Consider the following 46,441-nt stretch of genomic DNA (forward strand, 5'->3'; position numbering starts at 1 on the left):
CTTGCTTGTGAACGAAAGTGTTTGGAGGAATTAAATCTTCGTCTAGCCACTAAATTGCCTCTTAATAAATCATATGTTCATTTGTATATTTTTATAGGTAGATGTCAACTATGATTTTACTAGGTAGTGAGGTAAACGGCGATCGCTCGAACTTCCAGTTTACAGAATCAAGACAAACACCTTATCAATACGGTCAATGCCCGATGATTAACGATTTTAAAAACAAAAAAGCCACTCCGCCAGACTTGCAAAAAGGCGCTATCGCCCGCATCTACTTTTATATGCAAGATCAATATGGCGTGCGCATATCACGTCAACAAAAACAACTCTACCAAGCATGGGACAGACAATATCCCGTTACAGCTTGGGAGTGCCAACGTGATAAACTGATTGCCAAACAGCAAGGGAATAACAACCCGTACGTAACCAATGCATGTGCAAATGCCACTTTTACTCAGTAGTCGGCACGGTTTTCGGCAACAACAGATTGAGAATAAATAAATGCGTGTACCTAGAATATATGAGCCGCAAGCGCTGCGATTAAACACACAGCTAGACTTGAACGATGACGCAGCCAATCATGTCGGTCGGGTATTACGTTTAAATGTGGGCGATCAAATTTGGCTATTTAATGGTGAGGATGAAAATCAATATTTAGCCAATATCGTGCAGAGCACCAAAAAGCACGTGCAAGTTAAAATAGTTGAATGCCAAACCACCGCAAATGAAAGTCCACTGAAAATTCATTTGGGCCAAGCTATTTCGCGCGGCGATCGCATGGACTTTGTGATCCAAAAGTCGGTTGAACTCGGCGTTGATGCCATCACCCCCATTTTCAGCGAACGTTGTGGCGTAAAACTGAGTGGTGAGCGGTTAGAGAAAAAACGTCAGCAATGGCAAAAAATCGCCATTGCTGCCTGTGAACAATCGGGCCGTAATCAGGTTCCTGAGATCAACCAGCCTATTAGCTTTAATGACTGGATCAATCAGCAAGATGACGCAGTAAAACTCACCTTGCACCCAAGGGCTAACTACCGAATCAATACCTTGCCTGAGCCAAAGGTGAAACAAATTCGTTTATTAATCGGTCCTGAAGGGGGGTTCACCGGTGATGAAGTGAATTTAAGCGAGCAAGCGGGATTTATCGAAACCTTGCTCGGCCCACGAATTTTACGCACTGAAACCGCCGCACTGACGGCAATTACCGCATTACAATGTCGCTTTGGCGATTTAGGATAAGTTATGACCATAAAACTCGGCATCGTGATGGATCCCATCACCGACATAAAAATTCATAAAGACTCTAGCTTTGCGATGCTGCTCGAAGCGCAGCAACGTGGCTACCAACTTTATTACCTCGAAATGTCTGACTTATATTTAGACAATGGCCGTGCCTTTGCTACTACTAAACAGTTGAAAGTACAGCGCGATCCGCAAAACTGGTTTGAACTCGCTGAGCAAGAAACCATTGCTTTATCCGATCTTGATGTCATTTTAATGCGCAAAGATCCGCCGTTTGATACCGAATACATCTACGCCACTTACATGTTAGAGCGTGCTGAAGACGAAGGCTGTCTGATTGTTAATAAACCGCAAAGCTTACGTGATGCCAATGAAAAACTATTTACTTCCTGGTTTAGCGAGTTTACGCCAGAAACCTTAGTCAGTAGTGATGCAGCCAAAATTCGTGCATTCTACGCCAAGCATCAAGACATCATCTTAAAACCCCTTGATGGCATGGGCGGGGCTTCCATATTCCGAGTTAAACCGAATGATCCTAACCTAGCCGTGATCATCGAAACCTTAACCAATCACGGTCAAAACTACTGTATGGCCCAAGGGTTTATCTCGCAAATTAGCGACGGTGACAAACGTATACTCCTAATTGATGGCGAGCCAGTACCTTATTGCTTAGCGCGCATACCCGCCAAAGGCGAAACCCGTGGCAACTTAGCCGCTGGCGGTCGTGGTGAAGCGCGTCCTCTTACAGAAAGTGACTGGAAAATAGCGCGCGCAATTGGCCCGAAATTAAAAGATAAAGGCTTAATATTCGTTGGTTTAGATGTTATAGGTGATAAACTAACCGAAATTAACGTAACCAGCCCAACCTGTATTCAAGAAATTGAAGGCGCTTTTGATGTGTCAATCACCGGCATGTTAATGGACGCGATTGAAGCACGTTTAGGCCGCTGATGTCATAAACTCTTTCATTGATAGCCCTCATTATTTCAGGGCTATCAACCATACTTATTTCTAACACCTTGCAAAACGAAGAATATTTTATGCTGGAGATGCAAAGTTTAAAAAACCATTTTTTAGTTGCTATGCCGAACCTAGAAGGCCCGTATTTTGAGCGCTCAGTGGTGTATGTTTGCGACCATAATGAAGAAGGCGCCATGGGGCTAGTCGTTAACCTCGCCATTAACTTGAAGTTAGGCGAGCTGCTTGAGCAGCTTGAGATAACCCCTGATCCCGCACATCAAAAATCCTTAGCTATGCCAGTCATGCAAGGTGGCCCTGTAGCGGTAGATCGCGGCTTTGTGATCCATTCACCCATTGAAGGTTTCTCCAGTAGCTTGAAAATGTCGGACGAAATCATGGTCACCACCTCAAAAGACATTTTGCAGACACTCGGCACCGATAATGAACCGAAGCATTTTTTGATGGCACTGGGTTACGCCGGATGGGAAGCAGGGCAATTAGAGCAAGAGCTTATTCATAACGGTTGGCTTATCGTCCCTGCAGACAGCAAGATCATGTTTGATACACCAATCCACCGCCGCTGGGAAGAAGCAGCTAACGCCCTCGGTGTTGACGTTTGGCAACTTTCTAGCCAAGCAGGTCACGCATAAGGCATACACATGACCCAAACGATACTTGGTTTTGATTTTGGCACAAAAAGCATTGGCGTGGCAGTTGGCCAATCAATTACAGGCTGTGCTAACCCGCTGAAATCTCTTAAAGCACGAGATGGCATTCCCAATTGGGATGAAATAGCGGAACTAGTCAAACAATGGCAACCTGACGCTTTTGTGGTGGGCTTGCCCCTTAATATGGATGGTACCATGCAAGATGTCAGCTATGGCGCAAAAAAATTCGCCAACCGACTCAACCATCGTTTCAATAAGCCATCACACCTTCAAGACGAACGTTTAACCACGGTCGATGCCAGAGCTGAAATATTTAGCAGGGGTGGCAGCAAAGCCCTGTCTAAGGATAAAGTGGACGGTATTTCAGCCTGCTTAATTATTGAAGGCTGGTTTGAAGCACAATACGGCGAGTAAAGAGTTGAAAGTTTAAGTAAAAAATATTTTTAAACAAAAAAGCCGATAGAAATCCATCGGCTTTTTTACAAGCTGAACTGCGTTTTACCAGCCCGATGCCTCATCGACACCTAATTCATCAAACAACTCATCAGTCGATTCAACTGCTACGGGTGCTGTTTTTGGCATCGCAGGCGAGGTTTGATTTTTTATTACAAAATCAACCCGGCGGTTTTGGCTACGCTGCGCTGCCGTATCATTGTCAGCAACAGGGTTTTCAAATCCATTCGCTACCGGCTCTAAAATAGTGGCATCAACGCCCTTTGAAACTAAATACTCAACCGCAGATTTAGCACGCTTTGCTGACAACTCTTTGTTGTAAGCCGCGCTGCCCACGGTATCTGTATTACCTTGAACTTCTAAGCTTAAGCCACTTTCATTGGTCGCTGCAGCAATACAATCAAGCTGATCAGTCAGGCCTTTGTCTAGCTTCCATTCATTAGTAGCAAAACGAATCGGTTTAAGGCCTACAACTTTAAAATCAATCACATCAACAAATGGTGCACATTCGTCGCTAATGTCTACTAAAGTCTCAACAATCGGCTCAAACGGCTCATCTTCAACCCTAGGTTGGCGCACTTTAATGTGTACCGTGTCTACAATAGGCGCGACATAACGCGGCATAACGGCTTGATCTTGCTCCGTCTGAACCGTGTTAGGCAAAGCGCAACCTTGTGCATCAACAGCACTACCTGAAGCGGTATCCGAACAATCATCCAAACCATTCACTACGCCATCTCGGTCAAAGTCAGGACTAAATGATGCACTGCATCCCAATAGCAAGCTACTTGCTAAAACCAACACACCACATTGAGCACCTAATTTCATATTATATTTTCTCTTCAAAACTGGGCTAACCTACAAGGCAAATAAGCAGCTCACAAAGTGAAATGCTAGTCGCTGTTTATTTTAGTCAGATTTTAGAAAGAATCTAACTGAGCAATCTTGGGTAAATCATCGCATTTTTATATCTTTGAGTACATAGCAAAGACCTTAACGACTGTATTTACTACTCAAATTTACACAATTAGACACTATTTATCACGATAAAAGCACGCTAGATAAGTTAATCCACTTTTGCATTCCAAATACCCGGCTCAATATTTTTTTCAAGCTCAGGGTATTGGCTGGCATCAAAAGTCGGTAGCTTGTTTTGCGCCCGCTGTGCGTTGTAGTCTTTCGCCAGTTTAACCACCACATTCGACAACATTAATATGGCCACAAGGTTAATGAGGGCCATTAATCCCATCGATACATCCGCCATCGCCCACACCAATGGCGACTCAGCCAATGCACCAAACATCACCATGACCAGTACCACACAACGAAAGATGTTAATACCCATCTTATGATTATGCTCAAGGAAGATAAGGTTGGTTTCAGCATAAGAGTAGTTCGCCACAATCGACGTAAACGCAAAGAAGAAGATAGCAATGGCAATAAAGATACCGCCCCACTCACCCACTTGCGAGGTTAATGCTAATTGCGTCAGCTCAATGTTAGTAACCCCAGAGCCTGGCTCTAGCTGGCCTGAAAGGATGATAATTGCAGCCGTTGCGGTACAAATCACGATGGTATCAATAAACACGCCCAGCATTTGTACATAACCTTGCGACGCCGGGTGTGGAGGATAAGGCGATGCACTCGCTGCCGCATTAGGCGCACTACCCATGCCCGCTTCATTAGAGAACATGCCACGTTTTACGCCATTCATGATGGCCGCGCCTAACGCACCCGCCCCGGCTTCTTGCAAGCCAAACGCTGACTCGAAGATATGCACAAACATTGCCGGAATTTCAGTGATATTGATGATCACAACATAAGCCGCAATTGAGAGGTAAATCAGCGCCATCGCCGGTACCACTAACTCAGCAAACTTCGCAATAGTGCGAATACCACCAAATATAATGGCAGCAGATATGCCCACTAAGACTAAACCAACCACCAGTTTAGGCACGCCAAAAGCGGTGTGCATCGAATCTGTGATGGCACCTGCTTGCACCGCATTAAATACCAGACCAAAGGCAATGATTAAACAGATTGAAAACAACACGCCCATCCAGCGTTGGCCTAAGCCTTTTTCCATATAATAGGCAGGGCCACCACGATAGTTACCGTCGTCATCTTTCACTTTATATAGCTGTGCCAACGAACTTTCCGCAAAGCTTGTCGCCATGCCAATCAATGCAATCAGCCACATCCAAAAAACAGCACCCGCACCGCCTAAGTAGATAGCCACTGCGACACCACCCATATTGCCCACACCAACACGAGCCGCCAAGCTCGTCGCTAATGCTTGAAACGATGATATGCCTGAACTATCTGATTTTCGGCTGTTCTTTAGCACCGAAAACATATGGCCGAAATGACCAAATTGAATGAATCTGAGTCGCACCGTGAAATAGACGCCGGTGCCGACCAATACGGCAATTAAAATGTAGCCCCATAACAGGCCACCGATACTGTTGACTATATCTAGCATTTACATCCCCGAAATACTTTCTTATTAGTTATATAAACCAAAAATAAACCTTAAACATTAAATTAACCCTAAAATTAAACCACAAAATCACACTAAACATCCAAATTAGATCGAAAATATAGCGGAATAATTCAAAAAAGCAGGGCGAATGAGCCAAAGGAAGTAACAAGGATTTGATAAAATAAATATTGCATTTTTGATTGTGAATTGCTGACAAATATGCCAAAAATAAAAACAATTAACGAATCAATAACAAGGTTTACACATGACTAACCTGCTGACACAATTAAAAAAGATAACTTCAGTCGTGGCTGACACTGGCGACTTTGAAGCCATTAAACAACACCAACCCGAAGACGCGACCACGAATCCTTCATTGTTACTGAAAGCCGCTCAGCTGCCTCAGTATCAAAATCATATAAAAAGTGCGATTGAGGAAGCAAAAAGCCTTACTGATGACCCAAAACAGCAGGTAATTGAAGCCAGTGATCGCCTAGCAGTGAAGATTGGCGCTGAAATTTTGGCCGTTATTCCGGGTAAAGTATCAACTGAAGTGGATGCCAGACTCTCATTTGATACCACCAAAACCATCGAAAAAGCCGAAAAGTTAATCAACTTGTACCAGCAAGCAGGAATAGATAAATCACGAATCTTAATTAAAATTGCTGCCACTTGGCAGGGTATTCGCGCTGCAGAAAAGCTGCAGCAGCAAGGTATCAATTGTAACCTCACCTTGCTATTTAACTTTGCCCAAGCCCGCGCTTGTGCCGAAGCGGGGGTTTTTCTGATTTCTCCTTTTGTTGGCCGCATTTTAGACTGGCATAAAGCCAACCAACCTGAACAAGACTTTTCTGGCGTCAACGACCCTGGCGTGATCTCGGTAAGCAATATTTATCGCTACTACAAGCAGCACGGCTACAGCACCGTCGTCATGGGAGCCAGCTTTAGAAACACTGATGAAATTATCGCTCTCGCGGGTTGCGACAAACTGACCATCGGGCCTGACTTACTCGAACAGTTAAGCCTGCAACAAGGTGAGCTAGTCCGCCAGCTAGCAGCTGATGTTGCTGTCACTCCTGCCCCAACTCCGTTAAGTGAAAGCGAGTTTCTGTGGCTATTCCACCAAGACCCGATGGCTGTAGAAAAATTAGCGCAAGGAATACGTGCTTTTGCACAAGATCAGGAAAAGTTAGAAACACTCCTCCTATCAATTAGTTAAATAAAATTAGAAGCCAGCTGCAGAAATATTTATGTAAACTTGATAAAAAATGAACTCAGTTAACATAAATGAAACAATTAAATTTTACTTTGGTAAGGCCTGTGATACTAAAAACATGTTAATCAGTAAGAGGAAATCGGTATGGACGAGCTTGACTTTAACATTGCACCTAACTCAGATGCCCCTCAACGTGGTAAGACCAAAGAAAAACGCCGCTGGCGTGAGATTGAAGCAATCAAAGAAGAACAAAGATTGCGTAAAGAACTCATGGATATCAACCCTATTCTCGACGAATTGGTAGAATACAATTACTAACTAAAACATCGATAGTAGATGAATAAAGCCGCAATCTAGGCTGCGGCTTTAATTTTATAAAAAACATCATAAAAATCATATTTATACAGCACCATTTTCTGATATAAGTAAAGCTCACTTATTCAGGAAGACAAGTGCAAATGAAACTAAAATCTTTATCGCAACTGATTGTTGCAGCCTTAGCAACGACTTCTGCAGTGCAGCTTTACGCACAACAAGCACCTTATCAATACTCAGCTTATAAAACGGCTCAAGCCCCAGTACTAGATGGCAAGCTAGACGACAGCGTATGGCAAAGTATCGCTGCCAGTGAGTTGTTTGTTAACCATAATGACAACAGCGTCGCCGAGCAACAAACGTGGGCCAAACTAGCCTATGACGACCAGTATTTATATGTGGCGTTTAATTCGCAAGATCGCGATATCGCGGCCACCCTAGGCCAACAGGATGATCCCACTTATGAATATGATGACACGGTAGAAATTTTTCTCGACCCAACCGGTCAAGGCAAAAATTACTACGAGATTGGCATTAGCGCATTAACCTACTACGACAGTGTGATTAACTCACCTGAGCCATGGCAAGATGACGTGCCTTGGGACATAGAAGGCCTTGAATACGGCATTCAAGTTAACGGCACCATTAACGACAACACCGATGTTGACCAAGGCATGACAGTGGAGCTAAAAATTCCACTGGCGTCATTGAACTACTCAGGTCAAGACGAAGGCAGCAACCCATCGCAATGGCGCTTTAACTTCCATCGCGCTGATTACAGCACTAACAGCCCACAATGGGAAGCCAATGCCTGGTTAGCATGGAGCCCAATGGGATCGTTTGGCTTCCACCAGCCGACTAAGTTTGCTTACCTCAACTTTAAACAGGATGTACTGTGGCAAGCTGGCACTGCTTACACGCAAAATGATCAAGTCAGTTACCTCGGCTCACTTTATCAAGCCCTTTACTACAGCAGCCAAGCACCGGGTAAAAGCCGTCAAGACGGTTGGCGCATCAACAGCGCAGAGCCTCAAGCATGGCAAGCTAACTTAGTTTACCTAACGGGCGACGTGGTGAGTTATAAAGACCAATTATGGCAAGCGCAATGGTGGAGCCAAAGCCAACAACCACAACAAGCGCAAGACTGGTTAGCTGTACCTGCTCAAGCGGTACCCGTTGAGTAAGTAAAGATAAACCACGGGACAAAAAAGCCGCTTAGTAACACTTAAGCGGCTTTTTAGGCAACGAATTAAATTAATCGTAACAGGAATTAATCACGGAAGTTGTTAAACTGAAATGGCTGACCAAGATCGGCTTCCTTCGCTACGCGCATCGCAGCTTGTAAATCATCACGCTTTTTACCTGTCACGCGCACAGACTCACCTTGAATAGCCACCTGTACTTTCAGTTTGCTGTCTTTGATAAGCTTCACTAGCTTTTTCGCGATAAGGGTTTCAATTCCCTGCTTAAAGGTCACTTCTTGGGTGTATGTTTTGCCCGAGTGGATCCCCTTACCAATTTCCATCGCACGCGGATCAACATTTCGCTTGGCTAGGTTACCGCGCAAAATATCGGCCATTTGTTTCAACTGAAAATCGTTTTCAGCCGACATTTTTACGGTTAAGTCTTTTTTAACAAAGCTCGCTTCTACACCGCGAAAGTCAAACCGTGTCGATAGCTCACGGCTGGCATTATCGGTCGCGTTACTCAGCTCAACCGCATCTACTTCTGAAACAATATCAAATGAAGGCATGTTAAATTCCTATGTCATGGTCATGGGATAAAATAATTGGCATAATTTACCAGATCTCACGCAGATATGCCTATTACTGGCGTCACTTTTCCCTAACGAGGCACCGATGCCATTATCCACCGCAGCCAAAATCAGTTTTGTTAGCCTTCTGGTCGTGATCAGCTACCTTGCATTTTCACCGGCCCCGGTGCAAATACAGTTTAATAACATGGATAAAATCAACCACCTTGCCGCCTTTGCTAGTCTTGCTTTAGTTGGCCGCTGCGCATTTTCCTTTCATGCCGGCTGGCTATTTGGCTTACTCACAGGCTACGGCGCATTAATTGAACTTATTCAATCACACATTTCGAATCGCTTTGCCAGTGGCCTTGACCTTCTCGCGGATATGTTAGGTATTATACTAGGGCTGGTGTGTTACCGCCTGATGCAACCTTGGTTAGCTAAGCTCGGTTACTTTGCGCCACTGGCTAAGGTGAATAAATGAATTGGCAAATTTTAGGCGCTGGCGCCATTGGTAGCTTATTCGCCAGCCATCTTGCTCAGCAAAACCAGCGCATTACCCTACTCACCAAAATGCAGCAATTGGGACAATCTCTCGCCCTTACCAAGCAAGATGGCACAACATACACTTACAGCTTAAATGCCTTCACCCAAGTGCAAGACGACACCCAAGTGCTATTAGTCTGCCTAAAGGCCTTTCAAGTGTTACCGGCCATCACCGCCCTCACTGACAGCTTGCCTCGCACCACCAGCTTAGTACTTATGCACAACGGCATGGGCACCCTTGAGCCATTAACCAAGCTATTGCCAGAGCAAACCATTTTCAGCGCCACCACCACCCATGGCGCGCTACTCACCGCGCCTTTTAGCGTGACTCATACTGGCGCTGGCAGCACCATCATTGGTGGTAACGAGAAAGATAAAGCACTAGGGCAAGCCATCACGGCACAATTAAATGACGCACTGCCCAATGCTAGTTGGAGTGACGACATCACGCATAAGCTTTGGTTAAAGCTGGCGATCAACTGCGCCATTAATCCGTTAACGGCCATCCATCAGGTTAAAAATGGCGCCCTATTACAACCGCAATTTAAGCCTGTGTTGGCGCAAATTTGTCAGGAGTTTTGTCAAGTTGCGACTAGACAAGGATTAACATTTAGCGCTGAGGAATTATTGCAACAAGTACGGCAAGTGGCGCACGCCACCGGCAATAACTATTCGTCGATGAATCGAGATATTCACCATGGCCGCCGCAGCGAAAATGACGCAATATTAGGCTATTTACTGCAGTGCGCTGCGCAACATCAGCTTCACTTACCACTGTGCCAACAGCTATATCAACAAGTGCAGCAATTAAGCTATTCGCCTAACGCTTCAGGCTGATAATCCGCTTGCGGCCAAATTTCATTAATTTCATCAGCTTGTTGCTGGGCATTAAAGCGCTCCCACTTAATGCCGTTCACATCTAACTCTTCACTAAATTCAGTGGCACTGGCATCTTCCCAGCCTAAATGGCGCAGCTCTCCAGGCGCGCAACTAGGATCTTGGCGTACCGATAGATTTAACGATTCGGTGCGCCATAAGGCATATTCATTTTCAATATATGAGCAAGGCGCTGCACCAAGACGAACAGAGTAATCGGCAATAGTGGCTGCAATTTGATTGGTCGAAAGGGCTAAATGTAACTTTTTCATCATGGTACTCACGGGTTGCCTAAGTGGGCTTAAAACCTACCATCAATTTAAAATCAAATCCAGATAGGCCTTTTAACCGCATTTAAGCGCTCTTTACTTTATAACTACTTTCTTGCCATTAGATAAAGAAGCTACCACCCAGCATGGCGGTGATAATGCCCACAGGTAAATCTTGCGGCGCAATCAGCACCCGTGCGCCCGCATCCGTATTCGTTGCTAACTGCCACGACATCGGCATCGGCATTTGTACGATACCAATCTGCAAAGTACATTCCTCTTCGGATTCATTTGCTCGTGAAATACATAGCAGAAACAAAACAAGCAGCCGAGGCTGCTTGTTCTTTGCTCACACGAAGCTTGAAAACTAAGGGCGATACACTTTCACGTTAGTAAAGCCGGCTTCTTTTAAGTACAAGGCTTGTAGCTTACTCATTACGCCGCGATCGCAGTAAAGTAGATACGTTTTACTTTGATCTAAGGTGTCAAACTGAGTACCGAGTTTAAAGAACACCATGCTTTCAACGGTGGCACCTTCAATTTTTAGTGGCTTGTCTTCACGCTCATCATCTGAGCGAATATCAAGCACCACTTCATTTGGCGCAAATTGTGCGGTGGTTTCCACTTCAGTGATCTCGGCATCGGTCTGTTCGCCGATATCGCGAATATCCAACGTCATGGTGGCTTCCACCACTTGATCAATCAGCGCCATGTCGAACTTGGCTTCTTGCTCTTCAATTTTGCTCATCACCGCTTTCACAGTGGGCTTATTGGAGATCACGCCGCAATACTCGGGAATGGTTTCCGAAAACTCGGCCGTGCCAATTTGACGTGCGGTGTTGATGATGTCTTGCTTATCCATCGCAATCAAGGGGCGTAAAATTAAGGTATCGGTCGATTTATCAATCACCGATAAGTTACGCAGGGTTTGGCTCGATACTTGGCCCACTGCTTCGCCCGTTACCATGGCATCTAGCGCTAAGCGCTCGGCTAATTTAGCGCCGGTACGCATCATCATGCGTTTTAGAACCACGCCCATTTGGCCGTCTTCGACTTTCTCAAGGATCTCTGCAACAACCGGCTCAAACGGCACCGCTAAAAATTTAACGCGATGAGATGAGCTAAAGCGATCCCATAAGTGGTGAGCCACTTGTTTAACGCCAATTTCATGGGCAGCGCCGCCTAAGTTGAAAAAGCAGTAATGCACGCGCATACCGCGTTTCATCATAATGTAGCTAGAGACACCTGAATCAAAGCCACCAGAAATTAGCGACAACACACCTTCTTGTGAGCCCATTGGAAAGCCGCCTAGCCCTTCATGGCGCTGCTTAACAATGAATAAGTCTTGATGGTCAATTTCAAGTTGCACCGTGACATCCGGCTTTCTTAATTGCACACCAACTGCGTCGGTGTTTTGATTTAACCCACCGCCGACATAACGCTCCACTTCTGTTGAGCTAAAGTCATGTTTACCGCGACGTTTCACGCGCACACAGAAAGTTTTACCCGCAAGTTTTTCTGCAACTAAAGGCAATACTTGCTCGTAAATATCGTGTAAATCTTCAAATGGCGATTGTTGTACTTCTAAAAAGAACGCCACGCCCGGCGTGCTCGACAACAGTTCAATCAGCTTAGCGCGATTTTTGTCAGTGTCGTTAACCGTTTTAACGATGATATGATCCCACTCTAAAATGACTTTCACGTCATCATCATAGCGTCTTAATACATTACGAATGTTGCCCTGTAACATTTTGCAAAAACGCTTACGAACAGACCTGCTCTTCATCAGGATTTCAGGGAAAAACTTAACGACAAATTTCATCGGCTTCACTTAGGGTAAAAATTAGGGGGCGGATTATACCCTGAGAATGTGAGGACTTAAAGTGGTGGTTTTTTACCCTGCAAGTTTACTGCTTGCAGGGATAGGTAATTGTGCCTTATTGCGTCACGTTTATTTCGTCTGACTCTTGCGCCTTACCTTGCATCACTGAAATTTCAACGCGGCGATTTTTGCGGCGATTAGATTGGTCGGTGTTGTCGTATAGGGGTTTGGTATCAGCATAACCCACTACCATTAAACGCTGTTGATCAAAACCTTGTACTTTGATCATTTCATGGGCGACCGATACGGCGCGTTGGGTTGATAAGTCCCAATTAGAGCGATATAACTCTGACTTGATGGCCTCATCATCGGTATGCCCTGATACCGTAATTTCGCCCGGAACATCTTTTAAAATTTCTGCCACTCGCGTGATCACGGGACGAAACTTAGGCTGTAAAAAAGCCGAGCCCGACGGAAACGCGCCTTTTTCACGTACCCGAATAATCAATTGCTGACCAAGAGCTTCAATTTCAATAGCGCCATCTTCAATTTGATCTTTCATCTTTTGTGCAATGGTTTTCGCCAGTTGATTTTGCGCCGCTTGTTGTTGCGCTTCCATTTGACTTTGCACAGCTTGTGACGCGGTCATGCCACCATCTTTATCACCTTCGTCTTGCTTTTGACCACCCACTTCTGCTGCTTCGCCGTCTTGAAAGTCTAGCTTGGCTTGGGTCATATCAATGGTTTGTTGCATGATGGTTTCAATTGGCGTGGGCTCAGGACGGCCGGGACTGAACTCTTGCGCAATGACGGATGTCCCTTTTGGAATATCTTTCACTTCAAGTAGGTTTTGTACCCCAAAAGCATACTTCATCGAGCCAGCAATCTGCTTGAACTTCATAACGTCCATTTCAGAAAACGCCAGCAGCAACACGAAGAAACACATGAGCAGCGACATTAAGTCGGCAAAGGTGCCCATCCAAGCGGGTAGTCCCTCAGGAGGACATTTACAGGGTTCTTCCATTATTGCCTCCTCTACTCAGTGGTGTTCACTTCACGTTTAGATTCTGCTAGATAGTTTTTCAATAAGCCTTCAATTACCCGTGGGTTCTGGCCATCTTGAATGCCTAATACCGCATCCATGATCAATACGCGGTTGAGCTTTTCTTCTTCGGCGCGCAACACCAGTTTCTCACCCATGGGCAAGGCCACCATGTTAGAGAGTATGGCACCATATAAGGTTGTTAGCAGCGCGACCGCCATTGAAGGGCCAATGGATTTAGGATCGTCCATGTTTGACAGCATGGCCACCAAACCAATCAAGGTACCAATCATGCCCATGGCCGGGGCAACATCACCGATACTTTTAAAGATACTCGCGCCCATCAGGTGACGTTCAGAGGTAAGAGAAATGTCTTTTTCCAGGGTGGCACGCACCACATCAGCATCGTGCCCATCTACCAACATATCGATACCTTTTTGCATAAAGGCATTGGGGATTTCAGCTTCTTCTAACGCTAAAAAACCGCCTTTACGCGCGGCATCTGCCATTTCAACTGATTTAGTGATCAATTCTTCTGGCTTTTCTAGCTTAAACATAAAGGCTTTCATGCCAATTTTAGCCGCACCTAAAAATTGCCCTAAATTGTATTTCATTAGCACCACGAACATCGAGCCAACAAATACGATCAAAATAGAGGGAACATCAATAAAGGTTGAGAGCTCACCGCCCATCAACATCGCCATGACAACAAACACAAATGCACCTATGATGCCGATCAGAGTTGCTAAATCCACGCTTTATACCCTCAATTTTTAAAGCAAAACAAAATGCTGTTTTCGACTTGAGCCTGTTTATCTCATTTTCGTATATCAGCCAATTAACAGCAAGTTAAAGAAACTGGCAATTGTAACTTATATGGTATCGGCAACATTTGTTAAATATTTATAGTCAGCTTATTTGACCCATCACAGTCTCACAGGTAATCTTGGCGCGAATTGGGAGAATAGACAATGGCCGCAAAAAAACCTGAAAACATGAGCTTTGAAGAGTCGCTGGGCGAACTAGAGCTAATCGTGAAAAAATTAGAGCTAGGTGAACTAGCATTGGAAGACGCATTAAAACAGTTTGAACGCGGTATTTCCTTGGCGCGTATAAGTTCAACTAAGCTGCAATCAGCCGAGCAACAAGTACAAATATTACTTGAACAAGATGGTGAGCAAACACTCGCTCCCTTTCAGGAAGATGCCTAATTAATGAACCTGCTCGAACAATATACCCTAAGCTATCGGTCGCGTGTTGATGCTAGCTTAGCCCAAGCGTTAGAGAGACGCGAGCCTCTCAGCGCAACATTACACCAAGCAATGGTCTACGGCACCATGCAAGGCGGTAAACGCATTCGACCTTTTTTGGTGTATGCCACCGGTAACATTTTTAATATCGCTCCCGAAAAACTCGACAAACTTGCCGCTGCTATTGAATGCATTCATGCTTATTCTCTCATTCATGATGATTTACCTGCCATGGACGACGATGAATTACGCCGTGGCCAACCGACATGTCATATCGCCTTTGATGAGGCCACCGCTATTTTAGCCGGTGATGCCCTGCAAACCTTAGCCTTTGAATTAATTGCCGAGGCCGATGAAAACTTTACTCCTGCGCAGCAATTGGCAATGGTGAGAGTGCTGGCTAACGCCTCTGGTTTAAGTGGCATGTGCGGAGGTCAAGCTCTTGATCTAGAAGCTGAAAACAAGCAAGTCAACTTAGCCGCACTGGAGCGTATTCACAGTGGTAAAACAGGCGCTTTAATTCGCGCGGCGGTCACGTTAGGCGCACTGAGTTATGCCGATGTCACACAACAAGAGTTAGATTTACTCGATCAATTTGCCCAAGCCATCGGTCTGGCGTTTCAAGTACAAGACGACATATTAGACATTACCAGCGACACCCAAACATTAGGTAAACCACAAGGCTCAGATCAAGCTCTGAACAAATCTACCTACCCAGCATTGCTTGGGTTAGCCGGCGCAAAAGAAAAAGCCCAAGCTCTTTACCAAGAGTCGCTACACGCCTTGGCCAAGTTAGATTACAATACTGAGTTATTAGAGCTGTTCGCGCATTACATTATTGAACGAAACAAATAAGCATTTATGAGCCTGGATTTAAAAAATTACCCAACATTGGCCATGGCCAACTACCCGGAAGATTTACGCTTATTGCATAAAGATAAGTTATCCGAACTGTGCGCTGAATTACGCCAATTCTTACTGAGCTCAATCAGTAAAAGCAGCGGTCACTTTGCGTCTGGCTTAGGGGTGGTTGAACTGACTGTCGCCTTGCATTACGTTTACAATACCCCGTTTGACCACTTGATTTGGGATGTTGGTCATCAAGCCTATCCCCATAAAATACTAACGGGTCGCCGCGATAAGCTACATACCATTCGTCAGTATAAAGGCTTGCATCCTTTCCCTTGGCGTGAAGAAAGTGAATATGACGTATTAAGTGTCGGTCACTCTTCCACCTCAATTGGCGCAGCAACGGGCCTTGCCATTGCTGCCGAAAAAGAAGGCAAAGGTCGCCGCGTTGTCTCTGTGATTGGTGATGGCGCGCTCACTGCGGGAATGGCGTTTGAAGCATTAAATCATGCTGGTGCACTGCACAACGATATGCTAGTAATCTTAAATGATAACGAGATGTCCATTTCTGAAAACGTGGGCGCATTAAACAATCATCTCGCACAACTGCTATCAGGTGAACTTTACACCAGTATTCGTGAAGGCGGCAAAAAAGTGCTGTCAGGCCTGCCGCCAATCAAAGAATTAGCACGGCGTGCCGAAGAACATCTTAAAGGCATGGTGGTGCCGGGCACCTTATTTGAGGAGTTTGGCTTTAATTACATCGGCCCCATTGATGGCCACGATGTGAATGGTTTAGTGGAAACCTTGCGTAATATGCGCAATTTAAAAGGGCCACAATTTCTTCATATTATGACCAAGAAAGGCAAAGGCTACGCCCCTGCTGAACAAGACCCGATTGGTTACCATGCCGTGCCTAAGTTTGACCTTAGCCAAAGCAAACTACCAAAAAGCAAAGGTGCCCTGCCCACCTTTTCGCATATTTTTGGTGATTGGCTATGTGACATGGCAGCCCAAGATGACAAGCTAATGGGGATTACCCCAGCCATGCGTGAAGGCTCAGGTATGGTCGGGTTTTCTAAACGCTTTCCAGCGCAATACTTTGATGTCGCCATTGCCGAGCAGCATGCTACCACCCTAGCGGCTGGACTTGCTATTGCGGGCTTAAAACCTGTGGTCGCTATTTACTCCAGCTTCTTGCAACGCGCTTACGATCAAGTGATCCACGATGTTGCAATCCAAAACTTGCCCGTATTATTTGCGGTGGACCGCGCCGGCATTGTTGGCGCCGATGGCCCGACTCACCAAGGCGCGTTTGATATTAGCTTTATTCAAACCATTCCCAATATGGTGGTCATGACGCCAAGTGACGAAAACGAATGCCGCCAGATGCTCTACACCGGTTACCAGCTTAATCAACCAGCGATGGTGCGCTACCCCCGGGGCAGCGGCTCTGGTGTGACCGCCACATTAGAGATGAATGCCCTTGCTCTTGGCAAAGGAGTGGTGAAGCGCCAAGGTAAAAAAGTGGCTATATTATGTTTTGGCACCCTGCTCAATTCCGCCATCAGCGTAGCAGAAGAGCTTGATGCCACGTTAGTGGATATGCGTTTTGTGAAGCCCCTTGATAAAGAGCTAATCACTGAATTAGCTGCGCAGCATGACTACTTAGTCACCTTAGAGGAGAATGCCATTTTAGGCGGAGCTGGCAGTGCCGTGCTTACCTTCTTAGCTCAACAGCAAATACTTAAACCGGTTCTTAATTTAGGTATTCCAGATTACTTTGTTGAGCAAGGTACTCAAGAGCAAATTTATCAGCAACTTGGCCTAGATAGCGCAGGAATATTAGCGAGTATTTTAAGCTTCGTTAATGCTAAATAACGCGTTTAGCGGATAACACTCCCCATCAGCCCATTGCATATCAATGGGCTTTTTATTGCCTTCTTGAACGTAATAAAGGTAACGAAGGTGGGTTTTCAAACTCATCCACTTGTAAATCGCCTAGGTATGGTGTGTTATCGGGGTTAACCACATCCTTTAGACGAATATTTTTCTTCGCAGCCCAGCCAAGTCTTTCCCAATGTAGCGGAACAAATGCTGCGTCTTCATAGAGCATTAATTCAACCTCACGTAATAGCTGCCCCCTAGGCATAGGATCAATTTCACGATTAGCCTTTACAACATATTCATCCACCTTAGGGTTTGAGTAGTGACCGCAGTTATATTGTCCACGTCCTGTCTCAACATTTCGAGTCATGGTCAGGTATTCACTGTAGTTGGCGCTATCTCTTGTATCAGACCGCCAACCTATCATTAAAATATCGGCATTGCAGCGATCAAACTCAGGCCAATACTCGTTAATCGGGTAAGTTTTTAGGGTCACTTTAATGTTAATTTTCTGCAGCATTGCCACCACGGCCTGCGCCACTTTAATATCATTTATATAGCGTCCTTGCGGTGCAATCATGGCAAGGTTTAAGCCTTTTTCATAACCCGCTTGCTTCATTAATTGACGCGCTTTGGCTAAGTCATAACGTACACTTAAATAAGGGTTATGGCCGATGTATCCCGGCGGGCTTTGCTGCGAAGCTGCAGTACCGAAACCTTGCATTAATTGCTCGGCAATACCTTGATTGTTTATGGCATAAATAATGGCTTGGCGAACGCGGCGGTCTTTTAAAGCAGTATTTTGCGATTGATTTAGCTGTAAGGAAATCAGTCTAGTGCCGGGCCAAGTTAAGGCTGTAAACCTAGGCTGGTCTAGTAAGCTGATGTATTCCTTTGGCGCAACAGGACTGATCATATCGACATCACCTGATAGTAAAGCAGCGAGTCGCGTTGCCGGCTCTTTTATCGGGATCAGCGTTAACTTGGTGATATTTCCTAATGACTCATGGTCCCAGTAGTCTTGATAGCGTACTAACCTAAGTTGCATGCCTTTTTCTCGCAGTGCTACTTGGTAGGGGCCTGTCCCCGATACATGGGTAGCTGCAAAGGTATCCCCTTGCTTTTCAATTCTACTTTTATCAAAACCATTTTCATCTACACCAGTATAAAAAGCGGAATCAAGCACGAACAAATAACTGGCGATTTGATTAACCAAGGGGGTCGGCGTTTTTGTTATCAAATCAAAAGTGAGATCATCAATCACCTTGATTTGATCAACTCTTTCAAATAGACCTTTGTAATCATCACTGCGTTTTAAGCGGGCCAAGGTCCACTTCACATCTCGACTAGTGAGTAGATTACCCGAATGAAATCTAACCTGTGGCCGTAAATTGAAACGTACCGTTAAGGGATCAATACGCTGCCATTTTTGCGCCAAACGAGGCACATATTGCAACTTTTGATTGCGTCGAATTAGGGGATCAAACACTAAGTGAGAAAACTGCACGATATCTTCAGATAAAGCTTCATGAATATCTAATGAAACAGGATCGCTGCTCACACCAAAAGAGATTTCTGCATCATAGGCACAAACCGAAAAACTCAGCAGCAAGCTCATTAAGCCAGCAATGGAAATATGTTTTTTCACCTATCGATTCCTACTTCCAGTTGTCGAAAATGTCTTTTACTTTCATCCACAAGATTGCCTTATGGGTTACTTTACCTCGACCTGGTAGTCTGCCAAATCTTGTCTTAATTGCTTTAGATCTGCACGAATACCGGGAATTAATTGCTGCTCAACTTCATTATTTGCCGCTATCACTTGCTCAAGCCCTTGTTGCGTACTAATTTGATGCGCAGCCATCTTACGCCAAATGCGCTCTATTTGGCGATAATATCGTCGTACACCCGCCAGTAAATGAGAAGGCACTTCCATGGTATTTGCCGAATATTGCATGCTTTTCCACACATAATGATCAAGGGCTAAATCATCACGACTAGGATCATATCGCTTGTATTGGGCTTGCTGCAAAATATCAACCTGATGCTGCACCAAAACCAAATTATCTTCTAATTCAAGTAACATGGAGCGACGTAAGTAGTAATTCGCTTCCGTGGTATTTATATCATCAAACGTCATTGCTTGACGAAAGCCTTCATTTGACGCTAAAAACACCCCAATAATGGTCGCCACTATCATGCAAACATTAGTGATCCAAAAGCCAGTATTGAGTAAGTCTTGATTGTTAACATGCTTTAGCCGCGTGCGTAATCTCGCTTTTTGCTCTGCCATTTTACCTCCCTCCCCCTCACTCAAGCTTTCCTAAGTTGCTATCATACAAAACATTTCGCAATGAGAGAAAAAATATCATCTATTCATGCTAGGGTTCGATGCAATAAGCTGTTAGCAAGAGTTTGCTTGGGTATATACTGTTGCTAATTAAAAACCAAAGCCTATAACTGCGCGCAATGAAGGTAACATCGATCAAAAACATAGAAACCGCTTGTGAAGAGTGCGATTGGCTACTGTCTGACACACATATTGATAGTGGTACCCGCTTGGCATGCCAACGTTGTCACCATACTATCTCGAGTCGCCCAAAACAGCCTATTGAGCAGCCTTTAGCATTTGCCTTTGCTAGCCTGCTAATGCTCGCCTTAACCTATAGCTTTCCTTTCATGAGCTTTAGCGCATCGGGCGTGACCTTGCAGATATATTTTTACCAAGCAATGAGTTCATTAATCGACAATGGTTTTACTTCTATTGCTACTTTTTTATTCTTGTCTCTAACCTTGTTACCGTTACTTTGCTTAATACTGATTATTTCGTTACACCTCAACATTGGACATCAAATCCCCAATAAGTCAGCAATAAGGCGCTTAAAACTGCTTAAGAAAATTAAACCGTGGATCATGGTGGATGTTTTTTTAGTGGGGATTTTGGTGGCTTTGATTAAAATAATGTCAATGGCGGACGTCGGTTTTGGCTTATCTTTTTGGGCTTTTTGTTTATTTACTATCGCTTTTCTTAAAACCTTACTCAGCATTGATATGCACTGGCTCTGGCACCAGCACACCGGTCCCCTTAGACAACACGCCATTCAACAAAGCGCAAACACAGCCAAAGATGCTAATTTAGCACGCTGTCATCATTGTGGAGAGCTACACCCAACAGACGATACCTACTGCCGTCGATGCAATTCCCCCCTATCAATTAGGACTCAGCATAGCATCCAAAAAACCTTGGCATTACTCATCGCCGCCGCGGTATTTTATATTCCTGCCAATTTATTTCCTATTATGGATACACGCTTTTTAGGCCAAAGTGAACCATCAACCATCATTGGCGGCGTTATTTTACTTTGGCAACTTGGCTCTTACCCGGTTGCATTGGTGATCTTTTTTGCTAGTGTTATGATCCCAATAGCAAAAATGCTAGCGATTGCTTGGTTATGTTTCACCGCCACAACTAACAGACCAGAGCAAGCCAGTATGCAACTTAAGATATACCGAGTGACTGAAATCATCGGTCGCTGGTCAATGATTGACGTTTTTGTTGTGGCTATTTTAGTTGCCTTAGTGCATCTCGATGGCTTAGTGGTCGTTTACCCTGGCCATGCTGCTTTATCCTTTGCAGCAGTAGTCGCGCTTACTATGCTATCGGCTCTTTCATTTGATCCACGTATTATTTGGGACCCTTCACCCGCTTCGGAGCAAGAATCGTGATAGATAATCAACCAGAACGCATCTCTAAAGTTTGGCTAGTGCCACTACTCGCGCTAATAACTGGCGCGTGCTTGACGATGCTATCAGTACTTTCATTTAATCCTAGAATCATTTGGCGTCTCTCACCTGCTTCGGAGCAAGAATCGTGTTAGAAAATCAACCTGAACGTATCTCTAAAGTTTGGCTAGTGCCAGTACTCGCGCTGATGATTGGCGCGTGGATGCTGTATCAACATATCTCGAGTCAAGGCCCCTTGATACGTCTAGAAATCAGTAATGCTGAAGGCCTCGAAGCTGGAAAAACCAAGGTAAAATCTCTCAGTGTCGAGATTGGTGTCGTTGAGGACATAGAGCTAAGTGATGATTACAGCAAAGCAATTTTAAGTGTGAGAATAGACCCCCACGCAGACAAAATGTTGGTAGAAGACTCGGTGTTTTGGGTGGTTAAACCACGGGTAGGCAAAACAGGCGTATCGGGGTTAGGTACTTTGTTTTCAGGCGCTTATTTGGAGCTGAAGCCAGGAAGCAGTAACAAAAAAGTCAGCAAATTTCAGGTAATGGAGAATCCGCCTTTAATCAGCTCTGACACGCAAGGGCTACGCTTACGGTTAACCAATAATGCCAGTAAAGCATTATCAGATGGCGCGCCAATCAACTTTCGCGGTTTTGAGGTAGGCCGAATTGAAACCGTTTCTTATGATATTGAAAGCCGCCAGACCCAATACGATATCTTTATTTTCTCGCCATATGATGCCTTAGTCACCAGTAATACCCGTTTTTGGATGAAGCCTGGGGTTTCTTTAAGCCTTGATGCTAAAGGTATTCAGTTTGAAATGGACTCACTCGAAAGTGTTATCACTGGCGGTATCACATTTGGCTTACCTACTGGTTGGGAGCCAGGCGAGCGCATTACACAAAACAGTCAATTTTATCTTTTTACCGATGAAGCCACAATTTTAACGGAATCTTACGATAACTATCTTGAATATGTACTGTTTTTTGACGAATCCATTGCGGGCCTAAATGTTGGCTCTCCAGTCCAATTTAAAGGGATTCAAGTTGGACAAGTGAAGGAAATTCCCTACCTTAAGCTGGCGCCCAATTATCAATATGAGTTTCAAGACATGATCCCTGTATTAATTCGGATTGAGTTTGACCGCTGGCGCACCGCTAATAACGGCGATGTGGAGTATTGGAGCAAAGTAATAGATAGAATGCTAAATCGTGGCCTACATGCCAGATTGAAAACAGCAAACTTACTCACAGGGGCAAGGCTTATCGACCTCACAGTGCAAGAGGACGCAGTGAACGATCCCGATCAACTCAAATTAGCCCAGCAGCTCAAGGTTAAAATCATTCCAACCATGAAAGGCGGTTTTGACCAACTGGAACAAAAAGTAAGCCAATTACTCGATAAAATTAATAACCTTGAGATTGAAACCACCATCCACAACGCCAATGCTTTGTTAAAAACAACAGAACAATCAATGCGCGCCATTGATCAGATAATGACTAACGAAGACACTCAAGGCCTACCAAAAGAATTCAATAACACCTTAGCGCAAGCTAACGAAACCCTGCGCAGCTATTCTAAAGACTCCCAATTGCATAAAGACCTGAGCCAGACGGTACGTGCTCTTGAACAGTCATTACGTGAGCTACAACCTTTCTTACGTAAAATCAGCGCGAAACCGAACGCGATCATTTTTGATGGCAAGACCCAGCGCGATCCTCGCTTGGAGAACAAATAATGAAACAATTAAACCTAGCCGTAATTGCTATTCTTAGCGCCAGTTTAATGGGGTGCAGTCAAACACCGACGTTGCCCAGCCAGTACTATGCCTTAGGCGCCGACGACTTAGTTGTGGCAGCTATCGCACCGAGGAGCCGAGGCACCTTAGTGTTAAAACCCGTTGAACTACCCGATTATTTAAACAATAGTGGCGTGGTGATGCAGCTTGATGACAACCAAGTTCACATTGCCGAACAGCACTTATGGGCAGGTGCACTAAATCAGCAGCTAGATCGGCTGAGCAATGAAGCAATGGCCTTGCATTTACCGCAGTGGAGCGTGGTTGAAAGTGCAAAATTTTACCCAGAATCAGGCGATCAATATTGGATTTTGTCGATTTCGGTCAATCGCTTTCAAGGGCGTTTAGAAGGGGTGGCAGTAGCATCAGGTCGCTGGAACTTAGTCGCCCCAAATGGCAAAGAGGTCAAAGACGAACGTTTTAATTACCAACTTGATGTGCCTAGTAAGGACTATCCAGGAATTGTCGAAAAACTAAAAGAGAATTGGCTGACATTAAGTCATGACATTGCCTTACAACTTAACCAAGCCGCTCAATAGCAAAAAACCAACAGGGCAGATTACATACCCTGTTGGATTTTCATCAATGTAGCCAAGTAATGATCACTCGGATGACTTCTCTAATCCCTTAGCCCGCTCAATCATCCCTGTGATAGTAGAGCCTTGAACTAAGATAGAAAACACCACCACCGAATAGGTCATTACCAAGATCAGCTCTCTAACATCAATACCTTTATCGGGTAACACCATCCCCCCCGCAGGGACTGCCATGGCCATGGCTAACGCAAGGCCGCCACGTAAACCACCCCAAGTTAGAATTTTTACCGATAGAGGGTTATAAGTGCGAAAGCGATTAAAGCCTAAGTAACAAAAACGCACACTTAAATAGCGCGCAATTAACACCAATGGGATGGCAAATGCCATTAAAATCCAATCCTCACCGTGGAAGGAGAAGGTCAGCATCGTTAAACCAATGAGCAGGAATAATACCCCGTTTAAAAACTCGTCAACTAGCTCCCAAAAATGGTCTAAGTGATCTTGGCTTTCCTTAGAAAAGCCGGTTTCACGGGTCCAATTACCAATGATAATGCCAACCACCACCATCGCCAGTGGGCCAGATACGTGCAACTGATCAGCAATCACATAGCCTGCCGTTGGAATACAGAATGTCAGCAGTAGCTCCATTGAGTGATCGTTCGTCGCACTGATCAGGTAGTGGAAAATTAAGCCAAGCACAAAACCGTAAGCTATGCCGCCTAATGCTTCTTGAGCAAACAAGGCCGCCACACTACTAACAGTTGGCACTTCACTACCAAACGCGATGGTAAATAAGGTCACAAAAATAACTAAGCCAAAGCCATCGTTAAAAAGTGATTCACCTTCAATTTGAGTTGAGATTCGTTGTGGCGCATTCATTTTCTTAACAATCGCCAGCACAGCAATCGGGTCCGTAGGTGAAATGAGCGCACCAAAGATTAAGCAATAAATGAAGTTAAGTGGAATGCCAATCGTCTGGCAGCCAAAATAAAGCACAATGCCAATAAAGAAGGTCGACAGCAAGGTCGCCAGAAGGGCTAACACGGTTATTTCCCACTTTTGATCTCGCATGTGAGATAGCTCAATACCTAAACCACCAGCAAAGAGTAAGAAACCTAAGATGCCTTTTAATAAAAAGCTTTCAAAATCAATATCTGTAATAACTTGTGCAGCAACATCTTCTAAGTGAAACCATCCACTTTGACCGGCGATCACAATAATTAATGACAGTAGAATAGAGCCCGCAGTGATCGCAATCGTAGTCTGCATTTTACCAATTTTATGGTTAACAAACGCAATCAGTATCGCTGCTAGCGCGAAGTAACATAAGGTATTATAAATAGGCATGCTCACCTTCAGGTGAATTAATGGTTAACAGGGTGTCAAAATATAAGGGGTGAGGCAGTTAAGATCTAGTAAATTTTGTGTTCAATTAAGTTAATACCATTGTCAACTAAATCACTGCCTAAAATAGAGGGGCTTTCCAAAACTTTATGCTAAATACACGGCCAATAGCTGCATACAGGCAAGCGCGGCAATACCCGCGAGGACGTCATCTAGCATAATACCAAGGCCACCATGTATGTGTTTATCAAGCCAGCTAATGGGCCAAGGTTTTAGCACGTCAAAGAAACGAAACAAAACAAAGCCAATAACTAACCAAACCCAGCCTGCAGGCGCTGCAAACATAGTGATCCAAAAACCAACAAATTCATCCCACACAATCGCTTTATGATCATGTACACCCATGTCACGACTGGTTTGATGACAACACCAAAAACCCAATAGCGTGGCCACCACCAACACACCAAGATAAAACGGCACGCTCAGCTGCGCTAATAGTAAGTAAAAAGGAATAGCGGCTAATGTGCCAAAGGTACCCGGCGCGGTTGGTGCTAGGCCACTTCCTAAACCAACCGCTAACAAGTGCAATGGATTACTCAGTTTCAAGCCACCCAAGTCAGTTCTATTTTTTATCACTAAAATGATCCCAACCAGCGAGTGGTAGCTGATAATGTTGATTGTCTAGTTTAAGCGTTAACTCAGGCTTGCCAGCCACTAAGCGTCCAATACAAGTAAGGGGCACGCCAGTGTTACTTGCTATTACTTCAATTTGGCTTCTTTGCTCTTCGGGCACAGTAAACAGTAATTCATAATCGTCTCCTCCCGCTAAACAAAGTCGACAAGCCTGCTCAAATGCAATGGCGTTGACGATATCTGCGTTAAGGGGCAACTGTTCCAAATGAATATCAGCGCCGCAATGGGAGGCTGCTAATATATGGCCTAAATCTTGTGCTAAGCCATCAGAAATATCAATACATGCTGAAGCAACACCACGCAATGCTGCACCGATCACCACCCGTGGAGTGGGTTGTTGTAAGCGATTAATACAATGCTGCTGAGTGTTTGCCGACAAACCACTCGCTGATAAGCCTTGTAGCAACTGCAGGCCTAATGACGCTTCACCGGGTTGACCTGAAACATAAATCCAATCCCCTGCTTTTGCTTGATGACGCGTCAGCGCTTTGCCTTGTGGCACGTGACCATGTACGGTAACGGTGATACTTAATGGCCCTTTCGTCGTGTCACCGCCGACTAACTGCATACCATAGTATTCCGCTAAAGCTAAAAACCCCTGCGCAAATTCACTTAGCCAAGCCTCGTTTAACTCAGGTAAGGTAATGGCTAAAGAAACCCAAGCAGGGGTCGCCCCCATTGCCGCTAAATCACTGATATTAACAGCTAATGCTTTGTGCCCTAAGGCTCGCGGATCAACGTCAGCAAAAAAATGCACGCCAGATACCAAGGTGTCCGTGCTCACCGCAAGTTGCGCCTTTGCCGGCATACTGAGTAAGGCACAATCGTCACCGATGCCAAGTATCACATCTTTACGCTGAGTGACTTGCTGAAAGAAATACTTATCGATTAAATCAAATTCGCTCATAGCTACCACATAAAAAAGCCAGCAAAATGCTGGCTGTTATTGAGCTGTTTGTGCTCAGCTTATTTGTCTGATTGACGCATTTTTTGACTAACAGCGTATTTGTCTAATACACCATTGACGTACTTATGGCTTTCATCAGTAGCAAAATCTTTAGCTAATTCAATCGCTTCGTTGATTACCACTTTATAAGGGATGTCGCTGCGCTTGGTTAATTCAAACATAGCTAAACGTAAAATGGCTTTGTCTACTTGGTCCATATCATTTAGCTTACGCGCTAAATAAGGTGCAAGGGTATGGTCAAGTTCATCACAGTGTTGTATTACACCCGTCACTAAGTCACGGAAGTAATCTAAATCTGTTTTGGCCAAGTCTTGATCAATTAAAAACTGGTCAATAATGTTGGCGACATTGGCTTGCGTCATCTGCCATTGATAAATAGCTTGTACAGCAAACTGGCGCGCACGGCGTCTTTCAGCGGGTTTCACAGGGCAATTCCTTAATCTAGCTGAGCTAAAACATTAACCATTTCTAACGCGCCTAAAGCAGCTTCACTGCCTTTGTTACCCGCCTTGGTACCAGCACGCTCAATGGCTTGTTCAATGGTGTCGGTTGTTAACACACCAAAAGCCACTGGCACATCGTAATCCATTGATACTTGTGCCAAACCTTTATTACATTCGCCAGCAACAAAATCAAAATGCGGCGTACCGCCACGGATCACGCAGCCTAATGCAATAATAGCATCGTATTTTTTACTTGCCGCTACGCGTTTAGTGGCCAGTGGCAATTCAACTGCACCCGGTACACGTACAACGGTGATGTTTTCATCTTTCACTTGACCTGAACGCTTTAGCGTATCCAGAGCGCCAGCTAGCAAGCTTTCATTAATAAAGCTATTAAAGCGAGAAATTACAATGGCAACCTTTGCATTTGGCGCCGCAATCACACCTTCAATCACATTCATTTCAGATCCTGTTTCTTAACTTATAAATCGGCGCGATTCTAGCATAGATCAAACGCAGATTTCAGACATAAAACGTCTACTCAATAAAAATAATCACCCAAGCCAACAGACTCAAGTGAAATCGGTATAGTTTATTGCTTAGTTTACTCGCTAATGTATTCCACCACTTCTAAACCAAAACCTGAAAGTGCATGGTATTTTTTCGGTGAGCTTAACAAGCGCATTTTGTTTACGCCCAAATCGGCTAAGATTTGCGAGCCTACACCGACGCGGCGACTGGCGCCTTGTGGTTTAGCAACTGCGCGCGTTTCACCGGCATCTTCTGCTTGGTAATGCTTCATACGCTCAATCAGCTGCGCCGAGCTTTCTTCGTTACCTAACACCACGAGTACGCCGCCTTCTTTGGCGATACGATCCATGGCTTTAGCCAGAGGCCAAGTTTGCGACGCTTGACGGTCTGACAATAACACATCCCCCATCACACTCTGTAAATGCACCCGAACCAGCGTTGGGTCGCTAGCATTAATATCACCCTTAACTAATGCAAAGTGGGCTTGATTGTCGATGGTGTCTTGGTAGGTCACTAAGTCAAACTCACCATATGCTGTCGGCAATTTACATTGCGCCACGCGCTCAATGGTGGTTTCGTTGTTATTGCGGTATTCAATTAAATCGGCAACCGTGCCTAATTTTAGGTCGTGCTTTTTAGCAAACACTTCTAAATCAGGACGACGCGCCATGGTGCCATCTTCATTTAAGATTTCAACGATCACGCCCGCGGGTGAAAAACCGGCTAACCGCGCTAAATCACAGCCTGCTTCAGTGTGACCGGCGCGGGTTAACACGCCACCATTTTGCGCTTTTAGCGGAAAAATATGACCTGGCATAACAATGTCATTTGCGCTGGCGTTGGGTGCGACGGCAGCTTGTACTGTGACCGCGCGATCAGCTGCGCTAATACCGGTTGTTACGCCCTCAGCCGCTTCAATCGACACTGTAAAATTAGTTGAAAATGCAGCGCTATTGTTATCAACCATTAATGGCAGCTTTAGTTGCGCACAGCGCTCTTCGGTCAAGGTTAAGCAGACTAAACCACGGCCATAGGTCGCCATAAAATTGATTGCTTCTGGGGTCACAGCATCAGCCGCCATGATCAAATCGCCTTCATTTTCACGGTCTTCATCATCCATTAAAATGACCATTTTACCGGCGCGAAGGTCTTCAATTATTTCTTCTATTGTATTAAGTGCCATGACGACTTTCCCTTATTTTAAGAAACCTGACTCTGCTAACAAACTCATGGTAACACCTGACGGTGCCTTTTCTGCGGCTTTATCGCCTAATAATAAACGCTCTAAATAACGTGCAATTAAGTCAACTTCAAGGTTCACTTGAGTGCCCGCTTTAAAATGGGTAATAGTAGTTTCACCGCTGGTATGAGGCACGATGGTTAGCTTAAACTCACAACCATTAACCTCATTTACTGTTAAGCTAATGCCATCAACGGTAATGGAGCCTTTGTGGGCAATATATTTAGCCGACTCGGGTGGGCAGCTTAACCAGAACTCTGTGGCACGGCCTAAGTCATGCCGAGAAATAACTGTCGCCACGCCATCAACATGACCGCTAACAATGTGGCCACCAAAGCGTGATTGCGGCATCATGGCTTTTTCTAGGTTCACCAAACTGCCTACTTTGGCATGGGCAAAGCTACTTAACTTAAGGGTTTCTACACTTAAATCAGCACTAAAGCTATTTGAACCAAGGGCGGTGACCGTTAAGCACACACCATTGGTAGCTATGCTGTCGCCCAATTGCACGTCAGATAAATCCAACTTGCCGGTATTGACCGTTAAACTAATGTCTTTTCCAGTTGGTTTAATCTTGCTGATGGTTCCCACTGCCGCCACGATTCCAGTAAACATGTTTCACCTGTCTTTCAATGATTGCCGCTTGTAGCGACACCTATTCGTTATTGTTTGGGTACGCAAATTAACCTTAAGTCTGGACCAATTAAATCAACTTGCTTAAGGCTTAACTCTGGCACTTGGCTCATTTGCGTATATTCGGGTAAGTCTACTAAACCTCGGCTACTTGAGCCCATTAGTTTCGGCGCTTGATACAAAATAAACTCATCAACGAGGTTTTCAGCCAATAACGCACCCGCTAGTGTCTGCCCAGCTTCGACCCAAACACTGTTAAATGATAGCGTGGCTAGCTTTAGCATCAATTCAGATAAACAAACATGGCCATTTTGCTCTGCAATCACAAGGGTCTTGGCTTGGGTATTTTTATGCTCGCTACTGGCCACCAGATAAGTATCCCCCGGCAAGCCAAATAGTTGATAGTGCTGATCAAGCTGCTGGCGATTATCAATGATCACCCGCGCCGGCTGGCGCAGCTGATCTTGACTAATTATCGAATGCAATGGGGTGAGCTCTGACCAACGCACATTCAATGAGGGATTATCCGCAATCACTGTGCCTGAGCCCGATAAAATCACATCGCTTTTGGCGCGAAACAACTGCACATCTGCGCGCGCTTCACTGCTGGTTATCCATTTACTTTGACCATTTTTTAACGCAGTGCGGCCATCTAAACTAGCGGCTAATTTTAGCCTTACAAAGGGGCGCCCGTGTTGGCGGCGAAACCATAAATCATGATTAAGCGCCTTTGCTTCTGATTCAAGTAGGCCGATTGCAACGGCAATATTGCCTTGTTCACATACGTTGCGCCATTCAGTTTGCTCAGGCTCAAGTAAACAAGCCAGCTGCAACTGTTTAATGCCTAACGTCACTAGGATTTGTGCTAGTTCATGACTGGGCTCAGAGGTTAAATAAACCGTATCGCAATCTTGTTCGGAGCGCAGCAAAGCTTGTGCTTGCTGGAAAATAGCACAGCGCTCTATTGAGGTTTTTCGGGCGCTGCTTGCGACCACGTTACCAGAGAGGGTAAACACCCCGGCAAAGTTAGCCGCAGGTGCTGTGGTATAAATGCCCGTCGCTGCAAGCTCAATGGCTTGCGCCATTAAACGGCGCTCTAAGGTCTGGTTAGAAGTGTCAGACAAAGTGTTATTTTTCCAGTTTGGCGATTTCTTCACCAAATTCTTTCACGTCTTTAAATGAGCGATACACAGAAGCAAAGCGTACATAAGCCACTTTATCTAAATTTTTCAACGCTTCCATGACTAGCTCACCAAGCATTTTTGATGGCACTTCTCGCTCACCTGTCGCGCGTAATTGCGACATTATTTGATTCACTGCTTTATCGACAGCTTCGGTAGAAACGGGACGTTTTTCTAATGCGCGATGCACGCCACCCATTAACTTATCTTCGTTAAACGGCTCGCGGCTGCCATCGGATTTAATGATCCTTGGCATCACCAACTCGGCTGATTCAAAGGTAGTAAAGCGCTCTTTACACTGATTACATTCGCGACGACGACGAACCTGATGACCATCAGACACCAAGCGGGAATCAATCACTTTGGTGTCTTGAACACCACAAAAAGGGCAATGCATCAAAAATCCCTAATAATCAGTAAGCAAACAGGCGTTCAGTTTACCACTTACTGCATAAAAAAAAAGGCTGCCCTTGGGGCAGCCTCTATTGCAGTCATAATGCGAAACTAATCTAGGATTAATTAAGCGTAAACAGGGTTCGCTTTACAAAGCGCAACCACTTTACCTTTAACCGCTTCAATAACCGACTCGTCATTGATGTTGTCTAGTACGTCACACATCCAACCCGCTAATGCTTTCGCGTCGTCAACTTTAACGCCACGACGTGTTAGTGCTGGTGTACCAATACGTAGACCAGATGTCACGAACGGTGAGCGAGGATCGTTTGGTACTGAGTTTTTGTTTACAGTGATGTTCGCGCGGCCTAGGGCTGCATCCGCATCTTTACCTGTGTATTCTTTGTCGATTAGGTCAACAAGGAATAAGTGGTTGTCAGTGCCGTCAGAAACAATTTTAAAACCACGTGCTTTAAATACTTCAACCATGGCTTTAGCGTTGTCTAGTACGCCTTGCTGGTAAGCTTTAAATTCTGGCTCCATCGCTTCTTTAAATGCAACCGCTTTTGCCGCGATAACGTGCATTAAAGGACCACCTTGACCGCCAGGGAATACTGCTGAGTTTAGTTTCTTCTCAATTTCTTCGTTAGCTTTAGCAAGGATAAGACCACCACGTGGACCTGCTAGTGTTTTATGCGTAGTCGTTGTGGTTACGTCAGCAATTTGCACTGGGTTAGGGTATAAACCCGCTGCCACTAGGCCGGCTACGTGTGCCATATCAACAAATAGGTAAGCACCTACTTTGTCTGCGATATCGCGAAAACGCTGCCAATCAACAATGCCTGAGTATGCAGAGAAACCAGCAACAACCATTTTTGGCTTATGTTCAACCGCTAAACGCTCGATTTCGTCGTAATCTAGTTTACCCGTTACTGGGTCAATGCCGTATTGAACTGCATTATAGATTTTGCCTGAAGAGCTTACTGATGCACCGTGAGTTAAGTGACCACCGTGTGCTAGGCTCATGCCTAAAATAGTGTCGCCTGGGTTAAGCAGCGCTTGGTAAACAGCAGAGTTTGCTTGAGAGCCAGCGTGTGGCTGTACGTTAGCGTAATCAGCACCAAATAGCTCTTTAGCACGGTCAATCGCTAATTGTTCAGCGATATCAACATATTCACAACCACCGTAGTAACGCTTGTAAGGATAACCTTCAGCGTATTTGTTAGTCAGTTGGCTGCCTTGCGCTTCCATTACACGTGGGCTGGTATAGTTTTCTGACGCGATTAGTTCGATGTGTTCTTCTTGACGAACCACTTCATTGGTCATGGATTCCCATAACTCTGGATCATAATCGGCTATGTTCATATCACGCTTAAGCATCCGTATCTCCTGACTAAATGCAAATTACAACTGAGTTGACAACGATGTTTACAACTGTGTTCAGTTTTGAAGTTGCGTATTTTACCTGCACTGGCTCACATTTCCCAGCCCCAAATGTTGAATAAATCTCATCGAGAAAATGAAACGAATTAATACGAGGCGAGTTGTTTACGAGATCAAGTGCCTCTCAGTAGTATTTACCCGTACTTTTAACCTTTACCCGCCTATATTTAACCTCTGTTTTGTTTACGCCTATCGCTGCTAGATAAAATATGTTTTACGCAAAACGTCGGGTTATCGTCTTTATTTATACTCTGATTGATCAAACAAACTAGGCTATGCGTATTCTGCAATTTAAATTTGTTCAAGGCCGCCCCATGACAACACGAGGTATTTACTTCTTTTCTAACGATCTTCGTTTACACGACAACACATTATTAGCGCAAGCGGCAGGTGAAGTAGATGAACTGATATGCCTCTATATCGACGATACACTGTTTCCATCAGCGCGATACCGACCAGAGCCATTGTCAACTAAGCGAAACTTATTCAAAGAAGCTAGTCTTGCCGCCTTAGAAAGTCAATTAGCCAACTTAGGCCAGATGTTATGGCGCTATCAGGCTAGCTCGCTGAAGCAGGTCTACGCCTTAATCAGCCACCTTGAAATTAACCTTGCCTATGTCAGTAAACAGGTGGGATGGTTTGAACAACAAGTATTCCATCAAATTGCAACCAACGCGCCGCAGCTAAATTGGCAAGTCGGTAATAATCATACGCTGTGGAGTGAGGCAGAGCTGCCCTTTAAACTGTCAGAGCTGCCCGGTAGCTTTACCGGGTTTCGTAAAAAAGTTGAATCTCTTGCTACAAAAGCCCCACTAATTAAACCAAGCAGCCTACCTAGACCGATGCATTTTCAATCGGATAAATTCAGTTTAAGCCGGCAAAACCAAGTTAGTCTGGGCAATGAATCTTTTAACGGTGGCGAACAGGCAGGGTTAACACATCTTGCGCAATACTTTGATTCTAATGCTCCTTCTTATTACAAAACCGTCAGAAACGAGCTCGATGGCTGGGAAAGTTCAACCAAGTTTTCACCTTGGCTGGCTAATGGCTGTTTGTCTGCCAAGCAAATATTAACCGAGCTCAACACTTTTGAACGCCACCATGGCGCCAATGAATCGACCTATTGGATCTACTTCGAGCTGCTATGGCGTGAATATTTTCAGTGGTATGGGCATCGCCATCAGCAGCAATTATTTACCTTCACTGGCATTAAAAAGCAGTCGCCTTTAACCAGCTTTTATCCTGAGCGTTTTGCCAAGTGGTGCCAGGGGCAAACGCCCTACCCACTCGTGAATGCTTGTATGAAGCAGCTTAATCAAACAGGTTATATGTCTAACCGAGGCCGTCAAATTGTTGCCAGCTGTTTGGTGAATGAATTGCAAATCGACTGGCGCTATGGCGCACGCTATTTTGAACAACAGTTAATTGATTATGACGTAGCCAGTAACTGGGGCAATTGGCAATATTTAGCGGGTGTCGGCGCCGATCCGCGAGGGCAAAGACATTTCGATTTAACCAAACAAACTCAGCTGTTTGATCCGCAAGGAAAATTTATTGAAAAATGGCAAGGTCAATGTGATTTAGCCCTCGATAGCGTCGATGCCGCAGACTGGCCTTGTTAGGCAGCAATAAAAAAGCCACGTCGATGCGTGGCTTATAAATTGTTAGCTTAGCGGGCTAACGAACCTACTCTTCGTCACCTTCGAAGTAAGTGCCCCAACCATCGTAAGTGACGTCAAACGACTCACAAATCGCTAAAATTGCGCTGACGTCTTCCATGATTGCTTCTGGTGACAGCTCCATTTCCACTATCACGTCAAAGCTGAAAATAGTTTCGCCATCTTCGGTTTCAACTTCTTCAGGGTCGGTCACTTCGTAGCCTTTCTTAAAACAGGCGATAGCCACTTTTTCCAGCACATCGAAATCAGTTGATGCAACATGGTGCTCAATCATATATTCCGCATCAGGATCACTGCCATCTTCTAGCAGGTTATTGATGGTTTCGAGGCTTTCTAATTCAAACTCTTTTAATAACTCTTCAAAACTGCTCATGCGAGATCCCTTTTGATTGCGCCGTCACCATGACGGTGAGCTTCGGCGCTGATTTCTTGATATTTTTCTTCCATGCGCTGCTGACACAGTGCCATCAACTCACGGACATTGTCTTTGTTGTAGCCTGAGGTATCGATGGGCTCAAGCATTTCAACAATCACTTCACCGTTATTCCAGCGGTTCCACTTTACCTGATCATGGGTGTCTGACACTACTGTAGGTACAATCGGCACCCCGGCTTGAATGGCGGTATGGAACGCGCCCGTTTTAAACTTCATTAAGCCACGGCCACGGCTACGGGTGCCTTCAGGAAACATCATTACCGATAAATGGCCCTGTTTAATTTTGTTGGCCACAGTGTTAATGGTATTAACGGCGCGACCACGGTTATCCCGATCTAATAAAATATTCCCCGTTAGCCAGTATAGTGGGCCAAAGAACGGGATCCAAACTAAGCTCTTTTTACCAATCGACACCACATTAGGCAGCACCGCCGCAGTGAGTGTTACCATATCATAGTTGTTTTGATGATTAGCAATATGCACTGCAGGGCCAATTTTTTCGGCATTTTCTGGCATGCGCACAACGAGGTTAATCCCCATAAAGCGAGATGACTTAGCGAGTAAGTTTGCAATACGATAACAATTCTTCGGGTTGCGCGGTCGCAATAACGACCACAGCGAGCCAAAAACTGACACTAAGATAAAAAAGAGGCTTAAAAAAATACCTCTTAAGATTAATAACATAAATACCTCAATAACCTATTAATTTCTTTATTCATTGGTCGATGTGGCAGCGTCATCTGCGGCAACATCAGCAATGGCTTCAATCACAATACTGTCTACGCGCTGTAAACCACGTGGTAACTTGTTACCGCGACGCCCTCTTTCACCTGCATAATGCTCAAGATCGTTTGGTTTTAAGGTTAACTTACGTTTACCTGCAAACATGGTCACATTAGCCCCTTGCGGCACAATCGCAATCTGAGTGACAAATTCTTCTCTTGATAATACGCGAGCACTTGGAATACTAATGATCTTATTGCCCTTACCTTTACTTAGTTGCGGCAAGCTACTCACAGGAAAAAGCAACATGCGACCTTCATTGGTAATGGCTAAACAACTGTCACTGGTTAAATCATTAACCGGATGCGGCACCATCACTTGCGCCCCTTTAGGCAAGTTAAGCAGTGCCTTACCATTTTTATTGCGGCTGACCATATCACTAAACTGACCGACAAAACCATAGCCAGCGTCCGAGCAAATCAGATAATGAGCCTCATCATTAGCCATTAAGGTACTGACAAAATGTGCCCCCGGATTTAAATTAAAACGCCCTGTTAGCGGCTCACCTTGAGAGCGCGCCGACGGCAGCGTATGCGGCTCTAGAGCAAACGCCCTACCCTCACTGTCGAGGAAAACACAAGGTTGATTACTGCGCCCTTTAGCCTCTGCTAAAAACTCATCCCCCGCTTTATAACTTAAACCATTGGCGTCAACATCATGACCTTTAGCGCAGCGCACCCAGCCTTTTTCTGATAATACAACGGTCACCGCTTCACTTGGCATTAACTCTTTTTCAGACAGGGCTTTCGCCTCTTGACGCTCAATAATCGGTGAGCGTCGGTCGTCGCCGTAAGTTTTTGCGTCTGCGAGTAGCTCTTTTTTCAGTAGCGTTGACATGCGACGATCTGAGCTTAACGTGAGCTCCAGTTTTTCTCGCTCAATATTAAGTTCGTCTTGCTCGCCACGGATCTTAATTTCTTCCAGCTTGGCTAACTGACGTAATTTTATCTCTAAGATCGATTCCGCTTGGGTTGGCGACAAACTAAAGCGGCGAATAAGCTCGGCTTTTGGATCATCAAAGTTACGGATGATCTCTATCACTTCATCAATATTCAGGTAAGCAATCAACAAACCATCGAGAATGTGTAAGCGCGCTAAAATTTTGTCTAAGCGATGTTGCAGGCGACGACGCACCACTTCACGGCGATAAACCAGCCACTCACTTAATATCTGGCGCAGTCCCTTCACTTGTGGGCGGTTATCTAGGCCCAGCATGTTTAAGTTAACGCGGTAATTTTTTTCTAAATCTGTTGATGCAAAAAGGTGTTGCATCAGTTGCTCAACATCAACACGATTTGAGCGCGGAATAATCACTAAACGCGTAGGGTTTTCATGATCCGATTCATCGCGTAAATCCGCGACCATCGGCAGCTTTTTCGCCTGCATTTGCCCGGCGATCTGCTCTAACACTTTGCCACCGGAACACTGGTGCGGCAATGACGTGATAACGATTTCACCATGCTCATAACTGTAAACCGCGCGCATTTTAATGCTGCCACGACCGGTTTCATAGATTTTTTGAATATCACGAGTAGGCGTAATGATTTCCGCTTCGGTCGGATAATCTGGCCCTTTAACATGGGTCATCAGCTCGTTGATATCGGCTTTTGGGTTCTCCAATAACACACAACAAGCTTGAGTTAACTCTCGCACATTATGAGGCGGAATATCAGTCGCCATCCCCACCGCAATACCAGTAATGCCGTTAAGTAAGATATGCGGTAAGCGCGCAGGTAGTACCTTTGGCTCTTTCATGGTGCCATCAAAGTTAGGCGACCAATCACAAGTACCCGAACCTAGCTCAGACAGCAGTACTTCCGAAAACTTAGACAGTTTCGCTTCGGTATAACGCATTGCCGCAAACGATTTCGGATCGTCCGGTGCACCCCAGTTACCTTGGCCATCAACTAATGGGTAACGGTACGAAAATGGCTGCGCCATCAATACCATGGCTTCGTAACAAGCGCTGTCACCATGAGGATGATATTTACCTAATACGTCACCCACGGTACGAGCTGATTTTTTATATTTTGCATTGGCCGACAAGCCCAATTCGCTCATGGCGTAAATAATACGTCGCTGTACGGGCTTTAAACCATCACCGATATGAGGCAAGGCGCGGTCCATAATGACGTACATGGAATAGTTTAGGTAGGCTTGTTCGGTGAACTGCCGCAACGGCAGTTGCTCGACGCCATCTAAACTCATGTCAACGGCATCAGTCATATTGAATTCCTTAAGATAATTGCTACTGCGTGATCATGATGGCAGGCTAATTGACTTGCTCAGGCCAAGCCATGTCAGGGGGCATAGGCTTGCCGATATAATACCCTTGGGAATAATCCACTCCGAAGGAAACCATCATGTCGTGAATTTCTTTATTTTCTACAAACTCGGCAACCGTTTTATGGCCAAAGTTGTGAGCAATGTTAATCAAGGCTTTGATAAACACTTGATCATCAGGTCGCTTCGGACAATCTTTGACAAACGAGCCATCAATTTTAATGTAATCCAGAGGCAGGGATTTTAACGAATGAAACGAAGAATAACCAACCCCAAAATCATCAAGGGCAATTTCACATCCCAATCCCTTAAGAACATTAATATGTTCAACAGCTTGCACTAGGTTAGACAGCGCCGCTGTTTCGGTTATTTCAAAAATAATTTGGCTACCTTGCACACCACGGCTTTGCATTGCCTGCTTTATCTGGGCTATGACCGCCTCATCACTGAATGATTTCGCCGATAAGTTAATAGCTAACCGCTGTTCGATACCTCGCTCTTGGTTGATCATAAGCTGATCCAAAGCCGCATTAATTACCCATAGATCCAACTGGGAAATATAGCCATTTTTTTCTGCCGCGAGAATCAACTGATAAGGTGAGCGTAATATGCCTTCTTCATCACGTACCCTTAGTAGCACTTCCCAGTGACGAATTTCGTCGCGTTGGTTATCAAATAGCGGCTGAAAATAAAGGGTAAGCAGCTGCTCTTCGATGGCGCGCTGCGCTTTCGCCAGCCAGTACCAATCGTTATTGATTTTAGTACCGACATTTTCACTGTGGTAAATCGCTAAACGGTTTTTGCCAAGATCTTTAGCTTGATACATAGCGATATCTGCTTTGGATAACAGCTCTGAAATATCGGTGCCATGCTCAGGAGAAGCCACAATACCAATACTGGCCGACGCTTTGTGAATTTCTTTGCGCCCAGCCACGCATACTTCGCCAATTAACTGCAAAATACGCTGGCCGACAACTTCTGCCGCCGCCAAGTCGATGTCATTTAAAAATACCGCAAACTCATCGCCACTGACTCGAGCCAGTAACACGTTACTGGGCAGTAAGCGCTCTAAAGTGGTCGATACCTGAGTTAACATGGTATCGCCCGCTTTATGGCCACTAATGTCGTTAACGTACTTAAAGTTGTCTAAGTCCATAAACAGCAGGCAGCCATTGGCATTGTTACTTAAACGCTTGGCTATTTCGGTATTAAACATGCGCCGGTTTGGCAGTTCAGTGAGGGGATCGTGATTAACCAACCATTCTAATTCATTGGCACGTTGAGTGAGCTGACTTTCTAAGGTTTCCAATTGATGGGATAACGAAATACTGGCATCACCTAACTCATCCGACTCATCCGCAAATTGCTCTTGTTTACCTTGTTCTTCAACAATATGGCGAAAATCATGATGGCGAGAAGTCGCCAATAAAGGCAAGGATTGAATAACGGTGCGGATCCGCTTTAGCGGCTTACGCAACAGATAAAGTAGTAAAGCGATAGCCAGAACCAACGCACCGAAGCCATAAATAATGTTGTTGTAAGTGGCACTGCGTAATAAGTTAGCTAGCTCATTAATATCATTAACGATAAGTAAATAGGCTTGACCGGGCAGGTTAGTATTCTCGATAGGGTAACCACGAAATTCGTAGGTTCTACCATTAATATTAACGTCTCCCTTCCCTTGCAAAATATCAGGCACATTTAAATGGGGGGTAAGCTGGTTGAAATCAAAATTGCGGATACGACGGCTGAACACTAAATTCAGACCTTGGTTAGCCTTTTCTTCCAATAATATTTGAAAGCTGCGCACATCTGATTTAGAAATAGGCGTCATTTGGTGATAAGGAAAAACAAAGATGAGGCTTTCACCAAAACCAAATTGAGTTTCACTGCGCACCAGTAACTGACAAGAGTTACGGCAATAAACGAACCAGTTATCGCCTCCATCTACTTGCGCCTGTGCGATCCAATCTCGGGTTTTTCGATCCAGTAGCATCTCATTTGAGCTTGCCGTTACTTGGCCTTCAATATCTACTAACAGCAATGCCGATACCGGCAGTGACTTGCGCCCACTAACTTCTTTCACTATTTCTTTTAATTCAATATTATTAGCCAGTCGCACCGCTCGTAAACGGTTACTGGCCTTTATTTGGTTGGCAACTGAATCGACTCGGCTATACAGCTCTTCGTAGTAAGTAGAAATTTGATGCTGCTGGTAGCTGAAAACAACACGACGCTCCAACTGAAAGAAATTAGTCAAGTTAGTTAAATTAAGGTAGGTGTAGCCGCTGAAAATAAGCAATAACAGTAAAAAGGTCACCCCCATTACTTTACTGCCCAAGCCTAAGCTATAGCTTTTCTTCAAAACCAATCCCTATTAAGCATATAAATGTTTCGCCTGAAATGAGCAACAAGAATCATGACATCCAATGTCATAACAAAAATACGCAGGCAAACAAGTTGAATGAATTCAGACCATAGAAAAATTCTAGCTACATCAACACGCTTTGCATAGCTACAAAATCACAGAATTTGGCATAATGACAAAGATAATATGATGTGATTGATTATTTTGTATTTGTTTTGAGCAAATTATTTTATTAGTGATATTTTTATCGATATAAACTAAGCAGAAGGGAGTAAAAGGGAAAGTATCCCCTTTTACTATTTAGGCGATAACAAGACAAAAATGCTAATCCTCAAAAATAGCAGAAGCCATATCACCTTTCGTTTCAAGCCAGTCGCGGCGATCAGCGGAGCGCTTTTTGGCCAGCAGCATGTCCATTAATTGCATGGTTGCTTCCGCGTCATCAACCGTTAATTGCACCAAACGACGTGTGTTAGGATCCATGGTCGTTTCGCGCAGTTGCAACGGGTTCATTTCACCCAAACCTTTAAAGCGTTGCACATTTACCTTGCCACGTTTTTTCTCGGCTTCAATGCGATCTAAAATACCATTTTTTTCATCTTCATCTAAGGCGTAATAAACCTCTTTACCAACATCAATTCTATAAAGCGGCGGCATAGCAACATAAACGTGTCCCGCATTAACAAGAGCGCGAAAATGACGCACAAATAAAGCGCACAATAATGTCGCAATATGAAGGCCGTCGGAGTCAGCATCGGCCAAAATACATATTTTGCCATAGCGTAGCCCAGATAAATCATCAGAATCAGGATCAAGACCTATCGCCACAGAAATATCATGCACTTCTTGAGATGCCAGCACTTGGCCAGCTTCCACTTCCCACGTATTAAGAATTTTACCACGTAGCGGCATGATGGCTTGAATTTCACGATCTCTCGCTTGTTTAGCACTGCCGCCAGCCGAATCACCCTCGACTAAAAATAACTCACCTCGCATCGGGTCTTGGCTTGAACAATCAGTAAGCTTACCCGGTAATGCTGGCCCTTGTGTCACCTTTTTACGCGCGACTTTTTTACTTTGACGTAAACGGCGCTGCGCATTGTTAATACATACTTCCGCTAATTGCTCAGCCACATCGGTGTTACTGTTTAGCCACAAACTAAACGCATCTTTCACCACTCCAGAGACGAATGCCGCGCATTGGCGTGACGATAAACGCTCTTTAGTTTGACCAGCAAATTGTGGGTCTTGAACTTTAACAGACAAAATATAGGCACAGCGGTCCCAAATATCATCTGCCGTCAACTTGACGCCCCGTGGCACTAAATTTCTAAACTCGCAAAATTCACGCATCGCTTCTAACAAGCCTTGGCGCAAACCATTAACATGGGTACCGCCTTGCGCTGTCGGGATTAAGTTGACATAGCTTTCTGTGATCAGGTCGCCGCCCTCAGGCAACCAACACAAGGCCCAATCAGCAGCCTCATTATTGGCCGAGAAAACACCAACAAATGGTTTTTCAGGCAAGCTAGGCCAGTCTTTTACCGCTTCTATTAAGTAATCAGTTAAGCCGTCATGATAACACCACTCATGCTCGTCTTGGTTAACTTTATCTTTAAACTTAATACTTAAACCTGGGCATAAAACGGCTTTAGCTTTTAAGTTATGGCGCAAACGCGAAACCGAAAATTTGCCAGAATCAAAGTAACTCACGTCAGGCCAAAAATGCACACTGGTACCCGTATTGCGTTTACCGCAAGTGCCGGTAATGGTTAGCTCTTCAACTTTATTACCGTTCTCAAAGGCGATTTCATACACTTGGCCGTCGCGGCGAATAGCCACTTCAACTCGCTTTGACAAAGCGTTAACCACTGAAATACCAACCCCATGTAAGCCGCCCGAGAATTGGTAGTTTTTACCCGAGAATTTACCACCAGCATGGAGCTTACAAAATATCAGCTCCACCCCTGAAATACCCTCTTCGGGGTGAATGTCCACCGGCATACCACGACCATCATCGATGACTTCTAATGAATGATCGTCATGTAATATCACCGTAATACTACTAGCATGGCCCGCCAAGGCTTCATCGACACTGTTATCGATGACCTCTTGGCCTAAATGGTTCGGTCGTTGGGTGTCGGTATACATACCGGGACGACGGCGTACGGGCTCAAGGCCATTTAATACTTCTATGGCATCGGAGTTATACTGATTACTCATTGAATTTCCGTTACAAATCTAAAAATCGAAGGACAGGGCCTAGATAGCGATCAAAACCAATAAAAGAATGGTCCCCGCCTTGCTCTATGGTTGTTTTACTTAATTGATGTTTGTGCACTGCTTGCTGATAATCGAGTATCTCATCTCCCATCTGCGTTAGCAGCCAAAGTCGCTCAGGGTGCTCTACGGGATCAACATCAAGGGACTTAAGGTCTGCCATGTGCTCAATAGTCAGAGTATAAACTTGTTCGGTGTACGGATGGGTATTTTCACCTAAATAATCCACTAATAATTCATATGGCCGCACCGCAGGGTTAATGAGTACCGCATTAGCGCCAAACTCAGCGTTCGCTTTTGTGGCTAAATAACCGCCCAACGAGCTACCAATAAAGCCCAGCTTGTGGCCCGGATAGCGCGCGACAATGGATTCAATCAGCGCCCACGCTTGAAGTGGTAAACAAGGCATTTGTGGGCATTCAAAAATAATGTCCGGTCGTTGCTGCGCAACATATTGCTGCATCTGCTGTACTTTCAGCGACAATGGTGAGCTATGAAACCCATGAATATAGATAAGTACTGGCGCAAGCATTAGTAGCCTGTGGCGTCGGCATCGCCCGAATAAAAAGCGCCATTTAAACGGTGTACCTGGGTGTCAATTTTGCCACTTGGTAATAAAGCCAGATAGCGCCAACCAGGCCCTTTTTTATCTAAAGCAAACTCATCGGACTGCGGCTTAAACTGAATACAAGTTGAAGGTGTGGCCAACAGACGCAACTGGTCGTATTGCTGGTCCATCTCTTGATGGATATGGCCGCAAAGCAGTCCTTTTACTTGTTGATATTGACCCAGTAGATCAAATAGTTCATCGGCATTTTTCAAATCATGTTGATCGAGCCAAGCACATCCAGCAGGGATGGCATGATGATGTAATAAAACTAACGCATATTTATCTGGATATTCGTCCAAGGCCGCCTTTAACATTTCCAATTGCGCGGTGCTTAACTGCCCATGTGGCACCCCCATTACTTGAGTGTCCAGCAATATCACCTGCCAATACTCAGAGACTAACTGCTTAGCGGCAGCGATCCCCGCTTGTTCAAACGCCGCATTCATCGCGGGCTGAAAGTCATGATTACCCGGCAACCAAAAGCAAGGCTCTGTGAGGTTTTGCATCTGCTCAGCAAACAGCGCATAAGATTCTGCACTGTGGTCTTGAGAGATATCTCCCGTTGCTAATACCGCCTGTATCGGTCTTTTTTGCGCAGCCACTTCCCCCATCACAGCCAAAAAGCTGTCACGGGTATTCACGCCTAATAACTCGCCTTCGGGCTTCCCAAAAAGGTGGGTATCAGTAATTTGTAAAAAAGTTAATACCCCATCGGCATCAACGTCTAACTGGGTTTTATTTTGAGTCATTAGCTTTGAATATTTGTTGACGGCAATAGCCATGTTCAATACAAAACTTCAACCAATCTGCCAAAAACAAATTCACTTGAAGCTTTTCATCCTTGTGGTGCATTTTATCATTCGGATAATCATATTTCGGCTGTAAATGAAAAATATGCTGACTGGCACACACTTCAGCGAGTTTTGCATCGTGATAAAGTCGAACTCGGATGATCGGGGTCATAAAATCAGGTTGATTTTCACATAACTGACGCACCCTTAACAAGCTGGTGTATGGGCTTTGTTCTAAAACATCGATCTGATAGTCAATATTTTGCCCCGCAGAGAAGGAATAACATTGGCGGCGCGCAAAACTAGCCGGCAATAATTTAATTAATTGCAGGTAATTGGTTTCACATAAGCGCATAAAACGTGATAAATCAGGCGCGTATTTCTTAACCACTATGCCCACTCACGACCCCCATTCTGCTGTTACTTGCTCAATGTTAAGTGCTAACCACTGCAACGCTATCACAGTTGCGGCATTATTTATAACGCCTTGTTGTAACAGCTTCATCGCATCGCGGCGTGATATCACTTGCACGCGGATATCCTCGCCCTCATCCTCTAAGCCATGTAAGCCGCCGGCTTGGCTTGAATCCACTTCTGCCAAAAATAAGTCTAACTTCTCTGTTGAGCCACCGGGGCTGGCTAAATAACTGAGCATACGCATCATTTTCCCAGGCGTCACTCCCGCTTCTTCCACCGCTTCACGACGCACCACCTCATCAGCTGCTTCACCGGGTTCGATAATTCCCGCTACCATTTCTAATAACCAAGGGTTGTCACAGGTTTCCAATGCGCCAAAACGAAACTGCTCTACCAGTACTAACGTATCACGAGGTAAGTCATAAAGCAGAACCGCGGCGGCATGACCGCGCTCAAAAACTTCCCGCTCTATTTCAGCGCTCCAGCCACCCGCAAATAAACGATGCTTAAAGCGATAGCTATTAGCCTTAAAAAATCCCTTGTAAAGGCTTTTTTGGCTAAGAATCTCCACGTCATTACGATCGAATGTACTTTTTTTCTGATTATTATCACTCATGATTTACTTAATCCCGAAAAGCTTGATATTGTTAACAATAAATTCTTACATAACGCCCAAAGCGATACGCTATTATAATGCTTTAAATTAAGCATCAATGATAAGTCACTGGTTACGCCTTACTAGCTAATCATAGCGCTTAGCAAAGCGTCGCTCTTGGCTACTTAATTATCTCAGATATAAATAGGAAAAGTTGAAATGAAACGAACTTTGCTCAGTATCGCTACTTTAGTAGGCTTGTCTAGCCTAAGTAGTCTAGCCCTTGCCGACGACATTCAACAGATTTACCAACAAGCTAAAACCAAAGATCCTTTAATCTTGCAAGCACTGGCTAACCGCGATTCCGCCTTTGAGAAAATTAACGAAAGCCGTGCCAGTTTATTACCACAAATCGGCTTAGGCCTTAACGCAAGTTATACAGTAACCAACAAAAACAACGCCGGTACCAAAAGTGACTTAGGTGGTCAAGTTCAATTAAGCCAAGCGCTTTATCGCGAAGATTACTGGACCTCGTTAACATTAACCGAAAAAGCAGCGACTCAAGCCGATGCCATTTACGGTAGCCAAGCACAGCAACTAATTCTACGTACCTCAAAAGCCTATTTTGATGTACTGCGCGCAAAAGACGCCTTATCTGCCGTTGAAGCTAACAAGCGCGCTGTTGCTCGTCAACTCGAACAAACTAAGCAACGTTTTGAAGTGGGCCTAACCGCGATAACCGACGTACATGAAGCGCAAGCTGAACATGACCGCACTTTAGCCAATGAAATTCAAGCCCGTAATGCTCTTACCAACAGCTACGAAGCGCTGCGCGAACTAACAGGTGTTGAAGTACGTGAAATCGACGAACTGAATATCGACCGTTTTAGTCCAATTATGCCAGAAGGCAATTCAGCGCTTTGGTTAACCAAAGCAGAAAATGAAAACTTACAGCTTCATACTCAGCGCATTGCCAAAGACATCGCGAAAACACAAATTGAGTTAGCCGAAACAGGCAATTCGCCAACAGTTGATTTTGTTGCTGGCGTGGGCGTAAACAACTCAAACTACAAAAACAACAATCCAAGTGACGGCACATTAAGTAACGGCAACGTGGGCGTCAACTTTAGCATGCCACTATACACAGGTGGTGCTGTTTCATCACGAGCAAAACAAGCGCAATTTAGCTATGTTGCTGCCAGTGAAGAATTAGAGCGCATTTACCGAAACGTTCAAACTGAAATTCGCAGCAACTACAACAACGTGGGCGCAGCAATCAGCACAATTAAAGCGTATGAGCAAACCGTAGTTTCTTCAGAAAGTGCGCTAAAAGCAACGGAAGCCGGTTTTGAAGTAGGTACACGTACCATAGTGGATGTACTCGACGCAACGCGTAAGCTCTATCAGTCAAAAGAGTTACTATCAAACGCACGTTACGATTACATTCTGAGCATGCTTAATCTTAAATTTGCGGCGGGTGATTTAACTGAAATAGATATCGCGACCATCAATGCTGGCTTGCAGCCACCAACAAGCAAATAATTTAGCCAAACATAAAAACCCGCCGCGGCGGGTTTTTATTTATATAGCTTCAATGACCGAATATCACCTACTTTTAGCCGCTTTCATT

General features: G+C 44.8%; 47 protein-coding genes. 18 read left to right on the forward strand and 29 right to left on the reverse strand.

What is annotated here, in order from left to right:
- The first annotated feature begins 110 nt into the window (after positions 1-110).
- From K6Y31_RS13785 to ruvX, 5 genes are all read left to right on the forward strand, one after another.
- Entirely contained in the window at positions 111-461 is a 351-nt protein-coding gene (locus K6Y31_RS13785; protein ID WP_233053543.1) for an endonuclease, read from the forward strand.
- A gap of 40 nt (positions 462-501) precedes the next feature.
- Positions 502-1,239, forward strand: coding sequence for a 16S rRNA (uracil(1498)-N(3))-methyltransferase (gene rsmE, locus K6Y31_RS13790; RefSeq protein WP_233053544.1), 738 nt, complete (start codon positions 502-504; stop codon positions 1,237-1,239).
- A gap of 3 nt (positions 1,240-1,242) precedes the next feature.
- On the forward strand, positions 1,243-2,193 hold the full coding sequence (gshB, locus tag K6Y31_RS13795) for a glutathione synthase (protein WP_233053545.1): 951 nt from the start codon (positions 1,243-1,245) through the stop codon (positions 2,191-2,193).
- Positions 2,194-2,291: 98 nt separating this feature from the next.
- Positions 2,292-2,852: a YqgE/AlgH family protein gene (locus K6Y31_RS13800; protein WP_233053654.1), complete on the forward strand. Its 561-nt coding sequence runs from the start codon at positions 2,292-2,294 to the stop codon at positions 2,850-2,852.
- A gap of 9 nt (positions 2,853-2,861) precedes the next feature.
- Complete coding sequence (ruvX, locus tag K6Y31_RS13805) at positions 2,862-3,284, forward strand: Holliday junction resolvase RuvX (RefSeq protein WP_233053546.1); 423 nt, start codon at positions 2,862-2,864, stop codon at positions 3,282-3,284.
- A gap of 84 nt (positions 3,285-3,368) precedes the next feature.
- Here ruvX and K6Y31_RS13810 read toward each other — a convergent pair whose 3' ends face one another.
- Positions 3,369-4,151: an OmpA family protein gene (locus K6Y31_RS13810; RefSeq protein WP_282560179.1), complete on the reverse strand. Its 783-nt coding sequence runs from the start codon at positions 4,149-4,151 to the stop codon at positions 3,369-3,371.
- Between the two features lie 238 nt (positions 4,152-4,389).
- Positions 4,390-5,805, reverse strand: a complete 1,416-nt coding sequence (locus K6Y31_RS13815; RefSeq protein ID WP_233053547.1) for an alanine/glycine:cation symporter family protein — start codon at positions 5,803-5,805, stop codon at positions 4,390-4,392.
- Between the two features lie 265 nt (positions 5,806-6,070).
- Between K6Y31_RS13815 and tal the strand changes: the two genes are divergently transcribed.
- The 3 genes from tal (at position 6,071) to K6Y31_RS13830 (ending at position 8,520) form a co-directional block, all read left to right on the forward strand.
- Entirely contained in the window at positions 6,071-7,024 is a 954-nt protein-coding gene (gene tal / locus K6Y31_RS13820; protein ID WP_233053548.1) for a transaldolase, read from the forward strand.
- Positions 7,025-7,165: 141 nt separating this feature from the next.
- On the forward strand, positions 7,166-7,339 hold the full coding sequence (locus K6Y31_RS13825; RefSeq protein ID WP_233053549.1) for a DUF3545 family protein: 174 nt from the start codon (positions 7,166-7,168) through the stop codon (positions 7,337-7,339).
- Between the two features lie 140 nt (positions 7,340-7,479).
- Complete coding sequence (locus tag K6Y31_RS13830; RefSeq protein WP_233053550.1) at positions 7,480-8,520, forward strand: carbohydrate-binding protein; 1,041 nt, start codon at positions 7,480-7,482, stop codon at positions 8,518-8,520.
- Between the two features lie 86 nt (positions 8,521-8,606).
- Here K6Y31_RS13830 and K6Y31_RS13835 read toward each other — a convergent pair whose 3' ends face one another.
- Positions 8,607-9,089, reverse strand: coding sequence for a YajQ family cyclic di-GMP-binding protein (locus K6Y31_RS13835; protein WP_233053551.1), 483 nt, complete (start codon positions 9,087-9,089; stop codon positions 8,607-8,609).
- 76 nt (positions 9,090-9,165) lie between these two features.
- Here K6Y31_RS13835 and K6Y31_RS13840 point away from each other — a divergent pair, with 76 nt between their 5' ends.
- A complete protein-coding gene (locus K6Y31_RS13840; protein WP_486624568.1) occupies positions 9,166-9,573 on the forward strand; it encodes a VanZ family protein in 408 nt (135 codons plus the stop codon).
- Positions 9,570-10,472: a ketopantoate reductase family protein gene (locus tag K6Y31_RS13845; protein ID WP_233053553.1), complete on the forward strand. Its 903-nt coding sequence runs from the start codon at positions 9,570-9,572 to the stop codon at positions 10,470-10,472. The genes K6Y31_RS13840 and K6Y31_RS13845 overlap by 4 nt, the downstream gene beginning before the upstream one ends.
- Here K6Y31_RS13845 and K6Y31_RS13850 read toward each other — a convergent pair.
- The 5 genes from K6Y31_RS13850 to pomA form a co-directional block, all read right to left on the reverse strand.
- The gene (locus K6Y31_RS13850; protein ID WP_233053554.1) at positions 10,448-10,786 is read right to left on the reverse strand and encodes a hypothetical protein; all 339 of its coding nucleotides are present in this window, start codon (positions 10,784-10,786) and stop codon (positions 10,448-10,450) included. The two genes, K6Y31_RS13845 and K6Y31_RS13850, sit on opposite strands and share 25 nt — an antisense overlap.
- 115 nt (positions 10,787-10,901) lie before the next feature.
- Positions 10,902-11,048: an iron ABC transporter permease gene (locus tag K6Y31_RS13855; RefSeq protein WP_233053555.1), complete on the reverse strand. Its 147-nt coding sequence runs from the start codon at positions 11,046-11,048 to the stop codon at positions 10,902-10,904.
- A 99-nt stretch (positions 11,049-11,147) separates the two neighbouring features.
- Entirely contained in the window at positions 11,148-12,602 is a 1,455-nt protein-coding gene (gene thiI, locus K6Y31_RS13860; RefSeq protein WP_233053556.1) for a tRNA uracil 4-sulfurtransferase ThiI, read from the reverse strand.
- Positions 12,603-12,717: 115 nt separating this feature from the next.
- The gene (locus K6Y31_RS13865) at positions 12,718-13,629 is read right to left on the reverse strand and encodes a flagellar motor protein MotB (RefSeq protein ID WP_427901902.1); all 912 of its coding nucleotides are present in this window, start codon (positions 13,627-13,629) and stop codon (positions 12,718-12,720) included.
- An 8-nt stretch (positions 13,630-13,637) separates the two neighbouring features.
- Positions 13,638-14,399 (reverse strand): flagellar motor protein PomA, encoded by a 762-nt coding sequence (gene pomA, locus K6Y31_RS13870; RefSeq protein ID WP_233053558.1) that lies wholly within the window; start codon positions 14,397-14,399, stop codon positions 13,638-13,640.
- A 216-nt stretch (positions 14,400-14,615) separates the two neighbouring features.
- Here pomA and xseB point away from each other — a divergent pair, with 216 nt between their 5' ends.
- Genes xseB through dxs form a run of 3 tightly spaced genes read left to right on the forward strand, consistent with a single transcriptional unit; the run spans position 14,616 to position 17,624 of the window.
- Positions 14,616-14,855 carry an exodeoxyribonuclease VII small subunit gene (gene xseB, locus K6Y31_RS13875; protein ID WP_233053559.1) on the forward strand — a complete coding sequence of 80 codons (240 nt, stop codon included), beginning with the start codon at positions 14,616-14,618 and terminating at the stop codon, positions 14,853-14,855.
- A 3-nt stretch (positions 14,856-14,858) separates the two neighbouring features.
- Entirely contained in the window at positions 14,859-15,749 is an 891-nt protein-coding gene (gene ispA / locus K6Y31_RS13880) for a (2E,6E)-farnesyl diphosphate synthase (RefSeq protein ID WP_233053560.1), read from the forward strand.
- 6 nt (positions 15,750-15,755) lie between these two features.
- Complete coding sequence (gene dxs, locus K6Y31_RS13885; RefSeq protein ID WP_233053561.1) at positions 15,756-17,624, forward strand: 1-deoxy-D-xylulose-5-phosphate synthase; 1,869 nt, start codon at positions 15,756-15,758, stop codon at positions 17,622-17,624.
- 52 nt (positions 17,625-17,676) lie between these two features.
- Here the strand turns inward: dxs and K6Y31_RS13890 are convergent, their stop codons facing one another.
- The gene (locus K6Y31_RS13890; protein WP_233053562.1) at positions 17,677-19,278 is read right to left on the reverse strand and encodes an ABC transporter substrate-binding protein; all 1,602 of its coding nucleotides are present in this window, start codon (positions 19,276-19,278) and stop codon (positions 17,677-17,679) included.
- 66 nt (positions 19,279-19,344) lie between these two features.
- On the reverse strand, positions 19,345-19,923 hold the full coding sequence (locus K6Y31_RS13895) for a hypothetical protein (protein ID WP_233053563.1): 579 nt from the start codon (positions 19,921-19,923) through the stop codon (positions 19,345-19,347).
- Between the two features lie 176 nt (positions 19,924-20,099).
- Here K6Y31_RS13895 and K6Y31_RS13900 point away from each other — a divergent pair, with 176 nt between their 5' ends.
- From K6Y31_RS13900 to K6Y31_RS13910, 3 genes are all read left to right on the forward strand, one after another.
- Complete coding sequence (locus tag K6Y31_RS13900; protein ID WP_233053564.1) at positions 20,100-21,356, forward strand: paraquat-inducible protein A; 1,257 nt, start codon at positions 20,100-20,102, stop codon at positions 21,354-21,356.
- Positions 21,357-21,501: 145 nt separating this feature from the next.
- Positions 21,502-23,106, forward strand: a complete 1,605-nt coding sequence (gene pqiB / locus K6Y31_RS13905; RefSeq protein WP_233053565.1) for an intermembrane transport protein PqiB — start codon at positions 21,502-21,504, stop codon at positions 23,104-23,106.
- Positions 23,106-23,705, forward strand: coding sequence for a PqiC family protein (locus K6Y31_RS13910; RefSeq protein ID WP_233053566.1), 600 nt, complete (start codon positions 23,106-23,108; stop codon positions 23,703-23,705). The genes pqiB and K6Y31_RS13910 overlap by 1 nt, the downstream gene beginning before the upstream one ends.
- A 63-nt stretch (positions 23,706-23,768) precedes the next feature.
- On the opposite strand, the gene K6Y31_RS13915 is transcribed toward K6Y31_RS13910, so the two are convergent.
- The 10 genes from K6Y31_RS13915 to glyA all read right to left on the reverse strand — a co-directional run bounded on the left by K6Y31_RS13915 (position 23,769) and on the right by glyA (position 32,507).
- The gene (locus K6Y31_RS13915; protein WP_233053567.1) at positions 23,769-25,049 is read right to left on the reverse strand and encodes a cation:proton antiporter; all 1,281 of its coding nucleotides are present in this window, start codon (positions 25,047-25,049) and stop codon (positions 23,769-23,771) included.
- Positions 25,050-25,193: 144 nt separating this feature from the next.
- A complete protein-coding gene (locus K6Y31_RS13920) occupies positions 25,194-25,688 on the reverse strand; it encodes a phosphatidylglycerophosphatase A family protein (RefSeq protein WP_427901903.1) in 495 nt (164 codons plus the stop codon).
- Positions 25,669-26,646 (reverse strand): thiamine-phosphate kinase, encoded by a 978-nt coding sequence (gene thiL, locus K6Y31_RS13925; RefSeq protein WP_233053569.1) that lies wholly within the window; start codon positions 26,644-26,646, stop codon positions 25,669-25,671. Before thiL ends, K6Y31_RS13920 begins: the two co-directional genes overlap by 20 nt.
- Positions 26,647-26,705: 59 nt before the next feature.
- Positions 26,706-27,131 (reverse strand): transcription antitermination factor NusB, encoded by a 426-nt coding sequence (nusB, locus tag K6Y31_RS13930; RefSeq protein WP_233053570.1) that lies wholly within the window; start codon positions 27,129-27,131, stop codon positions 26,706-26,708.
- An 11-nt stretch (positions 27,132-27,142) separates the two neighbouring features.
- Positions 27,143-27,610, reverse strand: coding sequence for a 6,7-dimethyl-8-ribityllumazine synthase (ribH, locus tag K6Y31_RS13935; protein WP_232802204.1), 468 nt, complete (start codon positions 27,608-27,610; stop codon positions 27,143-27,145).
- A gap of 143 nt (positions 27,611-27,753) precedes the next feature.
- Positions 27,754-28,863, reverse strand: a complete 1,110-nt coding sequence (gene ribBA, locus K6Y31_RS13940) for a bifunctional 3,4-dihydroxy-2-butanone-4-phosphate synthase/GTP cyclohydrolase II (protein ID WP_233053571.1) — start codon at positions 28,861-28,863, stop codon at positions 27,754-27,756.
- Positions 28,864-28,875: 12 nt separating this feature from the next.
- On the reverse strand, positions 28,876-29,535 hold the full coding sequence (locus K6Y31_RS13945; protein ID WP_233053572.1) for a riboflavin synthase: 660 nt from the start codon (positions 29,533-29,535) through the stop codon (positions 28,876-28,878).
- Positions 29,536-29,582: 47 nt separating this feature from the next.
- The gene (ribD, locus tag K6Y31_RS13950) at positions 29,583-30,710 is read right to left on the reverse strand and encodes a bifunctional diaminohydroxyphosphoribosylaminopyrimidine deaminase/5-amino-6-(5-phosphoribosylamino)uracil reductase RibD (RefSeq protein ID WP_233053573.1); all 1,128 of its coding nucleotides are present in this window, start codon (positions 30,708-30,710) and stop codon (positions 29,583-29,585) included.
- Entirely contained in the window at positions 30,682-31,131 is a 450-nt protein-coding gene (gene nrdR, locus K6Y31_RS13955; RefSeq protein WP_232802219.1) for a transcriptional regulator NrdR, read from the reverse strand. The genes ribD and nrdR overlap by 29 nt, the downstream gene beginning before the upstream one ends.
- Positions 31,132-31,253: 122 nt before the next feature.
- Positions 31,254-32,507, reverse strand: coding sequence for a serine hydroxymethyltransferase (gene glyA / locus K6Y31_RS13960; RefSeq protein ID WP_233053574.1), 1,254 nt, complete (start codon positions 32,505-32,507; stop codon positions 31,254-31,256).
- Positions 32,508-32,884: 377 nt separating this feature from the next.
- On the opposite strand from glyA, the gene K6Y31_RS13965 reads away from it, so the two are divergent.
- Positions 32,885-34,192 carry a DASH family cryptochrome gene (locus tag K6Y31_RS13965; protein ID WP_233053575.1) on the forward strand — a complete coding sequence of 436 codons (1,308 nt, stop codon included), beginning with the start codon at positions 32,885-32,887 and terminating at the stop codon, positions 34,190-34,192.
- Positions 34,193-34,256: 64 nt separating this feature from the next.
- On the opposite strand, the gene rraB is transcribed toward K6Y31_RS13965, so the two are convergent.
- The 9 genes from rraB to nudF all read right to left on the reverse strand — a co-directional run bounded on the left by rraB (position 34,257) and on the right by nudF (position 44,832).
- A complete protein-coding gene (gene rraB, locus K6Y31_RS13970; protein ID WP_233053576.1) occupies positions 34,257-34,622 on the reverse strand; it encodes a ribonuclease E inhibitor RraB in 366 nt (121 codons plus the stop codon).
- Entirely contained in the window at positions 34,619-35,368 is a 750-nt protein-coding gene (locus K6Y31_RS13975; RefSeq protein WP_233053577.1) for a 1-acylglycerol-3-phosphate O-acyltransferase, read from the reverse strand. Before K6Y31_RS13975 ends, rraB begins: the two co-directional genes overlap by 4 nt.
- Before the next feature lie 27 nt (positions 35,369-35,395).
- Positions 35,396-37,693, reverse strand: coding sequence for a DNA topoisomerase IV subunit A (gene parC, locus K6Y31_RS13980; RefSeq protein ID WP_233053578.1), 2,298 nt, complete (start codon positions 37,691-37,693; stop codon positions 35,396-35,398).
- Positions 37,694-37,739: 46 nt separating this feature from the next.
- Positions 37,740-40,115, reverse strand: coding sequence for a putative bifunctional diguanylate cyclase/phosphodiesterase (locus K6Y31_RS13985; RefSeq protein WP_233053579.1), 2,376 nt, complete (start codon positions 40,113-40,115; stop codon positions 37,740-37,742).
- Between the two features lie 327 nt (positions 40,116-40,442).
- Entirely contained in the window at positions 40,443-42,341 is a 1,899-nt protein-coding gene (parE, locus tag K6Y31_RS13990; protein WP_233053580.1) for a DNA topoisomerase IV subunit B, read from the reverse strand.
- 10 nt (positions 42,342-42,351) lie between these two features.
- The gene (yqiA, locus tag K6Y31_RS13995; protein WP_233053581.1) at positions 42,352-42,930 is read right to left on the reverse strand and encodes an esterase YqiA; all 579 of its coding nucleotides are present in this window, start codon (positions 42,928-42,930) and stop codon (positions 42,352-42,354) included.
- Positions 42,930-43,757: a 3',5'-cyclic-AMP phosphodiesterase gene (cpdA, locus tag K6Y31_RS14000; protein ID WP_233053582.1), complete on the reverse strand. Its 828-nt coding sequence runs from the start codon at positions 43,755-43,757 to the stop codon at positions 42,930-42,932. The genes yqiA and cpdA overlap by 1 nt, the downstream gene beginning before the upstream one ends.
- A complete protein-coding gene (locus tag K6Y31_RS14005) occupies positions 43,744-44,199 on the reverse strand; it encodes a DUF1249 domain-containing protein (protein WP_233053583.1) in 456 nt (151 codons plus the stop codon). Before K6Y31_RS14005 ends, cpdA begins: the two co-directional genes overlap by 14 nt.
- Positions 44,200-44,832 (reverse strand): ADP-ribose diphosphatase, encoded by a 633-nt coding sequence (gene nudF, locus K6Y31_RS14010; protein ID WP_233053584.1) that lies wholly within the window; start codon positions 44,830-44,832, stop codon positions 44,200-44,202. It lies immediately after the preceding gene.
- Positions 44,833-45,030: 198 nt separating this feature from the next.
- On the opposite strand from nudF, the gene tolC reads away from it, so the two are divergent.
- Entirely contained in the window at positions 45,031-46,353 is a 1,323-nt protein-coding gene (tolC, locus tag K6Y31_RS14015) for an outer membrane channel protein TolC (protein ID WP_233053585.1), read from the forward strand.
- The last annotated feature ends 88 nt before the right edge of the window (positions 46,354-46,441 follow it).

The sequence above is a fragment of the Motilimonas cestriensis genome (assembly GCF_021295315.1).
Lineage (GTDB): Bacteria > Pseudomonadota > Gammaproteobacteria > Enterobacterales > CBDFNC01 > Motilimonas > Motilimonas cestriensis.

Excerpts from the sequence above, each read along its gene's own strand:
- K6Y31_RS13785 (WP_233053543.1), top strand. The coding sequence starts at position 111 with ATGATTTTACTAGGTAGTGAGGTAAACGGCGATCGCTCGAACTTCCAG.
- rsmE (WP_233053544.1), top strand. The coding sequence starts at position 502 with ATGCGTGTACCTAGAATATATGAGCCGCAAGCGCTGCGATTAAACACA.
- gshB (WP_233053545.1), top strand. The coding sequence starts at position 1,243 with ATGACCATAAAACTCGGCATCGTGATGGATCCCATCACCGACATAAAA.
- K6Y31_RS13800 (WP_233053654.1), top strand. The coding sequence starts at position 2,292 with ATGCAAAGTTTAAAAAACCATTTTTTAGTTGCTATGCCGAACCTAGAA.
- ruvX (WP_233053546.1), top strand. The coding sequence starts at position 2,862 with ATGACCCAAACGATACTTGGTTTTGATTTTGGCACAAAAAGCATTGGC.
- K6Y31_RS13810 (WP_282560179.1), bottom strand. The coding sequence starts at position 4,151 with ATGAAATTAGGTGCTCAATGTGGTGTGTTGGTTTTAGCAAGTAGCTTG.
- K6Y31_RS13815 (WP_233053547.1), bottom strand. The coding sequence starts at position 5,805 with ATGCTAGATATAGTCAACAGTATCGGTGGCCTGTTATGGGGCTACATT.
- tal (WP_233053548.1), top strand. The coding sequence starts at position 6,071 with ATGACTAACCTGCTGACACAATTAAAAAAGATAACTTCAGTCGTGGCT.
- K6Y31_RS13825 (WP_233053549.1), top strand. The coding sequence starts at position 7,166 with ATGGACGAGCTTGACTTTAACATTGCACCTAACTCAGATGCCCCTCAA.
- K6Y31_RS13830 (WP_233053550.1), top strand. The coding sequence starts at position 7,480 with ATGAAACTAAAATCTTTATCGCAACTGATTGTTGCAGCCTTAGCAACG.
- K6Y31_RS13835 (WP_233053551.1), bottom strand. The coding sequence starts at position 9,089 with ATGCCTTCATTTGATATTGTTTCAGAAGTAGATGCGGTTGAGCTGAGT.
- K6Y31_RS13845 (WP_233053553.1), top strand. The coding sequence starts at position 9,570 with ATGAATTGGCAAATTTTAGGCGCTGGCGCCATTGGTAGCTTATTCGCC.
- K6Y31_RS13850 (WP_233053554.1), bottom strand. The coding sequence starts at position 10,786 with ATGATGAAAAAGTTACATTTAGCCCTTTCGACCAATCAAATTGCAGCC.
- thiI (WP_233053556.1), bottom strand. The coding sequence starts at position 12,602 with ATGAAATTTGTCGTTAAGTTTTTCCCTGAAATCCTGATGAAGAGCAGG.
- xseB (WP_233053559.1), top strand. The coding sequence starts at position 14,616 with ATGGCCGCAAAAAAACCTGAAAACATGAGCTTTGAAGAGTCGCTGGGC.
- ispA (WP_233053560.1), top strand. The coding sequence starts at position 14,859 with ATGAACCTGCTCGAACAATATACCCTAAGCTATCGGTCGCGTGTTGAT.
- dxs (WP_233053561.1), top strand. The coding sequence starts at position 15,756 with ATGAGCCTGGATTTAAAAAATTACCCAACATTGGCCATGGCCAACTAC.
- K6Y31_RS13895 (WP_233053563.1), bottom strand. The coding sequence starts at position 19,923 with ATGGCAGAGCAAAAAGCGAGATTACGCACGCGGCTAAAGCATGTTAAC.
- K6Y31_RS13900 (WP_233053564.1), top strand. The coding sequence starts at position 20,100 with ATGAAGGTAACATCGATCAAAAACATAGAAACCGCTTGTGAAGAGTGC.
- K6Y31_RS13910 (WP_233053566.1), top strand. The coding sequence starts at position 23,106 with ATGAAACAATTAAACCTAGCCGTAATTGCTATTCTTAGCGCCAGTTTA.
- K6Y31_RS13915 (WP_233053567.1), bottom strand. The coding sequence starts at position 25,049 with ATGCCTATTTATAATACCTTATGTTACTTCGCGCTAGCAGCGATACTG.
- thiL (WP_233053569.1), bottom strand. The coding sequence starts at position 26,646 with ATGAGCGAATTTGATTTAATCGATAAGTATTTCTTTCAGCAAGTCACT.
- ribH (WP_232802204.1), bottom strand. The coding sequence starts at position 27,610 with ATGAATGTGATTGAAGGTGTGATTGCGGCGCCAAATGCAAAGGTTGCC.
- ribBA (WP_233053571.1), bottom strand. The coding sequence starts at position 28,863 with ATGGCACTTAATACAATAGAAGAAATAATTGAAGACCTTCGCGCCGGT.
- K6Y31_RS13945 (WP_233053572.1), bottom strand. The coding sequence starts at position 29,535 with ATGTTTACTGGAATCGTGGCGGCAGTGGGAACCATCAGCAAGATTAAA.
- nrdR (WP_232802219.1), bottom strand. The coding sequence starts at position 31,131 with ATGCATTGCCCTTTTTGTGGTGTTCAAGACACCAAAGTGATTGATTCC.
- glyA (WP_233053574.1), bottom strand. The coding sequence starts at position 32,507 with ATGCTTAAGCGTGATATGAACATAGCCGATTATGATCCAGAGTTATGG.
- K6Y31_RS13965 (WP_233053575.1), top strand. The coding sequence starts at position 32,885 with ATGACAACACGAGGTATTTACTTCTTTTCTAACGATCTTCGTTTACAC.
- rraB (WP_233053576.1), bottom strand. The coding sequence starts at position 34,622 with ATGAGCAGTTTTGAAGAGTTATTAAAAGAGTTTGAATTAGAAAGCCTC.
- K6Y31_RS13975 (WP_233053577.1), bottom strand. The coding sequence starts at position 35,368 with ATGTTATTAATCTTAAGAGGTATTTTTTTAAGCCTCTTTTTTATCTTA.
- parC (WP_233053578.1), bottom strand. The coding sequence starts at position 37,693 with ATGACTGATGCCGTTGACATGAGTTTAGATGGCGTCGAGCAACTGCCG.
- parE (WP_233053580.1), bottom strand. The coding sequence starts at position 42,341 with ATGAGTAATCAGTATAACTCCGATGCCATAGAAGTATTAAATGGCCTT.
- yqiA (WP_233053581.1), bottom strand. The coding sequence starts at position 42,930 with ATGCTTGCGCCAGTACTTATCTATATTCATGGGTTTCATAGCTCACCA.
- cpdA (WP_233053582.1), bottom strand. The coding sequence starts at position 43,757 with ATGACTCAAAATAAAACCCAGTTAGACGTTGATGCCGATGGGGTATTA.
- nudF (WP_233053584.1), bottom strand. The coding sequence starts at position 44,832 with ATGAGTGATAATAATCAGAAAAAAAGTACATTCGATCGTAATGACGTG.
- tolC (WP_233053585.1), top strand. The coding sequence starts at position 45,031 with ATGAAACGAACTTTGCTCAGTATCGCTACTTTAGTAGGCTTGTCTAGC.